Origin of the sequence: Citrifermentans bremense R1 (genome assembly GCF_000426865.1) — a bacterium.
GTDB classification, from domain to species: domain Bacteria; phylum Desulfobacterota; class Desulfuromonadia; order Geobacterales; family Geobacteraceae; genus Geomonas; species Geomonas bremensis.
On the sequence record NZ_AUGE01000023.1, the window covers coordinates 1 to 55,013 of the forward strand.

Genomic DNA, 55,013 nt, shown 5'->3' on the forward strand with positions numbered 1-55,013 from the left:
ACAATATCTTCGTAGAACGGCTCTGGCGTAGCGTCAAGCACGAGGATGTGTACCTGAAAGGGTACGTCGACATGCTCGGATTACAGTTGGGTCTGACACAGTATTTCGAGTTTTACAACACGGAGCGGCCCCATCAATCGCTGGGCAACCGCACTCCAGTCGAGGTCTACCATACGGCCAGCGGCGGCGGAGCAAGAATCGTAGACAAATTTGTTGAGCGTAAAACCACGCTCAAAATCGGGGCAGCGCCGGTCAGCTGCGCGACCGGGCACCACCTTAAACTCGATGCTTTATTGTCTTGACTATAGGGTCCACTCAATAGTACGTGAAAGTATTGTGAAAGCTCTTTACGCGAAGGTTACCTCAGCGTGTTTTGCCTCAGGGGGGGTAACCCCTCTCTACAACCTTGTGATCCTGGAAAGGTAAAAGTTAGGATTGATAAGGATTCAACAGGCAACGAATGATGACAAACGGGATGGTTTAGGATGCCAAGGACTATAAGGCCTCGGTTTACCCCCAAGAGCCTAGGATTCTAAGGATTTCAGATAAGGAATATTGCTGTTTGTGCTCAAGGCCAGTTCTCGACGTACAGATCGAGGTGGAAGCTCGATCGATTAGGCAAGGACTACGAGGCGGGCGAAAGATTAGCACTTTAGACAAATTAAAAACAAGGGGTCGTAAGTTCCCAATTGGCAAAGCAGCAGACCGTAACGCAAGTGAACCTACAGGTAGCCTCGATAGTGAATATTGGAGATGCCCACCCTGTGATCGGATGGGGAAGGCTGTCGCATACGGGCTCAGAAAACGGAATCGGCTCATGTGATCTCCCGGGGTAGCAGGAACGGCATGTTGCAGAAGATTAGCAGTCCAGTGCTGGAGACCCAATACGGTGATGTTGAGGGACATCAACTGGCGCGTATAAAGGAACCGGGTATGCACGATTTGGCATTCCGGTTCTTTACGGGAAATACAAATTATATAAGGTGCCGACAACAGCAGGCTGGACGAAAGTGCATGCCTTACAGTGAAGAACATCGGAAAGCCGGGTGCGGGAAAACTGCAAGCACGGTTTGATGAGGGAGGGCAGGGTGACACCTGCTCTCTACTCTACTACAACTGGCGATTAATAATGGTGACTTATGTTGTAGGCGCCCGGCGTCTATACATCTTGAGGATGGAGGGGCCTCGATGTGGTTTTGGTTGGTATCGTTTTTTGTATTTATTGATACTAACAGAGGTTTTATCCCCGTTATTCGGGCACTTTGCTATGCCTGACTGCCCCTCCTCCTTGTTGCGCTGCAGGCATGGATTATTTCTGTGTGATGACCTAAATTAGATTAACATTAAAAATATAGACAGTAAGATGTTGAATCTTGTATACAACTAATCATTTGAAGCGATCATTAGGGGGATGGAAAAGATACTCCTATTTGTACATGACAAGCCAAAAGGAACTGGCAGTGGTCCAAAGATGTCCTGAAAAGGTTCCTCTCCCGCCGCCGATTGTTCGCCACCAGTGCTGACGTCGAGTAGTGAAGCCATAACTTGAGGAACCGGATGCGTTAATTGCGCAAGTCCAGACCTGTGGGAGCTCTAGGGAAAACAACGCCCCAGGGCCACCCATCGCAGTCTGGGTAAAGGCTCTGGGACCGTCCTCTGTAGGATGGGGAGATTTATTGCAAATTATAGTTGCATTTGAAGTGGTTTGATTTTTAAGTTTTAATAAAAGGGCTGCTACCGATAAGAGCAAAATCAGAGTAATCTGATGACGCAAAACCATAGGGTCCATTGCAGGTTGAGTGGATTGCCGGTTACCGAAGAGCGGGAATTTCAAGGCGCCCATAGCCTCTGGTGAAACACCAGAGGGAGGGTGCTTTTTTTATCAATTTTACTTGAATGTAAAGAAGACATTGGTTAGTTTTGCCGCTTGAATTTCATTAACATATCATTAACATTGCCTTATTTTGAAACGTTTCCTATGCAGTAAAACCTATAACTGGAGGGTTACGTGGAGTTGAGAAAAATTTTCATTGCGTGCAGTATGATGCTTGGTCTTTTTGTCGTCTCGGGGTGTGCTGCATCTTTCCCTGGAAAGGACCTGTCAAATCTTGACTACAACAAATTGACCGTTGTAGAGCCGAAACGTCCGCTATTTATCTCTGTAAGTGTTTACACTAGGGACGATACCATTAACCTCGGCGCTTCGGCGATTTTCAAAGAAAAACTCCTGCGCGATCTTGGTGCTAGCAATCTTTTTGAGAGTGTTTCGAGTGGGGAAACGAACACTGGATTGCAACTTAAATATAACATCAAAACCGATGGTACCCCGGCTTTCGTGGCCAGGCTTGCAGGCATGGTTTCAGGCTTGACTTTTGGCCTGATCCCGGTACATGTGACCGACGAATACTTCATGTCGGTTGAGGTGTGGGACCACGGCAAACTTCTTAAGAAATACGATTACGAGAACAGCACCGGAACTTGGCTCTCGCTGTTTATGGCTCCTTTCGGGGAGAAGGCCAATAAAGTTACGGATAAAATCTTCGATGACATGTCCATCCGGGCAATGTCAGCGATCAGTAGCGATAAGCTCCTGGTTACCAGCACAAAGTAGACATGTTGTGCAGATGAAAACCAACGAAGCCGCATCTCACAGGGGATGCGGCTTCGTTGCATTTTGGGGTAACCAGCGCCCTCCCAGCCAACATTTCATCGATGTAGTAGTGAATATTTAGAGGATCTGAATGTCCTCAACGATGGCACTGTCAGACAAAACCAACGATATTGTGAATCGGATTTCAACTTTAACCCACCTTAGGCATTACAAGGCCCCACTTTAAGAAAGTAACCATGTGATATCTAGTAGGGGGTGGGTTAACCTTGGACGCCGATACTGGGTTAAAATTCGAAGCCGATCAACAATGAGGTGTACGGAAAATATGCTGAGGGGGTGGAGGAGGATTATCACGAGATACTCAACTACCTTGGGCGAGACTTTGTCAAGTACAAGAAGAAGCCCCTGTCCTCCTACAAGAAGCTTTCGTGTGAAAGTTCTTGTGAAAGTCAGGGGCTTGGCAGCAGATAACTGACTGTTATCGCTGCGTTTTTAATGGCGGAGAGATAGGGATTCGAACCCTAGGTACCTTTCGGTACACCTGATTTCGAGTCAGGCACCATCGACCACTCGGACATCTCTCCGAATATTGCTTTTCCACCTCTTTGCAGAGGGTCGAAAAGATATACCTTATTTCGATTCGAAATTCAAGCTCTGGTTTTTTTGCTCATAGCGCCTGTCTCAATAGGTGAGCCCGGCGTAAAAATCCTGCAGATACTGGCGCTGGGTCTTGGTCGTGACTCCGCGGGCGTCTATCTCTGACAGTATGCGCCAGATGAGACCCAGTTCGCTGTAAACACGCAACACGGCTGACAGCTGGTGCCGGGCATGTTCTTCTGTCGCTATGGTCCCTTGCAGCAGCTCTTCGGTGTAGGCTGCAAGTCTGGTGATTTCGTGATGTGTTGCCATGACGGCAATGGGGGTGATTTCGTCTGTTTGCATAGGCGCCCCTCTTCAAGCGAAGAAACTTGTTTCGTTTTGCCTATTCGGCAGGGGGCGAAAAATGTTTAATTATTTCCGAAAGCGGGTGAGGATTTTTTCACGCTCCTTTTCTTCGCCCTCAGTTCGGCGAAAAACCCGGACAGCATGGAGGAGGTTTCTTCGCACCTGATCCCGGGGGTGAGTACGACGCTGTGGTTCAGCCTCTTGTCGTCGGAAAGGTCGTAGAGAGATCCGGCGGCTCCTCCCTTTGGGTCGTAACTCCCGAAAACGACGCGGTCCAGGCGGGAGAGGATGACGGCTCCCATGCACATGGTGCAGGGCTCAAGGGTCACATAGAGGGTGGCGCCGGTCAGGCGCCAACTGGCAAGCTTCTTGGCGGCTTTGCGGATGGCGATCATCTCGGCGTGCGCCGCGGGGTCCTGATTGCGCTCCCTGAGGTTGTGCCCCCGTGCGATGATGACCCCATCCTTGACTATGACGGCGCCTATCGGTACTTCGCCTATCGCTTCGGCCCTTCTTGCCTGCGCTATTGCCTTGCCCATCCAATAATGATCGTCTCTTTGCATCCTGTTCCTTTGAACTTGCAACAATCAATGCAGGCCTTCGCCGGTGGTGGTCATGACCAGTTTGCCGTGCTTCACTCCCTTGACCCCGATCAGTTCGTCGGCAATCCTGCGCACGTCGCGGGCCTTGCCGCGTACCACGAGCACTTCGAGGCAGTTGTGGGCGTCGAGATGGACGTGCAGTGCGGAGATGATCTGGTCGTGATGCGCGTGCTGGTGCTCGGTGAGCTTGTCGGAAAGATCGCGGACGTGGTGGTTGTAGACGAGGGTGACGGTGCCGACGCCTTCTTTTTCCCCTTCCTCCCAGTCGAGCTCTACCTGGGCTGCCCGGATCAGGTCGCGGATCGCCTCGGAGCGATTGGCGTAACCTTTCTGCTCAATGAGCCTGTCGAAACTCTCAAGCAATTGGTCGTCCATCGATATACCAAACCTTACTGTCTCACCCATGCATGACTCTCCTTGTGAAGGTGCCACACTATACGTGAAACAGCTTCCGGAGTCAAAAACGTAAGGCGGAGAAAGGCGGAACACAGAGGTCACGGAGGTACACGGAGGACACAGAGGTTTTTTCTGGGAAAGGCTAAAAGCAATCACCACAGAGGTACACAGAGGAACCACAGAGGAAAGACAAAAGCTCAAGGGCTTTGATCCAGCAAAACCCTCGCCTCTGCTTTTCCTCTGTGATCCTCTGTGTCCTCTGTGGTGAAAGATTTGAGGTTTTTTGACTAGGGCTTGAGGTAACTGCGGATGCCTGGTTCGAGGCGGGTGGGCTGGAAGGTGAAGGTCCTGCGCCAGTCGCCGTCACAGATGTTTCCCTGCACCAGCATGGTGATCTGGTCGGAGGTGACGGGGAAGAAGGAAAAACCTTCGAAAAGCGGCACCACCAGGCGCATCAGCGGCAGCGGGTTTTTGATCTTCAGCACCAGCCCCTTTCCCATGACCCGTGCGATGGTGTCGAGCAGTTCGTTGTAACTTAACCGGTCGGGACCGCAGAGCTCAAAAGTCTCGCCAATGGCCTCCGGTTTCTCCAGGGCCTCGGCGAAGCAGCGCGCCACGTCGTCCGCGCTTATGGGTTGCAACTGATATTCGCCGTCGCCTATGACCGGCATCGCCGGCAACATCCTGAGGAGCCCGGCCAATTGGTTGATGAAATCATCCTTCGGGCCGAAGATGATGGAGGGGCGGAAGATGGTGTAGTCGAGACCCGAGGCGCGTACCGCTTCTTCCGCCTCGAACTTGCTTTTGAAGTAGCGCGCTTCGCTGTTGGCGCGGGTTCCGAGGGCGGACATCTGGAGGTGGCGCGATACTCCGTTTTTCTTCGCTGCGGCGATGATGTTGCGGGTGGCTTCGACGTGAAGCCGCTGGAAGGTGATGCCGCGCCCGGGGAATTCGCGAATAATGCCGATCAGGTTGATGGTGGCGTCGCATCCCTTGACGGCATCGGTGAAGCTCTCGGGGAGTGTTGCGTCACCCTCGATCTCTTCGATGCCGGCGAGTTTTTCGCTTGCTCCCTTTCGGTGTACCAGCAGCCGAATGCTATGGCCGCGCTCAAGCAGGGCTTGCCTTACATGACCGCCTACAAAACCGGTTCCGCCGGCTAGAAATACTCTCATAGCCCCTCCCTTTGAAGCTTTTTCCGCAGCGCAAAGTGTATCAAGAGTTGGCAAAATCTCCATTGAGCGGCTTGTCGTATACAAATACTTGTGCTGAGATGCGTCTTGTGTTAAAAAACCTTTCAAATCAAACGCTAGAGGAGACAATCCATGGCTGAACAGGGTGATGTTTGCTACACATTTGAAGCCGCGATAGATATGGCCACCAAAATGGAAGACGAGGGCTTCAGGGCTTACCTGGCCGCTCTTCGCATCGTCAAGGACAAGGCAGCCCGTGAAATCTTCAAGGAAGCGGCGCTGGATGAGCTTGAGCACAAGCATCAGCTGGAAAAGACCTTAATCGACGGCGAGATGAAAGGGGGGGAGGGGCTGCACCAGCCGGTGCCGACCATGAACCTCGATTACGTGCTTGCCAAGCGGGAACTCCGCCCCGAGTCCGACGCGCGCGAGGCGCTGGCATACGCCATCCACCTGGAGAAAGGATCGATCGATTTTTACCAGAGGATGTCCAAGGGGTGCGAAGGCGCTCCGATGTCGGCGCTCTTCAAGAAGATGCTGGCTGACGAGTCGCGCCACCTGCAGGAGCTCGAAGACCTGTACGAGCGCCACTTCATGGCGGAAAACTAAAAGCGCCAAGCGCGCTTTGGCTTAAGGGATGAAAAAATCCCCTCCTCGTTGCCGGGGAGGGGATTTTTTTGTCTGCCGTGAAAGCCTGCCGCTAGAGGATCTCTACCAGCTTCAGTTCGAAGTTGAGCGGCTGGCCGGCCAGCGGGTGGTTGGCGTCGATGGTGATGGTTTCGTTGGTCACCTCGACCACCAGTACGCTGAACACCTGGCCGTCTTCCTGGGTCACTTCGAGCTGCTGCCCGACCTCAGGGTTCATTTCGGGAGGCAGATCGCCGCGGGGTACTACCGCAACCATCTCCTGGACCCTCTCGCCGTAGGCTTCCTCGACCGGGATATGGATGGTCTTGCTTTCACCGACCGAAAGACCTTTTATCCCTGCCTCGAAGCCCGGAATGACTTCTCCCTGTCCAATGGTGAACTCGATCGGGCCATGCCCGCAGCCGCAATCGTCCTCAGCGCATTCCGAAGAATCGAAAATGGAACCGTCATCGAGCTTCCCCGTATAATGGACCTTTACGCGATCCCCTTCTTTAGCCTGTGCCATAACGCCACCTCTTGATTATTTTGGAAAACAAGTGCTGAACGATAACAGACAGTCGGGCAATTATCCACACTAAATTTGCGGATAATGTCGGGGATCTCCCCGTTAATCGGTGAAAGCAGCCTGATTTTGAAGGATTAGAACGCGTTAAAGCATGCTGTCCCTGCAGCTCAAATTCCTTCACTTCCTGCAGGGGAAATGCTATTTATCTCCGGGGGGTACTATGGAGACAAAAAACAGGTCGGTGCTCTTCAACGGCATAGTGGTGGACATCGAGCAGATGGACGTCTTGATAGGGGAGCAGGGATGGTACACCTACCAGGTGGTGCGTCACCCCGGAGGGGCCGCGGTCCTGCCGCTGCACGACGACTGCTCCGTCACTCTGATCAGGCAGCTCCGCCCTGCGATCGACGATTTCCTGATGGAGATTCCCGCGGGCCGGCTCGCCAAGGGGGAGGACCCGGCCGCGTGCGCGGCGCGCGAGCTGATCGAGGAGACTGGGCTGAGGGCCGAAAAGTTCACCCCGCTTGGCATACTGCACCCCTCGCCGGGGGTGTTCGACGAGGTGGTGCACCTTTATCTCGCCACCGGGCTCACCGCCGGAGAGGCGGAGCCGGAGGACTACGAGGAGATCTCCAGCATCAGGATCCCGTTGCCAAAGGCGCTGGAGATGGCCGCCGACGGGAGCATCACTGACGGAAAGACGATAGCTGCGCTCTTACGCGCACAAAGGCATATTGGATGATATTGACGGCAAGGGTAGATGCAGAACTAGCAGGGACACGGTTGGACGACGCGGCGAAGACGCTTTTCCCGCAGTACTCGAAGGGCGAGATCCGGCGCATCATCGACTGGGGCGGCTGTTACCTCTCGCAGACGCTGGTGCGGGTGGCTTCTCGCACCGTGAAGGAGGGGGAGGAGGTCGCCCTCGGGATCATGGAGGCTGAGCGCTGCATCGAGCTCGCCTATAAAAAGGAAGAGCTCCTCTACGAGGACAAGGATTTCCTGGCGGTCTACAAGGCGGCCGGTTTCAACAGCCAGCGCACCCCGTACCAGTTGAAGGGTACGGTGGAGTACGCTGTGGAATGCTACATGAAGAGCATCGGGCTCAGGGATCCGTCGCGCGTGGTGCACCGGCTGGATCGCGGCACGAGCGGCGTGATGTTTTTCCCCAAGCACAAGCAGGCAGCGACCCTGATCTCGAACCTGCTCAAGGATGGGAAGGTGCAGAAGACCTATTGGGCGCTGGTGTCCGGTTCGCCGGACCAGCAGAGCTGGAAGGTGGACGCGCCGCTGGGGAAGGTGAGCAAGTTCAAGTACGGAGTAGCCCTGAATGGGAAGCCGGCGAGGACGCTGTTCCGGGTGGTCGGCGAGGGGGCGGGGGTGACCGCGGTGGAGGCGAAGCCTTTGACCGGACGCACGCACCAGATCCGGGTGCACCTGGCACACTCCGGTTTTCCCATCATCGGGGACGAGACCTACGGCGGCATACCTGCTGCCCGGATGATGCTGCACTGCCGCGGCATGCGCTTTACCGGGGCGAGGGGAAAGCTCATCGAGGCATTCGCCCCCATCGATGCGGACTTCAGGGCGGCTGCAAGTGAGGGGATCTGGGAAGAGAGCGTTTAAACCAGGGAAAATCTTCCCCCCTCCCGACCTCCCCCCTCAGGGGGGAGGAGAGTATGGCGCACGGCGGCGTGGGCGGCTGATCTGTTCACTTTGAAGGGAAGGTCAACTATAGCGGAGGTAGTGAATGAAGAAGAAATTGCTCTTAGTATTGGTGCCGGCGGTTTTGATCATTGCAGGTGCACTTGGCGTTTGGGCCAACGAGCAGATTGCGGTGCAGCCCGGGTGCAGCAAATGCGCGAAAGCGGAGACGGCTCCGGTGCAGGCCCAGCCGGGATGCCCGAAGTGCGCGAAACAACAGCCTGCTGATGGGAACGCCGCTGCACCCTGCCCCAACTGCGTCAAGGCGGGAGTGGATTGTCCTAACACGCCCAACTGCCCGAACTGCCCGAAAGCTGGGGCTGAGGTAAAAGCGGGACCGGGCTGCGCCAACTGCGCCAAGATGAAGGATGCAGCGGCAGCTTCCCCGGCGGGATGCGACAAATGCGCGAAGCTGAAGCAGCCGGCTGAGCAGCCTGCTGAGCAGCCGGTGCAGAAGCCGTGCTGCAACAAAGACAAGAAGTATCAGCCGCTCTAGCCGGGTTTCACGCCAGCGGCCATTTGCTGGTGTGGGGATCGAACTCCGGCTCGGTAGCGGAATCGGAACCGCCAATCAGGAGCGCCCGCACGGGCGCTCCGTCCCCGCCTTTAAGCTTCAGCGGCAGACAGATGAGCTGGTAGTGCCCCGCCTTGATGCCTTCCAGGTTCAACCCCTCGATTACCAGTATGCCGTCTTCCAGCAAGGTGCGGTGTACGTCCCCCTCGCCGTGAAACCCTTCGATGGAGAGATAGTCTATCCCTACGAGCCTCACCCCTGCGTCCCGCAGGTACTGCGCGCCGTCTTTGGTGAGGGCGGCGTACTCTTCGGAAAATCCCTTTTGCTGCCAGAGCTTCGAGTTGTCCGTCTTCAGCAGCAGCCGCTCTTCCCCCTCGATGCGAAACTTCTCCAGTTCCTGGCGCCCGATTTCCTTAGTGCCGAGGATCTCCAGCACCAGCGCCTTGCCGATCACGGTTTCAAGTGCGATCTCGTCGACCGTGGTTCCGGCGTCGTCGAAATGGAACGGCGCGTCGAGGTGGGTGCCGCTGTGGCTTCCCATGCTGATGCGGGTGACGTTGGCGGAATCGCCCTGGGAGATGCGACTGAAGGGTTCGACGGTGATGCCGGGGTCGCCTGGGTAGATGGGGAGATCGCTGGAGAGGGAAACGGTAATGTCGTGGATTCGCATCGGAGCCTCCGGGGGGGGATTTGGGACGGGGGAAGTATAACCCGTACAAAATTCAAATGCATCGCACGCGGATTACGCGGATAAAAAACGATTCCCGCGGATAAGACTTAAAGCTCTAGGATTTATCCGCCTTTATCCGCGTCATCCGTTAAATCCGTGTGAGATGCAGTTGGTTTAGGCTTCCTGCTTTGCTGCCTCGGCTATGATCTGGTCGAGGTCGGCCTCGTCGAAAAGGTAATGCTCGCCGCAGAACTCGCAGGTCACTTCGCTTCCGTGCTGATCTTTCTTCATGGAACTTAGTTCTTTCTTCCCCATGGAGAGAAGGACGCGCTCAATCCGCTCGCGGCTACAACTGCAGGCAAACGCTATGTTCCTCTTCTCCAGGATGTCGTAGGGGATGCCGGCAAGAAGCTGCTCCAGAATCTGCTCGGGATTGCCTCCCTTGTGCAGCAAGTCGCTTAAGGGCGGCAGTTGCTCGATCCGCGTCATCAGCTCCTCGATCACCAGTGGGTCGACCGGCGGCACTGCCTGGATCAGGAATCCCCCGGCTGCGGCTACGGTCCCGTCCTGCTCGATGAACTCTGCGATGCCTACTGCGGACGGTATCTGCTCGCTTTCCACCAGGTAGAGGGCCAGGTCCTCGGCGATGCCGCTGGTATAGAGCTGCACGGTGCCGCGATATGGCTCTTTGAGCCCGAGATCCTTGGCGACGGTAAGAAAGCCGGCGCGCCCCAGCGCGTTGTTCACGTCCAACGCCCCGTCCGGACGCAGCAGGTGGACCTTCGGATCCCCGACGTAACCTCTGACGCTGCCGTTAGCGTCGGCTTCGATGACGATCTTCTTGAGGGGGCCGTTCCCCTCGAAACGCATGGCGACCCGCTGCCCGGTCTTCAAGAGAGCCCCCATGAGAGCACCTGCCGTTATCCCTCTTCCCAGCGCGGCCGTGGCTGTGGGTAAGGTGTCGTGGCGTTTGCATATCGCGCCGACGGTTGCCGTGGTGACACAGGCAAGGGCCCTGACACTCCCCGATTTGGCAATCGCGCGAACTAGATAATCGGTCATAGTACCACCCCCACCCTTCCTACAATTTCACCCTTCCTGAGCCAGAGCTCCTTGAGGGTTATAAAGTCCCAGATGCTGATCCCCTTCACCCGCTGCGCGAAAAGCTCGGCCAGTCGCGGCACCCGCGTCAGGTCGCACATGATGAGATCCCCCGAGCCGGAGAGAAAGGGAATGCGCTCCACCACCTTCTTGGTGAGCCAGTCGAAGTCGATGGGAGCGACATGGTCCAGCTTCAGAAATACGCTCTTCCTGGCGCTGCTGAATTCGATTCCCTGGATGGAGAAGGTGGCGGAAAACGGTATGGCGAAGGGGAGCAGCCGCTTTTTCATCTTCCCGGCGATCTCGCCGTACCCGTCGAAGAGGACGATGCTGAACTCCTGGATCTCGTCGTCGATCAACTTGTTCAGGAACTCCCGCTGCAGGTAGGCCTGCGTGATGCGGAACTCCCGCCGGACCAGGAGGTCCTTCAGGCTCTGCTCCTGGACCAATTCCATGAAGGCCGGATCGCTTAGCCTGTTGTTGATCCGCTCTTTGATCTTGTCGAAGATTCCCATGTCTAAACCAGGCCGGCGCTGTAGTTGAATTCGGAGGCGGCGTGGACCGCAACCCCTTTACGGTAGGCTTCCAGTGCCCGCTCCCGCTCCTCCGGCTGCAACTGCGACAGGTCGAGAAGGAAGCTGCCGCAACCCATCTGGCGCAGTTCGCTGCGGTACTGGGTGAGTGCGAAGGGCGTCTGGGCCGAGACCACGGTTAGGTGGTCCTTGACCTTTACCGAATAGAGATCACCACGGTCGGAGGCAAGCGGCGCATCGCCTTTGATCTCTTTTATGGCGATCTTCGAGGTGATCACCGGAACGGGCGCGTAGAGCAAAACGCCACGCTCTATCTTCAGGTCGCTCGCCAGAAGCTGCCCCATGTTGGCCCGGTCGTCCTCCATGTACAGCGTGGCGCGCTTCACCCCCAGCTCCTGCCAGGACAAAAGCGCCTGACTGTTCAGCGAAAAGAGCCGGTAGTCGGTGTTCAGCTCGGCATCGGTCCCCTTGAAGAATTGGAATTGGGACAGGTTGGTGAGCTCGAAGCGCTTAAAGCCCCCGCGCATGATCATCTCCACCGCATCGCGGTAAAACTGGAGTTCCGCCTCGAAGATGATGAAGGGGAGCTGCCAGATCACCTTGTCCTCGCCCCCTTTGAGCTTCCTGGCAAAGCCCTGGAACTGATGCATGTTCGCCTTGGAGACGGGGAGGACGACCGTGTCGACCTGGTCGCGGTGCAGCTCGTGCCAATCACGCACCTGCTCGATCTTGACGGCAAGCTCTTCCTTGCCCCTAAACGGCGCGGACTTTTGGCGCACCAGGGAGGCGAGCGCTTCGGTCCTGCCGCTGGCGCTTCTTTGCTTCAAGGCACCGACGGACGCTTCCGCGAGCCAGGCGTAGAAGTTGCGCCGGATTTCTTTCAACCGGGGAGGGGGGATCATGATCGCCGGGAAATCTGGTGCCGATAGGGAGGCGAGGGTGAACTGGGTGTCGCCGCTTTTGGAGAACTGCGCCCTGAGCACCCCTTCCATGTCGCTGCTGCGGGAGGGTTCCAGCGGACCCAGCTCGAATTCGGTGGCGAAACGTTGCCCCAGCACCTCAGCCTCTATGCGCAGCGACTGGTCCTGGTGCGACAGCTTGAGCTTGCAGGGGATGCTGTCGCCCTTGGCTGCCTCCAGCCTTTTCAGGCAGGCGTTCTCGCTCATGGTGAAGGCGGTTTCCGAGGAGACCTTGAAGACCGAGTCCCCCAGTTTGAACGGGAAGGGGGACGGGGTGGAGACCAGGGTGTTCTCCTTCACATTCATAACCTTCTTGCCGCCGAGGTAAAGCTCCTTGATGGTGAAGGCGCGCCCGGCCATGTCGCTTTTGGGCTGGACCCGGATACGGTCCCCAACGTGGAGGCGGTCGCGGGTGTCGAAGCTGATCCGGTTGCCGCGCATCTCGCGGATGTCGCCCAGGTAGCGGCCGGTCGCCCCCTTGATGGACGGGGTGGAGATGTCGGTCGGGTTGTGGGAGGCGAGGAACCCCTTGGTCGGAACGCGGCCGAAGGAAAGTTTCAAGAGCGCCTTCGCCTCGGCGACCGCGGCGTCGTAGGAATCCTGCGGCGCGTCTAGCACCATGCGGTAGGCGCCGATGACGCTGGCTACGTACTCCGCCGATTTCATCCTCCCCTCGATCTTGAGCGAGGCGACTCCCGCCTCCATCAGCTGGGGGATCATCTCTATGCTGGAGAAGTCGTTGGTGGAAAGGTAGTACCCTTCTTTTCCCTTGTGCTTGTACTGGCGGCGGCAGGGCTGCGCGCAGCGGCCGCGGTTGCCGCTGTGGCCCCCTAGGAACGAGGAGAAATAGCACTGGCCGGAGAAGGAGAAGCAGAGCGCGCCGTGGATGAAGCACTCGATTTCGGCCTTGCTTGAGGCAACGATGGACTTGATCTCGTCGATGTGCAGCTCGCGGGCAAGCACCACGCGCTCGAACCCCAACTCCTCAAGCTGGCGTACCCCCAAGGAGTTGTGAATGGTCATCTGGGTGGAGGCGTGCAGCGGGATGCCCGGGAAGAACTCGCGTGCCAGGCGCGCCACCGCCATGTCCTGCAGGATGACCCCGTCAACCCGCATCGCTTCCAGCGCAGCCAGGTTGTCGATGAGCAGGGGGAGTTCAGATTCCTTTACCAGGGTGTTGATGGTGACGTAGGTCTTCTTCCCGAGGCTGTGGGCGTAGGCTGTCATGCGCTCCATCTGCGCCAGGGTGAAGTTCTTCGCCTTGGCGCGCGCGGAAAAGTCGCGCAGACCGGCATAGACGGCATCGGCCCCTTTCTCCATGGCGGCGAAAAAAGCCTCCAGGGAGCCCGCGGGGGAAAGAAGTTCGGGTTTATTAACGACGATTTTTTTCTCTTTCATTGGCATCTGGCTAGAGTACCGGAAGGGTGGTGGCGGGTCAAGGGAGATGTCGGAGGGGGGGAAAGGCGAGATAAAGATAAAGATAAAGGGGGACTGGCTCCGAAGGTGCCTGTCCCCTTTGATTGAGACTTAGACAGCCGCGGGGGCGGGCCAGTTGCTGGGGGCGCCGGTCATTTCTGCTGGACCGGGAGATAGCGGTACAGCTTGCGCTTTTTGGAGTAGTCGGCGAGGGAAAGGAGGTCGGATTGACTGATGGCCCAAACACTCCCTTCTTTCTCCAGTTTGATGGACTTGGTGACGAACTGGGTACCGGGTACGCTCCCCTCGAAGCCGAGACGCGCACGAACCACGGCTTTTCCCTCTCCTTTCGAAGAGACTTCGACGTCCTGCATTTTCTCCCAGCAGCACGCGGGGCGGCGCGGGGCGGCGGAGAGCTTCCTGGCGAAGGTTTCCTTGCTTTCCCTTCCCCCGGTGGTCCGCCCGTACAGCTCGTCGTAGCTGCCGTCACGCCACAGATCGAGGATCTTCTCGAAATCCCCCAGGACTTCCTGGTTGGAAGCGACGCCGCTTTGGGCTGCGCCGGTTGCAGTGCGCCTGCCCCTCTCTTTGGCGGATAAGGATAATGGAGACGAGAGTACCAGTATCAGGGTCAGCAGGGCGAGTATGCGCATTGGCAACCTCCGGGCGAAACACCGGCTAAGCATATCGCAACGGGGACCTCGCGCCACCCCAAGGCAAATCCCCTGTCCCCCCTTCGCAAAGGGGGGGGCGTTAGGTCTCTTGCTGCGCTTCGTAGACAGATCAGCTCCAGGCGCCCTCGAAATTCCAGGAACCTTTGAAAAAGCCGAGACAATTCTCCCCCCTTTTTGATCTCGTTCCCAAGGTCCACCTTGGGAATGCAAGGCCTCTGCTAAGCTCCGGCTTCCGCTTGGTGCAAAGCTGGAGCTTTGCGTTGCCGTGGGTTCCCAAGCTGGAGCTTGGGAACCAGAGGGGCTCCCCCCTTTGCGAAGGGGGGCGGGGGGGGATTTGTCTCTGGCGTACTTATTCGCGATCCCTGTCCTGGAGGAGGCCAGGAGGGGGATACCCCCCTCCCTGCCCCTGATCCCTGCTTCCATCTTATGGAGATCCCGGCTACGCGCCGAGTGTTTTGTCCGCGGCTTCTGCGAAGAGCCGCAGCTTGTCCATCAAGGCCTGGAACTTCTTCGGCTTGAGCGACTGGGGTCCGTCGGAGGATGCCTTCTCCGGATCCGGATGCACCTCGATGATGAGCCCGTCGGCGCCTGCGGCTACCGCGGCGAAGGACATGGGCGCTATGTAGTGGTAATTGCCGGTGCCGTGGGAGGGGTCGATGACGATGGGAAGATGCGTCTTCGACTTCAAAACGGGAATGGCGGAGAGGTCGAGGGTGTTTCTGGTGGCGGTCTCGAAGGTCCTGATGCCGCGCTCGCAGAGAATGACGGACTGGTTCCCCTCGCTCATGATGTACTCGGCGCTCATCAGGAACTCCTGGATGGTTATGGACATGCCGCGCTTCAAGAGGATCGGCTTGTCGATCTGCCCGACCTTCTTCAGCAGGGCGAAGTTCTGGGAGTTGCGCGCCCCGATCTGGAGCATGTCTGAGTAGGAGGCGACGAGATCCACGGAATCAGGGTCGATGACCTCGGTGACGAAGGGAAGGCCGGTTGTCTCCCTGGCTTTTGCCAAAAGCTTAAGCCCTTCTTCCTCGAGCCCCTGGAAGGAGTAGGGGGAGGTGCGGGGCTTGAAGGCGCCGCCGCGCAGCATCTGGGCGCCGGCCGCCTTGACGGCGATGGCCGACTCGATGATCTGCTCTTCGTTTTCGACGGAGCATGGTCCCGCCATCACCACCAGCTCCTTGCCGCCGATGGCGAGGGTATCGGAGATGCGGACGATGCTCGCCTCTTTCTTAACTTCCTTGGAGGCGAGCTTGTAGGGCTGCAGGATGGGGACGACGCTCTCGACCCCCTGCATCGACTCCAGCGTCTGCAAGACGCTCTTGCCACGCTCGTCGCCGACTGCGCCGATGACGTCGCGGGTGGTGCCATGGATGATGTGCGGGGTGTACCCCAGTTCCTTGATCCTCTTGGTTACCGCATCGCGTTCTTTTTTGGCCGCTCCTGCTTTCATGACTACGATCATACTCGCTCCCCTTTTGGTCCCCGAAAGAGAAAAGGCCGGAAGGATTTCTCCCCCGGCCTCAAGTATTCGTAGAATGATGCTGCGAACCGTAAAGTAGGGGGAGGATCCAGTCCACCCCGGCTTTCGGTTCGTAATTTAGTACCAGCTACCTAAACTTACACCTCTACCCGGGGCGACGGCCTAAAATAAAAGCCGTACCAAAAGTAAAAGTTAGTAAAGGTAAAGTAGCCAGTGTTGATCATGGTTGCCTAAATGCCATCTCATGGCCTCAATGTCAAGAAAAAAGTTGGCGCCGTTGCGACTCAAGTTGTTTGACAATCCGCAGCCTTTCCGCTAATTTGACCGGAATGCAAGACTGGCTGGTCAACTACGGGCTCTATTCCCTGTTTATACTGAGCTTTCTCGCCTCTACGCTTTTGCCGCTGGGTTCGGAGTGGATGGTGGTGACGATGCTTTTGGCGGGGGAAAAGGCCTGGGCCGTCGTCGCCGTTGCCACCGCGGGAAATTACCTGGGAGCGCTCAGCACCTACTGGATCGGGCTCTACGGCGGGGATTTCCTCAAGCGGCGCGTGCTCCGCATGGACGACGCCAGCACCCAAAAGGCCGAGAGGTTCTACCATCGCTTCGGTTCCATTTCCCTTCTATTCAGCTTTTTGCCTGTGATAGGCGATCCGCTTTGCCTGGTCGGGGGCGTGTTAAAGATAAGCTTCGTCCGCTTCACCCTCTTGGTTGCCTCCGGCAAGCTGGCCCGCTACGCGGCGGTTGCCTGGTTCACCCTGAAGGGGGCGGCACTCTGACTCCCGGAGGTTTGATGCTCAGTTGCACCAAGAAGGTTCTCCCCAACGGATTGCGCCTCGTCTCAGTCGAGATGCCGCATCTGCACAGCGCGGAGATCGCCATCTACATCAAGGCCGGCGGCCGCAACGACACCCCTGGCAAAGCCGGCATCTCACACTTTCTGGAGCACATGCTGTTTCGCGGCTCCAGCGAATTCGCCACCAGTCTTGAGCTCGAAATCGCCTTCGAGGCGATCGGCGGCAGCGTCAACGCGGCTACCGACGAAGAGACCACCTGCTACTTCTCCAGGGTTCATCCGGACCAGGTCCCGGAAGGGATCCGGCTTTTTACCTCCATGCTCCTCGCTCCTACGCTCGAGGGTATCGAGATCGAGAAGCGGATCATCACCGAGGAGGCGCTTGAGGACATCAACGAGCGCGGCGAGGAGACCAACACCAGCAACCTCTGCTCGAAGCTCCTTTGGCCCGGGCACCCGCTGGGGACTCCGACCATAGGGTACCTGGAGAGCATCAAGGGTTTCACCGAGGAGGACCTGCGGGGGTACCTCCAGGATCATTACGTGCCGGAAAACGCGGTGATAGTCGCCGCGGGAAGGCATGACGCGCAGACCTTCTTCGCCTCCTGCGAAAAGCACTTCGCCGGCTGGTCCGGCGCGAAGCCCCCTCTCCCGGCGCCGGTGCACGAACTGCAGGAAGAGCCCCGTTCGGTCTTCGTCAAGGATTCGGACAGCCAGGTGAACCTGCAGATAGCCTTCCGCGGCTTCGCCAGGTACGACAAACGGATCATGGCGCTGCGGCTGATGCGCCGCATCCTCTGCGGCGGCGGGAGCTCCAGACTGCATCTTTCCCTCAGGGAAAAATTGGGGATCGTCTACTCGGTCGATGCCTCCCTTTCCGCCTACGAGGAAACAGGCGCCTTCGCCATCGAGCTTGCCACCGCGCCGGAGAACCTGGTGCTGGCGGTCTCCGAGGTGCTGCACGAGGTGAAGAGCCTCGCTTTCGAGGAGGTCGGGGACGCGGAACTCTCAAGGGTGAAGGAAGGTTACTTCTACGACCTGGAATACAGCTCCGATTCCACCTACGAGATGCAGGTACGTTACGGCTGGGGAGAGTTGATGACCCTGGTGCGTACCATAGACGAGGATCGGGCCGAGGTGGCCTCGATCGCACCGGAGCAGATAAGGGAAACGGCCCGGGTGCTTTTTGATCCCAGCAACCTTACCCTCGCCGCCGTCGGCCCCTGGAAGGCCCCCTCCAGGAAGGTAGTGGAGAAGCTGATCGGGGAGTACCGCAAAGGGTGGGCAAAGGCTTGATGGCAACAAAGAGATTAAACCTTTTGGAGAGACGATGAGCACAGCTTTACTGATCATGGCGCACGGCAGCAGGATCGCCGAGGCAAACGACGCGGTACACGAGATAGCGGCACTGGTGCAGAGAATGACCAAGTTCGACATCGTCGAGGTCTCTTTTCGCGAGCAGCATCTTCCGAACATACAGCAGGGTGTGGACGCCTGCGTGGCAAAGGGGGCGCAGCGCATTCTCCTGGTGCCGTATTTCCTCTATATGGGGGCCCACGTCCTTGAGGACCTCCCCGAGGAGCTGGCCCAGGCGAGAAAGCGCCACCCCGGCATCGAGATGGTTCTTGGGAAGCACCTAGGCGTGCACGACAAGCTGGCCGAAGTGGTAGTGGAAAGGATCGCCGAGACCCTGACCGAGGAGAGGTGGCACTGATGTCGGTGCACATGCGCCCCGAAGAGATCGAGGCGGAGTCTTTCCGGATCATCGAAGAGGAGTTGGGGCCCCATGACTGGTCGGCGCAGGATTGGCCGCTGGTGCGCCGCGCCATCCACACCAGCGCCGACTTCGATTACGCCCGCAGCATGTTTATCGCCAAGAGTGCCGTGGATAGCGGCATCGCGGCACTGAAGGCCGGTTGCGGCATCGTCACCGACACAACGATGATCATCTCGGGGATGAGCAAGGAGCGGCTCAAGCAGTTCGGCGTGCTGGTGTCGTGCTACGTCGCAGACCCGCAGGTCGCCAAGGACGCCAAGGCGCAGTTGATCACCCGCTCCATCGTCGCCATGCGCAAGGGGGCGCGGGATCCCAAAAACGGCATCTTCGTAATCGGCAACGCGCCGACCGCACTCTACGAGCTGATCCGGCTCATCCGCGAGGAAAGGGTGAGGCCCAGGCTGATCGTGGCGCTCCCGGTGGGATTCGTCGGCGCGGCCGAGAGCAAGGAAGCCCTGAAGGAACTGGCAAAGGATTTCCCGGAACTACCCTTCATCACCAACACCGGCCGCAAGGGGGGCTCCAACGTCGCCGCGGCAGTGATGAACGCAATTCTGATCCAGGCGGAAAGCTCCCTCTAAAGGATGGGCCAAGGGGACTGGCTCCGTCAGGTGCCTGCCCCCCTGGAAAGCTCCCTCTACAGGGTGAGCCTACACAGGTGTCGACGCTTCCGTGAGCGTCCCCTTCAAATGAAATGCAATCCAACCCGTTTCCCATTGGATGACCTATGAGCGGGAAAGAACTCAGATACGGTTTCACCACCGGTGCATGTGCCGCTGCCGCCGTCAAGGCGGCCGCCCAGATGCTGCGGGACCAGGGAATGGTTCACGAGGTTGAACTGATGCTTCCCTGCGGCATCGGAGCGAGCTTCCAGGTCCACGGGGGAGTGCTGCGCGACAACACGGCTTCGTGTTACGTCGTGAAGGATGCCGGGGACGACCCGGACGTCACCAACGGCGCCGAAATCCACGTCACCGCCAGCATCGAGTTCTTCACCAAGAACCGGATCGTGATCGAGGGGGGGACCGGCATCGGCCGGGTCACCAAGCCGGGGCTCGCGGTCCCGGTGGGCGAGTGGGCGATAAATCCGGTGCCGCGCAGCATGATCCTGGAAGTGGTGAAAGAGGTCTTCGCGCTACGCTGCATTCCGGCGACGCTCACCTTCAGCATCAGCATCCCCAACGGGGAGGAACTGGCGAAGAAGACCCTCAACGAGCGGCTGGGGATCGTCGGCGGGCTCTCCATCCTCGGGACCACCGGGATCGTCAAGCCGATCTCGGCGAAGGCCTGGACCGACACGGTGGACGCCTCGGTCGACGTAGCTTTGGCCTGCGGCGCGCGCACCGTCGTCCTTGCCACCGGGAGGAGTTCCGAGATCGTGGCGCAGAAGCACCTCGCCCTGAGCGAGGAGGCCTTCGTCATGATGGGGGATCACTTCGGCTACGCGATGAGGAGTTGCGCCAGCAAAGAGGTTCCGGAAGTCGTGGTCGCCGGGCAGTTCGCCAAGCTGGTGAAGATCGCCTGCGGTCACGAGCAGACCCACGTGACCTCGTCCCAGATGGACCTGGATGCGCTGGCCTGGTGGCTGAGGGAAGTGCCTGCCACGGCGCACCTGGAGCAGATGGCGCGCGAGGCGAACACCGCACGCCACCTGCTTGAGGCATCCGGGTACAACCTGGCCGTCATCGAACTGGTCTGCTCCCGTGTGCTCAAGGTCTGCGCCGAAGTGGCGCCCTGGGTGAAGGCGCGGGTGATGCTGGCGGGATACCACGGCGAGCTTTTGTACTTCACGCCGTAGCTCAAGCAGTTTTTTATTTGCCATTTATCGCGTGCAATGATCGAAAGGAGCGGACCATGCCACAGCAAAAGATCTATCTTGTCGGCGCGGGAATCGAGGGATGGGAAGGTTTCGGGAAGCAGGCTCTCGAAGTGATCGAAGGCGCCCAGGTCCTGATCGGGCACAAGCGGCTTTTGGACATCTTCCCCGAATTCAAGGGCGAGAAGCGCCTCCTGGACGACCTTTCCATCACGCTGGAATACCTGAAGACCACCGACAAGAGGGCCGTAGTCTTAGGTTCCGGCGACCCCAACTTCTTCGGGATCGCACGCTTCCTGCTGCGCAACCTCCCCAAGGACCGGGTCGAGATCTATCCCAACGTCACCAGCGTCCAGTATGCCTTTGCCCGCATCAAGGAACCCTGGGATGACGCCACCTTCGTCTCGGTGCACGGCCGCGGCATCAAGCCGGCGCTGGACCGCATCATCGCCTCCGAAAAAATCGCCATCCTAACCGACAGCGTCAACACCCCGGCGGTCCTTGCCCGCGAGCTGATCGCGCGCGGCGCCGAAGGGTACGAGGCCTGGGTCTGCGAGGACCTGGGGCTTGCCTCCGAGAAATTCACCAAGACCGACGTGAAGGGGCTCGCCGAGCTGACCTGCTCGCCGCTCAACATCCTGATCCTGATCAAGACCTGGGAACCGAACCTGCAGAACTACCCGATGATCGGCATCCGCGACGACGAGTTCGCCACCGCGAAGAAGCTGATCACCAAGGAGGAGGTCCGGGCCATTACGCTTGGCAAGTTGCAGTTGCAGGACGACCTGGTGATGTGGGACATCGGCGCCGGCAGCGGCTCCGTCTCCATCGAGGCGGCCAACCTGATGCCCAACGGGCGCATCTTCGCGCTGGAGAAAAACCCGCAGTACCTGGTCTTCTTGAAGGAGAACCTGAAGAAGTTCGCCGCGCGCAACGTGATGGTGGTCGAGGCCTTCGCCCCCGAAGGGCTGGAGGAGCTTCCGGACGCGGACCGCGTCTTCATAGGGGGCTCCGGCGGCATGCTGGAAGAGATCATCGACGCGGTCGACAAGCGCCTGAAGCCGGACGGCTTCATCGTCATCAACGCGGTGACGCTCGATACGCTGACCAAGTCGGTGGAGTTTTTGGAGGACCACGGCTACACGGTGGAGGTCACCTGCGTCAACATCTCCAAGACCCGCAACCTCACCGAGTACAAGATGTTCGCCGCCCACAACCCGGTCTACGTGATCGCAGCCTGGAAAGGGGAGGAGTAGTGGCCGTTGTCTATGCCGTAGGTGTCGGACCGGGCGATCCGGAACTTTTGACCCGCAAGGCGGAGCGCATCCTGAGGAGCGTGGACGTGATCTGCGCGCCGACCGGGGCCGCCGAGGCGGGAAGCTACGCGCTTTCCATCGTGGAACAATTTCTCGACCGGGAGCGCCAGGAGGTGCTGGTCCAGGTCTTTCCCATGGTCAAGGACCAGCAGGGGCTCGATCCCTTCTGGGAGGAAGCGGCCGACCAGGTGGCGCAGCGTATCGCCGCGGGCAAAGACGTTGCTTTCATCACCATCGGCGATCCCTTCCTGTACTCCACCTACCTTTACATCCACAGGATTTTTCTCGCCAAGTACCCGGAGATCAAGATAGAGGTCGTCCCCGGCATTTCCAGCATCCTCGCTGCCTCGGCAGTCTCGGGGCTCCCCCTGGGGCTCGCGGCGGAGCGGATCGCCATACTTCCCGCCACCTATGAGCACGACGAGCTCAAGAAGACCCTGCAGGAATTCGACACCGTGGTGCTTATGAAGGTAAGCCGCGTCTTCGACACCGTCTATGCGGTTTTGAAGGAGCTGGGGCGCGAGCGCGGGGGCGTGTTCGTGCGTAGGGTCGGCTCCCCCGAGGAAGAGGTGCATCACGACCTGGAGGCGCTGGTGGGGCAGAAGCTCGATTACCTCTCCATGCTGATCGTGCGGAAGAACCCGCTGTAACTATAGATGCAGCTTCTCCGCCTCTTACTCCTCCCCCCGGAGGGGAGAGGCTGGGAGGGGGGCTCGGACTCGAATTCAGAAATTCCCCCTCCTAACCCTCCCCCTCCAGGGGAGGGAACTCTGTTGACCCTGTAATCCCAACCCCATCTAGAAGGTATTTCGTGAACGAGCAGAACAAAGTACATTTCGTCGGCGCCGGACCCGGCGATGCCGAGTTGATTACCGTGAAGGGCGCGCGCCTTTTGCGCGAGGCCGACGTGGTCGTCTATGCCGGGAGCCTGGTCGACCGCGAGCTGGTCCGCACCTACGCCCCCGATGCCCGTGTTTTCGACTCCGCCGGGATGGACCTGGAGCAGACCACCAAGGTCCTGGCCCAGGCCGTCATGGACGGCGAGAAGGCGGTCCGCCTGCACACCGGCGACCCCTCGATCTACGGCGCCATCCAGGAGCAGATGGAGGAGCTGGACCGGCTGGGTATCGGGTACGACGTGGTCCCCGGCGTGACCAGCGCCTTTGCCGCCGCTGCCGCCCTGAAGCAGGAGCTGACCCTCCCCGAGGTTTCCCAGACCGTCGTCATCACGCGGCTGGCTGGAAGGACCCCGGTCCCCGAGCGGGAGCAGCTGGCGAACATCGCGACAATAGGCGCCACGTTGGTGATTTACCTTTCCATTTCCATGGTCGAGAAGGTCGTGGCTGAGCTTTTGAGCGGCGCCTACCAGCCCGACACGCCGGTCGCCGTGGTCGCCAAGGCGAGCTGGGCCGACGAGCAGGTGATCCGCGGAACTCTGGCTGACATTGCCGGCAAGGTGAGGGACGCCGGGATCGGCAAGCAGGCGCTCATCGTAGTGGGCGACGTGCTGCGCGCCCGCAGCGAAGGGATGAAGGCGAAGTCGCTTCTCTACGACAAGGGGTTCACCCACGGCTGCCGGGAAGGGATCGTCAGCTGAAGACGCAGAGGCAGAGAAGTTCGGATGTACCGATAAAAAGGCAAATCCCCCCTGTCCCCTCTTCGCAAAGGGGGGGACGTATGGGCCGAGGTTCGATGCAAGTAGCGATCATCGCCATAACCGGGAACGGCGCGCGCCTGGGGGAAACGCTGCAAAGGGGAATCCCCGGGAGCCGGCTCTTCGTGATCGAGAAGCACGCGACGGCCGCCAGCCAACCCTTCTCGGAGCCGGTGCCGGCTTTGATCTCGCGCCTTTGGCCGGAGTACGGCGGCTTTATCTGCATCATGGCGACGGGTATCGTGGTGCGCTGCATCGCGCCGCTTTTGCAGGCCAAGGACCGGGACCCCGCCGTGGTGGTGCTCGACGACGCCGGCAAGTTCGCGGTCTCGCTTTTGTCCGGCCATCTGGGGGGTGCCAACGCACTGGCTGACACCTGCGCGTCCCTTACCGGATGCACCCCCGTGGTCACCACGGCAACCGATGCCAACGACCTCCCCTCGTTCGACCTGCTGGCGCAGGAGAACGGCTGGGTCATCGACGACCTGTCGCGGGTGAAGGTGCTGAACGCTTTTCTCCTGGAGGGACGGGAGATCGCGGTGGCGGACCCGACGGACAGGGTGAGGAGTTACTGCGCGGGGAGGGGGAACCTCACTTTCGTGGCCGATGCGGAAACGGCCGCTGCCTCGGGTGCTGCGGGCGTGGTCCTGGTGACCAACCGGACGGTTCCTTCCGCGTTTGATTCACAACGTACCCTGGTGCTGCGTCCGGTAGATCTTCATCTAGGCATCGGCTGCAACAGGGGGACTGCCGCGGAAGAGATCGAAGCGGTGGTCATGGCGAACCTGGATCAATTGGGCCTTTCCATCAAGAGTGTCAAGTGCCTGGCGACGGCAAGGGCCAAGGATGATGAGGAAGGGCTTCTGGCCTTCGCCGCCAAACTGGGAGTCCCGCTGCTCTTTTTCGAGAACGAGGAGTTAAACGCCGTCGCCGCCCCCTCTCCCCCCTCGGCGCATGCCATGGCCGCCATCGGCGCGCGCGGCGTCGCCGAACCGGCGGCGCTGCTGGCAGCGGGGGGCGGGACGCTGATCTTGAAGAAGGTGAAGGACGGCAACGTCACCTTGGCGATAGCGCAGAAGGGCATCGCACACGGATTACGCGGATGACGCGGATAGAGGCGGATTAATCTGAAGCCTAATCGTTTTAAAGATGTGAGGATTTTCAGTTGTTTAGTTGGGTGTGTTTATGGGTTCGTTTGATCCGCGGTTATCGTTTTTGATCCGCGTCATCCGCGTGCGATGCAGTTGATTTAAGAGGTTTTTGATGTCGAAGCTTTTCGTAGTGGGAATCGGCCCTGGCGGCCTGAATCATATGACCTTCGAGGCGCGCGAGGCGGTCGAGAAGGCTGATGTCGTCGTGGGCTACAAGACGTACTTGGATTTCATCGAGCCGCTCCTCTCCGGCAAGGAGGTTGTTTCCTCGGGGATGATGCGGGAGGTGGAACGCTGCTCGGAGGCGCTCGCCATCGCCGCGACCGGGAAGACGGTGGCGCTGGTTTCCAGCGGCGACGCGGGGATCTACGGCATGGCGGGCCTTGCCCTGGAGCTGGCTGACGCCCCCGGCGACGGCGCGCCTTTCCCATACCCAGGAGTGGAGATAGTGATCGTCCCCGGTGTTTCCGCGGTGCAGGCTGCGGCGTCGGTCCTGGGCGCTCCGCTCATGCACGACTTCGCCGTGATCTCGCTCTCTGACCTTTTGACCCCGCTCGACACCATCCGGCAGAGGCTGCATGCCGCGGCCTCCGCCGACTTCGTGGTCGCCCTCTACAACCCGCGCAGCAAGGGACGGGTCACCCAGATCGAGGAGGCCCAGGCCATTCTCATCGCCGCGCGCGGTCCCAAAGTTCCGGTGGGAATCGTCAGGAACGCTTGCCGCGAGGGGGAGGAGCGCATCGTCACCACGCTGGGGGAGATGCTCACGCACCCCATCGACATGTTCTCCATCGTCATCATCGGCAACGCCTCGACCCGCCTTTCGGACGATGGTCGCATCGTGACCCCCCGCGGCTACGCGACCCGGGGCGAGGAAAGGAAAAGGGGGCGGAAGCAGCAGGCTAGCGCTGCAGCACCTGCGTCCAACGCGCAGGCGTTGATGTTCTGCGGCACCGGTTCGGATGTCGGCAAGTCCGTCATCACCGCCGGGTTCTGCCGCATCCTGAAACGCCGCGGCGTCTCGGTCGCTCCCTTCAAGTCGCAGAACATGGCGCTCAACTCGGCGGTGACGCCGGAGGGGGGAGAAATCGGCCGCGCCCAAGGGGTGCAGGCGGAGGCGTGCGGCATCGAGCCGCACACGGACATGAACCCGATCCTCCTGAAGCCGAACTCCGACACCGGGAGCCAAGTGATCGTGCAGGGTCGGGTGGTGCGCAACATGGGGGTGAAGGAGTACAACGCCTACAAGCCGGAGGCTTTCCTGAAGGTGAAAGAGAGCTTCCAAAGGCTCAAGGAGCGCTTCGACTTCATCGTGATGGAGGGGGCGGGTAGCATTGCTGAGATCAACCTGCGCGCCCACGACATCGCCAACCTCAAGGTGGCGGACATGGCGGGGGCGCCGGCCATTCTCGTGGCCGACATCGACCGGGGCGGGGTCTTCGCGCAGATCGTCGGCACCCTGGAACTGCTGACGCCTGAGGAGAAGGCGCTGGTCAAGGGGGTCATCATCAACAAGTTCCGCGGCGACGCCTCGCTGCTTACGCCGGGGATCGAGTACGTGGAACAGCGCACCGGGGTCCCGGTCCTGGGTGTGCTCCCCTGGTTCAAGGGAATATCGCTTCCGGAGGAGGACAGCGTCGCCCTGCAAAGGCGCGCCAAACCGGCCGCGAAAGAGGGGGCGAAGCTGCTGGTCGGCGTGGTCCGCCTCTCCAGGATCTCCAACTACACCGACTTCAGCGCGCTTGAGGCCGAGCCGGATGTCGAGCTCCACTACATCGACTCGCCGCGCCAGGTCGATTCGCTGGACCTGCTGATCCTCCCCGGAACCAAGTCGACGCTGGCGGATTTGGCCCTTCTCAAGGAAAACGGGATGTTCACCGCCGTAGCCCAGTTCAAGGGGCCGGTGGTGGGGATCTGCGGCGGGTATCAGATGCTGGGGAACATGGTGCTCGATCCGGAGCGGGTGGAATCCGCCCACGACAGCGAGGCGGGGCTTGGCCTTCTTGACGTGGTGGCCACCATGCTCAAGGAGAAGCAGACCCACCTGGTCGAGGCGACGCTGCTGGAGGCGGGGCAGGGGCTGGTGTCGGGTGCTGCTGCCGCGCTCACCGGGTACGAGATCCACCTGGGAGAGAGCGTCCTTGGCAGCGGGGCGCTCCCCTTCGCCCGGATTGCGAGGCGCTCCGGCGGCGCCACCAGTACAGAGGACGGCGCGGTGTCGCAGGACGGGCGGGTGTTCGGTACCTACCTGCACGGCATCTTCGATAACCACGGTTTCAGGACCGCATTCCTGAACCGGATCCGGCGCGCGAAGGAGATGCCGGAACTGGCGGAGGCGGCGCAGGTTGCGGATCCATTCGACCAGTTGGCCGACCACATGGAAGAGCACCTGGACCTGGAGCGGATCTTCGGGATCTGCAATGTGAATGAACTTTTTGCCTGAGGATGCGGTGATCGTCCTGGCGGCGGTGGCGCTCGACCTGGTGCTGGGCGACCCGCGCCGGCTGCCGCATCCGGTGGTTGCCATCGGGAAGATGATTTCTTTCCTGGAGGGGGTGCTGCGCCGGGTCTTCGGCAACCTCCGCGCGGCGGGGGTGGTTCTCCTTCTGGTCACGGTCGGCGTGAGCTACGGCGCTGCTGCACTCCTTTTGTACGGTGCCGCGCTCATCTCGCCCCTAGCTGTGTTCGTCGCCGGGGTGTACCTCGCCTGGGTCTCGCTCGCCGCGCGCTCGCTGCACGTGGAGTCGGCAAAGGTGGCGCAGGCCCTCAGCCGGGGCGACCTGCCGGGGGCAAGGCTGGCGCTTTCCTACATCGTTGGGCGGGAGACCGCCGGTCTGGACGAGCCGGAAATCGTCCGCGGGGCGGTGGAGACGGTGGCCGAGAATACCGGCGACGGGGTGATCGCGCCGCTTTTCTACCTGATGCTCGGCGGCCCCCCGCTCGCCATCGCCTACAAGGCGGTGAACACGCTGGATTCCATGGTGGGGTACAAGAACGAGCGCTATCTCGAGTTCGGCTGGGCCTCGGCCCGCTTCGACGACCTCGCCAACTACGTTCCGGCCCGGCTCACCGCGCTCCTCATGGTCCTCGCCGCCCCCATCTGCGCCTTGAGCGGCAGCGGCGCCTGGCGCATCATGCGCCGCGACGGCCGCAACCATTCTTCCCCCAACAGCGGTTATCCCGAGGCTGCGGCAGCGGGTGCCCTCGGGGTGAGACTCGGGGGCGCCAACCGCTACTTCGGCAGGGTCGTTGAGAAGCCGACCATCGGGGATCCGGCGGTGCCGCTCACGCTTGCGGCCTATAGCGGCGTGGTGCGGCTCATGTACGGCAGCGAACTCCTTTTGGTCTTGTTGTATTTAGTTGCGATGACTTTCCGTTAACCACCTTCCCCCACCCCCTAGCCCCCTCACGCAGGGGGAGGGGGAACCGGTTCATTGGGATTCGGGGGATCCGCAGGGATATTTGTTCACGAAGTGCTGCACGAGAACTCGCGTTCCCCCCTTTGCGAAGGGGGGGCAGGGGGGATTTGCCCTTGGTCAGACCACACAACCCTTCGCTATCCGGCAAGGACCCGAAAAGCCACGAACATGGCGGCAACGTCTTTGCGGTGGCCAGGATGCTCGGCGTGGCGCCGGAGCAGATCCTCGACTTCTCGGCGAGCATCAACCCGCTGGGGATGGCGCCGGGTGTGCGCGACGCACTGGTCCGCTGCCTGGACCGCCTGGTCCATTACCCCGACAAGGGTGCCGACGAATTGAGGGAACGGATCGCTCAGTACCACGGGGTGAGCACGGCTGAGATCGCCGTTGCCAGCGGTTCTACCGAGCTGATACATCTACTCCCACGGGTGGTGGGCGGGAAAAAGGGACTTATCGTGGCGCCGGCTTTCGCCGAGTACGCCGAGGCGCTGGAGTCATCCGGTTGGGAGATCGACTATCTCACCCTGTCCAGCGCCGATAACTTCGCCCTGCCGCTCCCCCTGCTCTGGGAAAAGCTCGGGGAAGGGGTGGACATGGTCTTCATCTGCAACCCAGGCAACCCCACCGGAGCGCTTTTGCCGCTACGCGAGATAGAGGCGGTGGTGGAACTCTGCCGGGAGCACGGGGCATTCCTGGTGCTGGACGAGGCGTTCATGGATTTCTGCGAGGAGGAGTCGGCAAAGTACCTGGTGCGCCAATCTCCGCGGGCGGTCCTGCTGCGGTCCATGACCAAGTTCTTCGCCATTCCGGGGTTGCGGCTGGGATACGCCATTGCCGCGCCGCAGATGGTAGAGGCCATCGCCGCGCTGCAAGACCCCTGGAGCGTGAACACTGCCGCCCAGGTCGCAGGCGTGGCGTCTTTGGACGACGCGGATTATTGCCTGCGCACCAGGGAATACGTGGACGCCGAACGCGAGCGCCTGGCAGAGGGACTTGCCTCTATTGCCGGCCTGAGCGTGTTTTCTTCCCGCGCCAACTATTTGCTGGTCGAGATCTGCGACGGACGGAGTGCAAGCGAGATCCGCGAAAGGCTGATGCCGGAGGGGGTGCTGGTGAGAGACTGCGGGAACTTCGAGGGGCTGGACGGGCGGTTCTTCCGGGTGGCGGTGCGGCTGAGAGAGGAAAATGAGCGCCTGCTGGAACTGCTTCGAAAGGCATGATCTGAACTTATGGGAACGCCGAGAAAAATAATGGCCTTTCGGAATTAACCGAAGGGCCATTGCATCTCAGTACCTATTCAAATCTTTCCTTCCGCTGGTTCTTCTGAGCGCCAGGCGGAGAAGTCGCTTTCAGCTGCTGGCCAGGGAGTAGAAATCTTTCCGGCTGACCCTGATCCTCTTGATCTCCTCGTTACAGACGAAGCGCACTATGGCGTCGCGGTCCCTCTCGTTGATGTGCATGAAGCGAAGCCCGGCGCTGTAGATGACGCCGTCGCCGTGCTTGATGGTCTCACTGTGCATGACCTGCGCCACGACAGGTACTACCTTGGGCTCGGAGAGGGGGAGGTGGAAGGTGGCGTAGACGATGTCGTCGCACGTCATGGCCATCTCGGTTTCAGTCTTCAAGCCGCCGCCGCTGATATTGACTATGCGCGGCAGGCTGTCCTGCGAGGCGACCCTCAGTCCACCGGAGCCGCTTTCCTCGGCGGTGCCGGCGGTGACGTTGAAGAGGATCACCGGGATCTCGGTAGCCAATCGGAAGTATTCCCTCTGGTCTTCGGGGGTCACGCGGTCGACGAATTCGACCCGCAGTTCCTCTTCGGTAAGATTGCCCAGCACCACGCCTTTGCAGCGGTAGCTGTTGCCGCTCACCCCAACCCTGACTACAAGCGGTGCCTGATGCAGATGCACATCGGCGGGCAACCTTTCCCGGAAAAGCCGCAGCCGTATCTCGGTGTCGTCAACGGACGTGACTATGGCGCCGTCGTTGAAGACGCGGTCCTCGGGGAGTGCCACCTCTACCCTGGCTTTTTGCCCTGCATGGAAATAATCCCTATAGTTGCAGGTTTCGTTTTGCATATGGCCCTTCCAATTGAATTGCATCACACGTTCTGCTATCGGCTGGGCGCTGCAATAGAAGAGCCAATAGTTGGATCAATACCCTTAATAAAAGCAACTAGTTAATATCGCTATTGCAGTTGCTTGCAACATTTTAATCTGGATTGCCTGTCTACGTTAAAGCCCCGCATGACCATGCGATATGACCGGATGGCTCGGGATGGTAACACGAAGCAACCTTTAATTACAATAAATACAAAGTTTTCCTTGACATCGAGGTTGCGATGACTATCCTAAAACGAAATCATTTCCATTTAGAGGAAGTCATGGAGCAGCGTCACGCACTGGCTTTGAAGCAGTTCAACATGAAGGCCACACCGAAGCGGCTGGCAATACTGGGGATGCTGGAGGCGGAGAAGGGATACGCCAGCCCAGAGGAGCTTTGGAAACGCCTGCGCCACCGCTTCGACCGCCTGGGGCTTCCCACCGTGTACCGGATCCTGGAGGAGCTGGCGGCCAGCGGGATACTTACCAAGGTGATTCATCCCAACCGGCAGCTTTATTACTACTTTTGCAGCAACCGCGAGCATCACCACCACTTCGTCTGCCTCTCCTGCCGCAAGGTCGAGGACATCCCTTCCTGCGGGATCGAGGCGCTGGAGCGCGAGGTGAGCCTGCGTAACGGAGGAAAAGTGCTCTCACACATTCTGCAGTTGAACGGCCTTTGCAGCGGCTGCGCCGACAAGGGGGTTACCGCGTGAAACGCTTACTGATGCTGATGCTCCTTATGGCCCTGATCGCTTCCGGCTGCAGCAGGCCGGAGGGGAAAAGCGACAAGCTCCAGGTGGTGACCACGCTGTTTCCGCTCTACGACTTCGCCAAGAAGATCGGCGGCGAAAAGGCGCAGGTCACTTTACTGCTCCCCCCCGGTATCGAGCCGCACAGCTTCGAGCCCCGCCCGGAGGACGTGGTGCGGGTGAACCACGCCGACCTTTTCATCTACACCAACCCGGTGATGGAGCCGTGGGCCTCCTCGATCGTCAACGCGATTGACCGGGGCAGGGTAGGGATCGTGGAGGGGAGCCAGGGGATCGCTCTGCAGCCCCCCGAACCGGATCCGTACGACCCGCACCGCGAGGCGCACGCGAAAGCCGATCCCCATGTCTGGCTCGATTTCGGCAACGCCCAGGTCATCGCCCGCAATATCCAAGACGCGTTCATCGGCCGGGATCCGGCCAACAAGGCCTACTACCAGCAAAACGCAGCCAAGCTCATCGCGGATCTGGTCTCACTCGACCAGCGCTTCCGGCAGACCCTGTCGCAATGCCCCAAGAAGGTGCTGCTGCACGGGGGACACTACGCATTCGGCTACCTGGCGCGGCGGTACGGGCTCCAATACATCTCCGCCTCGGCGGTTAACGCCGACGCCGAGCCGACGCCGGCCAAGCTGGCGGAACTGGTGCAGATCATGCGCCGCGAAAAGCTGCAGTACGTCTACACGGAGGAGCTGTTGAGCCCGCGGATCGCCGAAACGATCGCCAGGGAGACCGGCGCCAAGGTGCTCATGCTGCGGGCGGGGCATAACGTGACCCGCGACGACCTGGCGCGCGGCGTCAGCTTCATCTCGCTTATGGAAGACAACCTGCGGAACTTGAAGGCGGGGCTGCAATGAAAGACAAGGCACTGAGCGTACAGAATCTTTGTGCAGGCTATCACGGCAGCGAGGCGCTCCAGGACGTCTGCTTCAGCGTCAACCGGGGCGATTACCTTGGCATCTGCGGGCCGAACGGCTCGGGGAAGAGCACGCTCGTCAAGGTGATCCTGGGGCTGCTTGCCCCGACCTCGGGGGAGGTCAGCCTCCTCGGGACGCCGAAGTCGAGCTTCCAGCGCTGGGACCGCATCGGCTACCTGCCGCAAGGGCTGCAGTTTTTCAACCCGCATTTCCCGGCGACCGTAGACGAGGTGATCCGGTTGGGGAGGCTTTCGGCCAAGAAGTTTCCCCGGCGCTTCAGCCGTGAGGATGCGGCGGCGGTGGACCGGACCATGGAGTGGATGGGGATTTCGAACATCCGGGGCAGCATGATCGGCGAGCTGTCGGGTGGGCTCAGGCAGCGCGTGCTTCTGGCGCGGGCGCTGGTGAACGACCCGGAGCTTCTGGTCCTGGACGAGCCGACCACCGCCCTCGACCCGGAAACCCGCGAGAGCTTTTACAAGCTCACTTTCGAGATGAACCGGGAGCGGAAGTCGACCGTGCTGCTGGTGACCCACGACACGGCCACCATAGGAAAGTACGCGAGCCACCTGCTCTACCTGGACAAGAAGGTCATCTTCTACGGGGACTTCGAAGACTTCTGCAACTCAAGCGAGATGACAGGGTTCTTCGGGGAGCACGGCCAGCACTTGGTCTGCCACAGGCACTAAAGGCAGGGGCTGGGGGCTAAAGGCAGGGACTAGGGGCTAGGGGCTAGGGGCTAGGGGCTAGGGACTGGAAAGAAACGACCGGTTTTCAGCTGTAGGTTAACAAACAATGAGAATCGGGTGACGGGGTGGGCGGGTATGGGTTTTCTAGCCCCAGCCCCTAGCCCCTGGTTCTCCTGAGGTTTTAATGATAATTACGGAAATGCTCAGCTACGGCTTCATGCAGAGGGCGCTCGTCGGCGGCTCGCTGATCGCTATCCTCTGCTCGGTGCTCGGGGTGTTCCTCGTGCTGCGCCGCCTTTCCCTGATCGGCGACGGCCTGGCGCACGTCACCTTCGGCAGCGTGGCGCTGGCGCTCCTTTTCAGGCTGCAGTCGGTCTACATGACCCTTGCCATCATCCCGGTGGTGCTCGCCTCGTCGATGGGGATCCTGCAGCTGGCGCAAAAGGCGAGGATCTACGGCGACGCCGCCATCGGCATCGTCTCGGCCATCGGCATCGCCACCGGCGTCATGCTGGCCAGCGTCGCCGGCGGCTTCAACGTCGACCTCTTCAGCTACCTGTTCGGGAACATCCTCTCCATCAGCAGCAGCGAGCTGGTGATAGCGGCTTTGCTCTTTGTCATCGTCATCGCCTGCGTGGTGATGTTTTACAACGAACTCTTCGCCAGCACCTTCGACGAGGACCTCGCCAAGAGTTCCGGCATCGACACCGAGCGGATCAATACGGTGCTGGTGCTGATGACGGCGCTGACCGTGGTTCTGGCCATGAAGGTGGTGGGGATCATGCTGATTTCAGCGCTCTTGATAATCCCTGCTGTATCCGCCTTGCAGATCGCCAAGGGGTTCAAGTCGGCCATCGTTACCGCGGCGGTGATCGGGGTGGTGACGGTGATCTGCGGAATATCCCTCTCCTTCGTGATGAACCTCCCCTCCGGCGCCACCATCGTGCTGATAAATTTCGCGGTTTTGCTCGCCACCTTCGGCGGGCGCGCCCTTCGAGGTCATAAATAACCGGGAAAGACATTTAGTTTCTGCGATATCCGCCGATACGATCCATTGACAGGGGCATCCCTGCTCAAACGATTTATGGACAGGCGGCTTGGATGATCGAGAAAAAGGAGTGGATTAGCGCAGATGTGATGGCCAGGTACGCCGGCCACGACCGGGTCCTGGGTGTCATAACCTGGCTTCTCCTGGCACTGGTGCTGCTCGACATATCGCTTCTGCACGTCGATAGCCGCAGTACCATCATTGTGCTCTTCTGTTCGCTGGGGCTTGTCTGCTACAAGGCTTCGGCGCGGTTTCTGCTGCGCCGGGGCGAAACCAAAACTCTACTCGACCTGGTCCTGCTGCTTTTGTACGCCGTCGCCGTCAGTTGGTTTACCGGCAAAACTTCCAGCCCCTTCATCTCGGTTTTGTACCTGATCCTGATGGCGACCTCGCTCACCCTCGGGCGCTGGATCGCCTTCATCATGACCGGCCTGACCATCGCCCTCTATACCTTGCTCGCCTCCTTCCAGTCCCCCAGTTTCTGGTACGACATCGGTGGACACGTCGTGAAGATCTTCCCCTTCATCTTGATCGCCCATCTGGGGGCGCTGCTGCGAGGCGAGGCGGAGAGCGCGCGCGCCGAGGTGGAGCGGCTTTCGCTCACCGACGACCTCACCCAGCTAAACAACATGCGCAGCTTCGAGGCGCTTGCGCTGCAGCAGGAAAAGATTTCGAAGCGCTACGGCACCCCGTTCTCCATCTGCATGCTGGACGCGGACAACCTGAAGCAGATAAACGACCGGCACGGGCATCTGGCTGGGACTGAGCTGATCAAGTGGACCGCGCGCATCATCGCCTCCAATATCAGGGAGAGCGACGTGGCCGCCAGGTTTGGCGGGGACGAATTCATCATCATGTTTGCCGGGCAGGAGCAGCAAAACATCGTAGCTGCCGTGGAGAGGATCGTTCGCGTCATGCACGCCTCTCCTTTTTCCTTCGAGGGAGAACTGGTCCAGGGAACGCTTTCTGCCGGGGTGGCATCCTTCCCGCGTGACGGCGAGGAGTTGCGCACCATTGTGAAGAAGGCGGACCTGGCGATGTACCGCAGCAAGAGGCGGGGCAAGAACCGGGTTTCGCTCTTTGACGACCAGGCAGGGGAGGCGGTGCCGAGCGGGTTACAGGTAGGGGGAGAAAAGCTTCGCTGTGGCGTCCCTAAGCTTGATGACGAGGGGGCGGCCGTCCATTTCGGCGAGGGTGAGTTCCCGGGATAGCTCCAGGGTCGCCTGGCAGCGCTCCTCCAGAAGGCGCGCGAACTGGAGGTCGTACACCTCCAGGTTGAACTCGAAGTTGAGCCTCAAGCTCCTCGGGTCGAGATTGGCGCTGCCGATCAGGCTCCAGCTTCCGTCTACCACCATGAACTTGGTGTGGACGAAGGGGGGAGGCTGCGCGAAGATGCGGACCCCCTGCTGCAGCAACTCCCAAAGGTAGGATCGGCTGGCCCACTGCACGTAGGGGAGGTTGTTGACCTCAGGGAGCACCAGGGTGATGGCCACCCCCCTGAGGGCCGCGGTGATCAGGGCCGAGATCAGCGGCCGGTCGGGAATGAAGTATGGGGTGACTATGGTGACCCTGCGCCTGGCGCAGGAGAGGGCTCCCAGGATGATCCAGTTGAGCTTCCTGAATTCCTTGTCCGGCCCGTCGCTTACCGCCCGGACCAGCGCGCTCCCAGTGGGGACCAACTCCGGGAAGTAGCGCGGCCCTGAGAGCTGTGCGCCGCCGGCGAAGCTCCAGTCCTCCAGAAAGGTCCGCTGCAGGTCCGTCACCACCGGGCCGGTGACCTGGAAGTGGAGGTCCTTCACCACCGGCGGGCGGCTGGCGACCAGATGCCTGCTGCCGATGTTCATGCCCCCTGTGAAGGCGAGCTTTCCATCCACCACCAGCAACTTGCGGTGGTTCCTTAGGTTCAGGTAGCCCCCCGGCCGAAGCGGCAGGAAGCGGCGGAACCTGACCCCGGACCCCTTGAGCAGTTCCCGCGCCGTAGGATTCGAATACTTCTCCCCCAGGCTGTCCACGATCACCCGCACCTCGACCCCGCGGTCGGCCGCCCTCGAAAGCGCCATCACGAAACGTTTGCCGGTGTCGTCCCCGTCGAAGATATAGGTGCAAAGATGCACCGAACTTTCCGCCCTGTCGATGGCGGCCAGCATGGCGGGGTAAGCTTCCTCGCCGTTTTCCAGCGGCGTCAGGTTGTTGCCGGTGAGAAGCCTGGTGCTGACCACGTGCTCGGAGAGGTTGCGCAACTCCCTCAGGTAGGAAAGCTCGGGGGGAAGCGATGCCGAAGGGAGGGAGTCTGGCGGAAGAGGCGGGGCGGGGGGGGCGGCCTCCTCGTGCCAGCGCCTTGCCCTGCTGTAGATGCGGTTGACTCCCATGCCCCAGTAAAAGAGCGGGCCCAGAAGCGGCATGGCGAGGCTGGTGAGTATCCACCCGAGCGCCGAGCGCGGGTCGCGCTTGTTGATCAGCGCATGCCCGGCGGAGACCAGGGCGAGAAGGACCAGGAAAACCAACAACAGGCCCCAGAGGATGTGGTCCAGGAATCTCAAGATCTCTCCATCGAAAGGTGATGCCAAAGGCAAGGCTTTTGCTGCCTCACCGCCAGTTGATGCAAAAAGGGGGCGACATGGCTGCCGCCCCCGAAGGAGAAAAACCCGCCGGCTGTGGAGGGGAGGATCAAAGCAGCGTGAAGGGGTGGGCCCTCTTGGTCCACTCGCTTTCCGGGTATTGCGCCAGGAGCTGCTGGTATATGTCCTTGAGCGCCGAGGGCGCGTGGCTCGTTTTGTAGCGTGCCACCCCGCGCAGGTAAACCGCTTCTGGGGCGGAGGCGCAGTCCGGGCAGCCGTTTAAAAGGGTGTTGAACTGGATCACCGCCTCGCTGAACTGCCCGTAGTCGAGGCTGACCTTGCCCATGCCGAGAAGGGCCGAGCCCACCATCTCGTCCGCCGGGAGGAAGCCCACGGTGCGCTGGTGCTCTTTGCCGTAGTAATCCATGGTGATGATGGTGGGGGTCCAGATGACCCGGTAATCGGAGGTGTGCGCCGCGTTGGTCACCGGGATGCGCAACGGGATGACGTGGTCGGAGATGAAGTTGATGACGGCCGGGTCGGCGAAGGTTACCTCTTCCATCTGTTTGCATCCGATGCACTCGGTGCTGAAAAACTCAACCAGCACGCTCTTCTGCTCGGCCTTCCCCCGTGCGAGGGCTTTTGCCATGTCCGATTCCCAGGCTATCATTGTGATCCCTCCTCACGGTTATCATTAAACAACGAGCTAAAGAGTAGCCTCTCCTTTTCCTATGTCAACCCCTAACAGCTTGCAGTTTTGGGCGAAATGCATATAATGATCCCCGGCTTCGCCCAGACCTCACGCCTGAAAGGAAGTACTCTTTGTCCAGCAAAAACCCGCGCCGCGCCGCCTTCGATATCCTGCTCCGGATCGAGAAAGAAAAGTCCTTCGCAGACATCCTTATTGACCATGAACTTTCCAAGGACATCATCAAGGGAGCCGACCGGGGCCTGCTCACCGAGCTGGTCTACGGCGTGCTGCGCAGGCAGGGGACGCTCGATTACATCATCTCCCAGTTTTCCAAGCAAAGACCGGAGAAACTAGAGCTTTTCGTGCGGCTCTTGTTGCGCCTGGGGATTTACCAGTGCTTCTTCCTGGACCGGGTCCCGGTGTCGGCCGCCGTCAACGAGACGGTGAACCTGGCCAAGGAACTGGCGCCGCGCGCCTCCGGCTTCATCAACGCGGTGCTGAGAAACGCCGACCGCGGCCGCGACACCATAGCCTACCCCGACCGCGCCGAGCGCCCCGCCGAATACCTCGCCGCGCGCTACTCCCATCCCGCCTGGCTCGCCCAGCAGTGGTGCGAGCAGCTAGGGCTCGAAGCAGCGGAGGAGCTGGCAGCCGCCATGTCCGAACCTCCCCCCTTGACCGTTAGGGTCAACACGCTGCGCATCACCCGCGAAGAGCTGATCCAGAGGTTGGCCGGGGAGGGGGTGAGCTGCAACGCTACCTCGTGGTCCCCCGACGGCATCCGCCTGAACCAGTCCGGCCAGATCACCAGGCTTCCTTCCTTCAGGGACGGCCTCTTCACGGTGCAGGACGAATCGTCGCAGCTGGCCCCGCTGTTCCTGGCCCCTGGAAAAGGGGAGCGGGTGCTGGACGCCTGCGCCGCCCCCGGCGGCAAGACTACCCAGATAGCGCAGCTGATGCAGGACTCCGGCGAGATCTACGCCTGCGACGTGAACAACAAGAAGCTCAGGCTGATCAAGGAGACCTGCGACCGGCTGGGGATCAACTCGGTGCGCACCTTCACCATGGACGCCACCGCCCCCTCCAACGCCATCAAGGAGACCACCTTCCACCGCATCCTGGTGGACGCCCCCTGCTCGGGCCTGGGCGTGATCAGGCGCAACCCGGAGGGGAAGTGGAGCAAGTCCGGCGACGACCTGCTGCAACTGGCGCGCACCCAGGTCAGCATCCTGGAGAACCTCTGCAGGTACCTGGAGCCGAAGGGGACCATCCTCTACGCCACCTGCTCGACCAGCATTCAGGAGAATGAGTACGTGGTGGACAGCTTCCTCGCGCAGCATCCGGAGTTCGTCGTGGAAGACCTGCGCCCGCTCTTCCCGGAGTTCGCGCCGCTCTTCACCGAGCGCGGCTTCTTCAGGAGCTGGCCGCACCGCGACGGCATGGACGGCTTCTTCTCGGCGCGCCTGAAGAGGAAGTAGCCGACGGCTGCAAGATCAATCGTGAAAATCAACGCAGGAGACCTTATGAAAAAGATCGCTCCATCCATTCTTTCCGCAGACTTCGCCCGGCTGGGCGAGGAAATCAAGGCCATCGAGGCCGGCGGCGCCGACTACGTCCACATCGACGTCATGGACGGCCAGTTCGTCCCCAACATCACCATCGGCCCGCTGATCGTGGAAGCGGCGCGCCGGGTCACTACGCTTCCGCTCGACGTGCACCTGATGATTGACAACCCGGACCGCTACATCCCCGATTTCGCCAAGGCGGGCTCGGACATCATCGTGGTCCACGCCGAGGCGACCAACCATCTGCACCGCACCGTGCAGCTGATCAAATCGCTCGGGAAGAAGGCCGGCGTCTCGCTGAACCCGGCGACCCCGCTTAACCTTCTGGATTACGTGATGGAGGAACTCGACCTGATCCTCTTGATGACGGTGAACCCCGGTTTCGGCGGGCAGTCGTTCATCGAGGCCTGCATTCCGAAGATCCAGGCCCTGCGCGCCACCCTGGACCGGCGCGGCATCGAGGCGGAACTCGAGGTCGACGGCGGCGTCAAGATCGACAACATAGCGCGCATCTCCCATGCCGGGGCGGACGTTTTCGTGGCCGGCAGCGCCGTCTTCAACAGCCCCGACTACGCGGCGACCATTGCGGAGCTGAAGAAAAAGGCCAAGGAGCCGGTGCTCTGATCGGGCGGCGCGGGCAGGAGCTGCCGGCGGACCCCGGAGAGCTGAAGGAGAGGCTCAAGGCCTCCCTTGCCTCGCGCCCGCGCGTTCCCATGGAGGCGGGGCCCGTCCCCGCCGCCGTACTCCTGCCGCTCTTTCTGAAAAACGGCGAGTACCATCTCCTCTTCACCAAAAGAACCCCCCATCTCACCCACCACAGCGGCGAGATCTCCTTCCCCGGCGGCGTCTGCGATCCCGGGGACCTCGACAGCGCCGACACCGCGCGCCGCGAGGCGTGGGAGGAGGTCGGCATCGCCCCCTATGACGTCGAGATCCTGGGCGAGCTCGACGACTGCCACTCCATACACAACTACCTGGTGACGCCCGTAGTCGGCGTCTTCCCCGCGAACTACACGCTCACCGTCAACGACGCCGAGATAGAGCGCCTCATCGAGGTGCCGCTTTCCCATTTCGAGAAGCCCGAGTTTTTCCGGATGGAGTACTGGGACTACAAGGGGAGGAAGGACTTCCCCATGTACTTCTACCGCTACGGCGATGACGAGATATGGGGGCTTACTGCGCGGATACTGAAGAACTTCCTGGACGTGCTCTGGGGGGTGGAGTAGGGGCCAGTATCCTGCGGAAGTCGACGCTCAGCCGCTTTTGTTCCTCTTGCAGCACGAAACCCCGCGCTAGAACCTCCGCTTCAATACCTTTCATGTGCAGGGCGCCCCAGGGGATCACCACGGTCTGGTAGCGCTTCAGCGCCTGGTCCAGGTACTGGACCACCACCTTGTTCCTGCGCTGCAGGATGTCGTCCATGATCACGGCGTACATGGCAGGCGTGATGTTCTTCTCCGCCCACCGGTTAAGCTTCAGCAGGCCGTCGAGGGCGGAAGGGTTCCCGCTCAGGTGTTTCCCCATGGCGTCCAGAAGCATCATGGTCTCCGGGCGGAAGGCGCTCAGGTCCACGTCCGCCCGCAGGATATCCGGCCCCGCCTGTGCCTTTCCCTCCGGCTTGCCTGGGGCTTGCAGCTCATTGGGCCCGATCACCCTTCCCTTGAAAAGGAGCTTTTCCTGCGAGGCGAGTCCCAACAGGTTCGCCACCTTGTGGTAGTCGAACTTGTTTTTGAGCTTCCCCTTCTCGTCGGCGACCCCTTCGGCCAGCACTATGGTGTTCCCCGCAGGAACCAGCCGTGCCACCTGGTCGTAGTAATCCTTCTCGCCGATGTGGATCATGGCTGCTAGCTTAACGGTGCGGTCGCCGCGCCGATAGGTGCGTTCCGCCATGTAGAGACCCCGGGGGGACACGTTCATGAAGCCGCCGGTGGCCTCGGTGGCGTACGAGTTGGCCGCGAAGAGCGCCGCCGTCGCCAGGGCCAGCGGGAGGACGAATAGGTTCACGCCGACGAACACCAGCGTGTTGCGCAGGTCGAAGTATGGCGCCTCGAAGAGCGTGGGGGGAAGGGTAAGCGGCGCCGCCGGGTTGTCGTTGAACCTGGAGACGAGGAAGGTGCCGAGCCCTACCTGCAGCGCCGCCATGATCAGGCCGTACAGCTTGAAGGCACCGAGGGAGGGGAAGAACCATATGGAGAGCGGGCACCAGAAAACGAACAGGATGAGGGGTAGGAAGAGCCGTTTGGGGAGCCGCCGGTCGATGCCGAGGCTCAGGTAGAGCGGTATCGCGATCAGGATGACGGCGTTGGCCAGAAGGCCGCGCAGCCCGGAAAGGGGGACCAGCGGGAAAAGGAGCGAGGCCAGTTCGTCCAAAAGCGAAAGGCTCCCGTCGGCGATGAACAGGAGCAGGAACAGGTTGGCGAAGAATCTCATCTATAGGTCCTGTGGGTGCTGGGTAAGGGTCAGGGGCGGCCTGCCGCGGGGAAGGGGCAAAATTGGGAGAGCGGGCACCCCGCGCACAGCGGCTTCTTGCGGCAGTGCCGCTTGCACTGCTCGACGATCAGGGCATGGTACTCGTTGAAGAGGGGCACCTCGGCCGGAAGATGATCCATGAAAAGGGCGCGCACCCGGTGGTAGTCGTCCTCTTCCCGCATGAGCCCGAGCCTTGAGAAGAGACGCCTGGTATAGGCGTCGACCACGAAGGAAGGCTTTCCCCCCGCGTAGAGAAGGATCGAGTCGCAGGTCTCGGGCCCGATGCCGCGCACCTCGGAGAGTTCCTCCCGAAGGCCGATCCAGTCCCCCTGGAACATGGCGTCCAGGGAGCCGTAGCGCTCGAAAAGCCAGCCGACAAACCCTTTCAGCCTCGCGCTCTTCACGTTGAAAAAGCCAGAGGGGCGTATCAACTCGGCCAGCCGCCCCTCATCGATCTCCCGGAGCGCCTCTGCCGAGAGGAGCCCCTCTCGTTTCAGGTTTACTATTGCCTTTTCGACGTTGAGCCAGTTGGTGTTCTGGGTCAGGATGGCGCCGACGCAGACCTCGAAGGGGGTGTCGGCGGGCCACCAGTTAAGCGCGCCGTAGCGGCCAATGAGCTTCTCGAAGAGTTCCAGGAGCGCTGCCCGCGTCTGTTCTTTGTCCAGCGTGTCTTTCACGGATTCCTTGCTGCTTGGCCGGGGAGGCTGGCGGCTGCAGCTCCTAGCCGATATCTTCCATGTACTCGCGGGAGTACCTGACGTAGTTCCCGGCGGAGCGGGCGAGCCAGGCGATCTCGCTCTCGGTTAAGTCCCGCTTGTACTTCGCGGGGGACCCGACCCAGAGGGTGCCGGGGGGGATGACGGTCCCCTCGGTGACCAGGGCGCGCGCGCCTACCAGGGCCCCCTTGCCGACCACGACCTTGTCCATGATGATGGCCTGCATCCCCACGAAGGCGCCGTCCTCGATGGTGCAGCCGTGCAGGGTCACGCTGTGGCCGACGGTGACGTCGTTGCCGATGATGAGCGGCGCCCCGGGGTCCTCAGGGTTCTTCTTGTGGGTCACGTGCAGCATGGAGAGGTCCTGGATGTTGGTCCGGTCACCGATGCTGATGAAGTTTACGTCCCCGCGGACCACGCAGTTGTACCAGATACTGGCTTCCTTGCCGATGCTGACTTCGCCGATGATGACGGCGGTTTCGGCTATGAACGCGGAGGGGTCTATCTTGGGGGCGATACCCTTGAACGGTCGGATCATATGGGCTCCTGTCGCTTACGGGAAGTCTGGTGCTCTGGGGCCGGCTAGTCTCTAGGAATGGCGAGCATCCGGTCCAGGGCGCGCTTGGCGGGGATACGGATATCTTCCGGGACCTTGACCACGGGCTTCATATGCTGCAGCGCCTCGCAGACGTCCTCCAGGGAGGTGAGCTTCATGTTGGGGCAGATGAGCGCCGGGGAGGCGAGGATGAATTCCTTGTCCGGGTTCTCACGCTTGAGCCGCCACAGTATCCCTGCCTCGGTCCCGATGATGAAGCGCTTGGCGCCGCTCTTCTTGCAGTAGTCGTACATCCCGGTGGTGGAGCAGACATGGTCTGCCAGTTCGACCACCTTGGGGTTGCATTCGGGATGGCAGACGAAGGGGGCGTCGGGGTTCGCCTGTTTCAGCTCCTTGACCACCTCGGGCCTGAGCCGCTCGTGGGTCGGGCAGTACCCTTCCCAGAGGTGGAACTTCTTGTCGGTGAAGCGGGCGATGTAGCTCCCCAGGTTGCGGTCAGGGGCGAAGATGATCTCCTTTTCGCTCATCGACTGGACCACTTTCACGGCGTTCGCGGAGGTGCAGCAGATGTCGCTTTCGGCCTTGACCGCGGCGGAAGAGTTCACGTAGGTGACCACCGGCACGCCGGGGAACTGCGACTTCATTTCCCTGAGTGCCTCGACCGAAACCATGTCGGCCATGGGGCATCCCGCGTCGAGGCGGGGGAGGAGTACCGTTTTTTCAGGAGCCAGGATGGAGGCGGATTCGGCCATGAAGTGGACGCCGCAGAATACGATCACCTCCGCATCTGTCTTTGCCGCTTCGATGGAAAGTGCCAGCGAGTCGCCGGTTATGTCTGCTACTTCCTGCACCTCGTCACGCATGTAGTTGTGAGCGAGAAGTACTGCATTGCGCTCTTTGAGAAGCGCTTTAATATCGGCTTTTAAAGTTTCCTGCGTCATATTCATCACCGCCAAAACTAGTTCATTGGGAATACATATGGTAAACAGCACCGATAGTAGACAATGTTAAGGTTCCTGTCAAACCAATTAAGGGTGCAGATTAGCACGCTTGACACCGGAGGGTAAAACCTCTATTATTTTTTGAAATTTCCCTAAGTACAGCGCGTGTTTAAACAGCAAACCAAGCGAGGTAGATAGAATGTTCGGAATAGGGATGCCTGAGCTGGTCATTATTTTGGTAATCGCTTTGATAGTCATAGGCCCTCAGAAGCTCCCTGACCTTGCCAAATCGCTTGGCAAAGGGCTTGCCGAGTTCAAGAAGGCGACCGACGACTTCAAACAGACCATCGAGGCCGACAGCAGGACGGAAGAGGAGAAGGAGCACCTGGCCAAGCTCGCCGAGGCGAAGCGCAAGGCGGAAGACGAGCAGGCCAAGGCTGCGGAGGAACTCAGGGTCAAGGTGGAGGGGGCGGCAGCCGCACCTGCGGCACAGGCGGCCAAGGCCGAGGCGGAAAAAACCGCCTGAGAGCTTCAAATCCTCGCTGCTGCAAAAAAAAGGGAAAGACGGGTCAACTCGCCTTTCCCTTTTTAGTTCCTGATAGCTATGCTCTTCCGCTGACTGGGTGCGAGAAATCCCCCCGTTTTCCCTGCTACCGGCCTGGAGAAGCCGGTATTGTCCCGCATTCCATTTGAGGGTGACCCATGTTCAACTGGTTCCGCAAAAAACAGGAGAATCTCGTCTTCAAGGATAACGCCTCCGCGTTCGCGCATGCCTGCTCGATCGGATACACGCCGCTCATAGGGGGATTGGTCCCGGCCCTCGTCGAGGAAGATGCCGGGCTTGGACGCGACGGCGAGCGCACCTTCCTGATCAGCATCGCCGGGCCTCATGGGGCCATGAAGATCTGGAGCTGCACCCTCAAGGAATCGAAGTCCTACCCAAAAGAGGGGGACTTCGTCGGCTTTCGCATCGTCACCATCGCCCCGGACGTTCCCGAGCCCGCCAACCTCATAGGGTACATAGCCTGCCGGCTGGAGCCCGTGCTGGTGCCGGGGAAGGGGTGGGCGGCGGCGATAAGCTACACCCCCGACAACATCAAACCCGCCATCCGGCTCGGTTGAGCCTCCGGCCAACCAGCCCCGGCTGCTATCCCTTCGATACAACCAGCTCGGCCACGACAGGTTCGCTGTCCCAGGTGACTTCCGGGTACAGGGACTTGTCGAGGCGCAGGTAGGTCCCGTCCACGCCGGTCTCGGCCCACCAGCATTCGGAACCCTTGATGGGAAGCTTGTCGAAGAGGTAGAGATCGTTGTTTTTGTCTCGGGCGAGGAACATGGGCGACTCCTTGTCTGTCCTGAATGTTTTATGGGATGACCCGGTGAGAAACGGCACGGCCCCCCTGTTGCGGCAGGAGGGCCGTATTACCGTGGGCGTCTGCGGGCTATTTGATCTTGTATTTCTCTCTGGCGATCTTGGCCTCTTCCGACTTCGGATGCTCTTCCACCAGTTTTTTCAGGATGTAGTTGGCGCTCTTGCTGTCGCCCAACTCCCTGAAGGCCATCCCCTGCTTCAGCATGGCGGCGGGAGCCTTGTCTTTGTCGGGGTAGTTCTTGATCACGTTCTGGAACTCGAGCACCGCGTTCTCGAACTTCTTCTCGGCGTAGTAGCTCTCGCCGATCCAGTACTGGGCGTTCGCTGCCAGGTTGTGCTTGGGGTGATGCTCCAGGAAGCTTGAAAAGAGTTCCCGCGCCTTGGGGAGGTTCCCCTCCTTCATCGCCTCGTACCCCTTCTGGTAGAGGTACTCGGGCGCCTGCTGCAGTTCGGCCTCCTTTTTCGCCTGCTCCTCGACCCCCTTTTCCATCTTGGCCATCCGCTCCTCGAGTGCGGCAAGACGCTTGGTCAGGTCTTCTTTCAAGAGCGCGATGTCGTCAGCCGGCTTCTGGGCCAGGATGCGCACGTCGTCCACCTTGCCGGTCAAAAGCTGCATGTCGACCCGGGCGCTCTCCAGGGTCGCCTGAAGGTCGGCGCCCCCCTTCCTGATTCCCGCCATCTCCTTCTGGAACCCGGACATGTCGGACTGCAGGGATTCGAGGCTCTGGCGGTAACCTGCCAGCGATTTCTCCACCCCGTCCCTTACTTCGGCGCGCACCTCGTTCAACCCCTTCTCCATGGTGAAGAGGCGGTTCTTCATCTCGTCCGAGTCGCGGCGCACCGATTCGAGTTCACTCTGGCTGGCGCAACCGAAAAAGGCGAGCAGTACCAGTGACCCCAGTGCCACTCTCATTGCCTGCATGACAAACCTCCTGTGATCCTGCTGCTCTATAAAAAAAGGAGCCCTGAGGCTCCTTTTCGGCAGGAACTGCTTGAGTTACTTGACGATGACGAATTCATCCCTTCTGTTCTTGGCCCAGGCCGACTCGTCGTGACTCGGGTCGGCGGGCTTCTCTTCGCCGTAGCTTATGGTGGAGAGACGGTCGGAGGCGATGCCCAGGTTGACCAGGTAGTCCTTGGCGGACTTCGCCCTTCTTTCGCCCAGCGCCATGTTGTAGTCGTCGGAGCCGCGCTCGTCGCAGTTACCCTCGATGCGCACCTTGGTCCCGGCCTGACGGTTCAGGTACTCGGCGTTTTTGGAGAGGGAACCGCGTGCTTCTTCCGAAAGATCGGAGGAGTCGAAGTTGAAGTAGACCTTCTGCAGCTCTAACTGGACTTCCTGCGCCGCGCCCTTGCCGGCATCTTTGGCGGTTTCCTGGGCCACGGGTTGCTCGCGGCTGGGAGTGGTCTCGGTGATGGGCTGCTGCGCAGCAGGGGCCTCAGGCCGTGCCTGCTGCGGCGTCGCCGGGGCAGGTGCCGGAGCGGGGGCTGACTGGGCAGCCGAAATCGGCTCCTCTGTTTTCACGACGTTCTTTTTAGCGCAGCCGGCCGAAAGAAGTGCACCGAAAGTCAGAACAACCAGGGATCCCAGAATCATCTTGCGCATTATCCCACTCCTTTTTTAGATAGAATACGTGCCGCTCCTCATGAGCGTGCCGTGGTTAAAAAACGAAGGAAAGTATACCCACCTTTTCCGAGTTAATCAACGATTCAAAATGTACCGGTATCTTTACCAATTTACCGACCATGTCGGATGGGAATTCTGGGACTTGTTGGGGGATACCCTGGTCTGGCCGCTCCCGTCGGCGCGCATCAGGTAGATCGCCTCGGCGCCGTCGCGGGTGGAGCTGAAAACGATGAAGCGGCCGTCCGGCGAGAAGCGGGGGTGCTCGTTGCTGCCTGCGCTGGTGAGTTGGGTGTCCTGGGTGCCGTCCGGATTGATGGCGTAGATCTGGAACCCGCCTCCTCCCTGGCGCGCGTACACGATCCGGTCCCCTTTAGGCGACCAGCGGGGCGTGACGTTGTAGGCGCCGTTGGTGGTGAGCCGGTGCACGTTGCCGCCGTCCGCATTCATTATGAACACCTGGGGTTTGCCCAGGCGGTCGGAGACGAAGACGATGCGGGAGCCGTCCGGCGACCAGGCCGGGGAGACGTCGATGGCGTGGTTGTTGGTGAGCCGCGCCAGCTCCTTTCCGTCCCGCGAGATAAGGTAGATCTCGGAATTGCCGTCCTTGCTCATCACCATGGCTATTTTGCTGCCGTCGGGGGAGTAGGCGCCCATTGCGTTCAGGCCGCTTCGGGAGGAGATGCGCGCCTCTAGCCCGGTGAAGAGTTCGCGGCGGTACAGGTCCGGGTTCCCTTTCTTGTAGGAGGTGTAGATGATCTCCTTGCCGGAGGGGGCGAAGTCGGGCTTCAGGTTGATGGAGCCGTTGTTGGTGAGCCTCTGCGGGTTGTGCCCGTCATAGTCCATGACGAAGATCTCCTTGTTGCCGGAGACCTTGGTCACGTAGGCGATCTTGCCGGTGAAGGGACCTTTTCCCCCGGTCACCGCGCGCAGCACCTCGTCGGAGAAGGCATGCCCCATGCGGCGCAATTCCTTGGACGACCCGCTGTAGCGCTTGGCGGTGATCTCGCGGTTCAGCACCCGGTCCACCAGCCGGCACTCCAGGGTGATGTTGCCCCCCTGCGCGCTGTAGGAACTTTTCAGGATCAGGTCGGCGCCCGCGCCGTCCCCGGAGACCTCGAAGGGGCCGGCCAATCCCAGGTCCATCCCGAACAGCTCGGAGAGCTCCTTGGACACCTCCGGGGGCACCTGCCCGGCGAGGCCCGTGGCGGGGGCCGGGAAGAGCTTGAGCTTGCGGCTCACCGGGGCCGTTACGTCTATATATCCCTCTGCCGCCTGTGTCATTTGAGGCGCCAGGAGCAGCAGGGCCAACAGCATTATTATTCTCATCTGATACCAACCCCTTCCGGTCTGAAGCGGAACATGCGCTTGAACGGCGCGCCGCCCGGCGGTGGAACCAGCGATTTGCCGGCCAGCGTCACGGCCCGATGGACCGCATCGTCAAAAAGCGGGTCCCCGGATCCCTTTTCCACGTGGTATTCCGCAATCCTGCCGTCGCCCGACACGGTGATGGTTGCGATCACCTGCGGCGACTTGGTCTGCGAGACCATGACTTCCTTGAGTGCATCCTTGAGGCGGGACTGGAGGTACGAGGGGTAGTCGCTCCCCGCCTCGGTTCCCTTGGCCCCGGGCATCCCGGTCTGCTGGCCTCCCCTCTTCCTCAGCCGCTCCATGACCTCGGCCTGCCGTTTATCCTGGGCGGCCCGCTCCAGTTTCGCCAGCCGCTCGTTGAACTCCTGCGCCTGGGCCGCGGGGTTCGCCGGCCCGGACTTCCCCTTGGGCTCCGCCGCCGGAGCCTTGGCCGCAGGTTTCGCCGGTTTGGCGGGCTGCACCATGGCCGGTGCAGCAGGCGCGGCGGGCGGGGGAGGGGCGGCTTCCTTCTCCGCCTCGGCCGCAGGCGCGGGGGTGCCGGCCTGAGGCGAGGCGACGGGGAGGGTTACCATGTCTACGTAGGTGACCGGGGTGTCGTCCGGATGGAACTCCGGTGAGAGTTGCCACTTGGCTATTATCAGAAACACGACCAGGTGGCAGACGAAGGAGAGCGCGAACATCCCCTGCGGCCCCGGGTATCGGCGTGTCAGCTGTTTTCTCATCGCCGCTGCGGGGACTCCGTTACCATGCCGAGCCGCTCGACTCCCGCCCCCTTGATCTGGGCCATCACCTTCACGACCTCGCCGTAGGGGACCGCTTGGTCAGCCTTTAAGAAAACTTCGCGTTTCTCCCGGCCGGCCAGCATCGAGGTGAGCTTCTCTTTGAGCTGGTCTTGGGAGATTTCCGAGGAATTGATGAAGGTTTTGCCGGACTGCTCCAGGGAGACCACCAGCGTGTCCTCCTTGGGGGCCAGCGCCTTGGTGTCCGCCTTGGGGAGGTTCACCTGGACCCCCTGCTGCATCATCGGTGCGGTGACCATGAAGATGATCAAGAGCACCAGCATGACGTCGACCAGCGGCGTCACGTTGATCTGCGACATGGTGCCGCGGTCGCCGTTATCCCTGTTGCCGAACTCCATGGCTTATCTCCCCGCGAAGTTGCGCTGCACGATGTTGAGGAACTCGGTGGAGAAGCTGTCCATCTCCGAGATGAGCACCTTGATCTTGTGCTGGAAGTGGTTGTACCCCATGACGGCGGGTATAGCAGCTACCAGGCCGATGGCGGTGGCGATGAGCGCCTCGGCGATGCCCGGGGCGACGACGGCGAGCGAGGCGGAACCGGTCTGGCCGATCTTCTCGAAGGCGGTCATGATCCCCCAGACGGTGCCGAAGAGGCCGATGAAGGGGGCGGTGGCGCCCGTCGTGGCCAGGAAGGTCAGGTACTTTTCCAGGCGGGTGATCTCGGAGGTGGTGGCGCGGCGCAGGGCGCGGGCGATGTTGTCGATCCCCCCCAGGTCGGTACTGATGCTGGTGGGGTCGGCCTTCTCCTCAATCTTTTCCTGGAGCTTCTTCAGCTCCCCGTACCCTTCCTGGAAAAGCACGGTAAGGGGGGAGTTGGCGAAGCGGTCCAGCTGGCCGCTGATGGCGTCGAAGCGCTTGGCCTTCCAGAAGAAGTCGAGAAAGCGCTCGGAGGCGCCGTTGGCGCGGGAGACCTGCAGCAGCTTGTAGAAGATGATGCCCCAGGAGACGACCGAGAAATAGAGCAAAAGGAAAAGAACCAGTTTTACGACCAGGCCGGTCGAAGCGAACATGCCCACGGAAGATACCTCCGGTTAATGGTGATCAAACAGGGAAAATATGCTTTACGCAATGCGAAGTCAACTGTAAAGAAAGCGCGCGCGGGGTCGCGGGATTACCCTTCCCGGCCCCCGGGCTCTATTTAATAGCACTCCGGACGCCGGTCCTGGAAGCAGGTTATGCTCTGGCGCCACTTTTCCATCTCGGCTGGGTCGAGCAGAGCCGTCGGCTCCGCGTTCTCGTACCCCGCCTCCGCGAGGACCTCCCCCTTGGGGCCGAGGATCATGCTGGAGCCGAAGAAGTCGAGCTTGCCGATGACCCCGCAGGCATTGGCCGCTATCACGAAGAGCTGGTTCTCTATGGCGCGCCCCTTCAAAAGCCCCCGCCAGTGCTCTTCGCGCGGCTTGGGCCACTCGCCGGGGACCACGATGATGTCGGCGCCGTCGACCGCCAGCCTGCGCGCCAGTTCCGGAAAGCGGAGGTCGTAGCAGATCATGACGCCGATCTTTCCCACGCTGGTCTGCGCCAAAAGGACCGAGTCGCCGCGGTCCAGGTGGCGGTCCTCCCCCATCAGCGAGAAGAGGTGCATCTTGCGATAGCTCCCTGCGACCCTGCCGCGGTCCACTACGTAGGCGGTGTTGAATACCTTGTCTCCGTGCGGCTCGGGGAGGCTGCCGATGACGGTCAGGGAGAGTTCGGCGGAGAGTGCCTGCAGCTTCTCGACGATCCCGGGAGTGCGCGTGGCCAGCTGGTTCAGCTCCCGGTAGGCGAAGCCGCAGCTCCACATTTCCGGCAATACGGCCAGCTCCACCCCCTGGGCGGCCAGGCGGCGCAGCGCTTTTTCGGCATAGGCCAGGTTTTGGTCTACCTCCGCAAGAGCGATGTTGAACTGGACCGCAGCAGCCTTGACGCTTTTTTGCATGTTCTCCCTCCTTCAGGAAAAGTATCGCCGCATGTCAGCCTGGCCGGATATGGCGGCCACCGGCGGCCGGCGAGTTTCGGAGTGTAATCCGAGTCCCTGTCGATTTCAAGCAAGTTCCTGCAGTTGTCGGCTGTTTTGCGTGACAAAAAGGGGGGCGATCTGCTAGATGTTGACCTTGAGCCATAAAGGAGCCCCCGATGCGTGCCGGACTGTACCTGCATTTCCCCTTTTGCCTGAAAAAGTGCCTCTACTGCGACTTCAACTCGACTCCCGCCTCAGGCGACGACCACCGGGAGTACGTAGAGCTGCTCCTGAAAGAGATGGCGCTCAGGCAAGCGGCGCTTCCCGAGCCGGTCAGCGCCCCGACCCTTTACCTCGGGGGGGGGACCCCGTCCCTGATGGCGCCGGAACTGGTGGGGCTGATCGTCGCCGCGGCGCGAGACAACTTCTCGCTGGCGCCTGACGCCGAGGTCACCCTGGAGGCGAACCCGGGGACGCTCACGCCCGAGCGCCTGCAGGGGTACCGGATGGCCGGGGTCAACCGCCTGTCGCTGGGGATCCAGTCCTTCGAGGACCGCCTTTTGCGGCGGCTGGGGCGCGTGCACAGCTCCGCCGAGGCCCTCTCCGCCTTCCAGGATGCGCGCGGCGCCGGTTTCGACAACATCAGCATCGACCTGATGCACTCCCTGCCGGGGCAGTCCCTTTCTCAGTGGCGCGAGGCGCTCAAGCTTGCCGTCTCGCTTGCTCCCGAGCACGTCTCCGCCTACGCGCTCTCCATAGAGGAGGGTACGCCGTTCGAGCGGCTCCACGAGGAGGGGGCGCTCGCGCTTCCATCCGACGAGGAGGCGGCCGCGATGTTCGAGGCGACCGCGGACGTTCTCTCCGCGGCCGGGTACCGCCACTACGAGATCTCCAACTACGCGAAACCCGGACGCCATTCCCGCCACAACTCCGCCTACTGGAACCGGACAAGCTACCTGGGCTTTGGCGCCGGCGCGCATTCGTTCTGGAACCCCGACGGGCTCGGGCGCCGCTGGAAGAACCCCGGCGGTGCGGCGGCGTACGCCGCGGGGATCCAGGCCGGGCTCCCCGTGGACGAGGAGCCGGAGCAGCTGACCCTGGAGGACGCGCTTTCCGAATGCTTCTTTCTGGGCCTGAGGATGCTCGACGGGCTCGACCTGGCTCCGCTTTACGAGCGCTACGGGGAGAGCGCGCTGGCGCCGCACCTCAAGCAGGTGGCGGCGCTGGAAAAAAGGGGCGCCCTCACCCGGGAAGGGAGCCGCATCCGCATCTCCCCCGGCGCCGTCATCCTTGCCAACAGCATCTTCTCCAGCTTCGTCTAATTTCCCCTCCAATACCGACTCCCCCCTTGACAAAGCAGGGGGGCATTGCTAACTTGAAGCGCGTTAGCACTCGAACTTTTTGAGTGCTAATCGCTTTTGAGGTAAGAGATATGGAAGAGCAACTTTCCGAGCGCAGCAAACGCATCCTCGAGGCGGTGATCGAGGACTACATCGCGACAGCCGAACCTGTTGGCAGCAGGACCATAACGCGCAGCCATGCGCTGGCTCTCTCCCCGGCTACGGTGAGAAACGTCATGTCGGACCTGGAGGAGATGGGGCTTCTCACCTCCCCGCACACCTCCGCCGGGCGCATCCCGACCGACAAGGCCTACCGCCTGTACGTCAACTCGATTCTCGAGGTGAAGAACCTCGCCCGGGACAACCGGGAGGAGATCAGAAGGCGTTGCCGGATGGCGGGAAAGGATCTCGCCGAGGTGCTCAAGGAAACCAGCCGGCTCCTCTCCTCGACCTCCAGCTACATGGGGGTGGTGATGGCGCCGCACCTGGGCGCTAACGTCTTTCACCAGATGGAATTCGTCAAGCTGTCGAGCCGCAGGGTGCTTGCCATCCTGGTCTCGCAAAACGGCACGGTGCAGAACCGGCTCCTGGAGACCGGCGAGGAGATCGCGCAGGAAGACCTGGTTCGGATGGCCAACTACCTGAACGGTATGCTGCAGGGGCTCACCATTGCCCAGGTGCGCGAGAGGCTTTTAAGCGAGATGCAAAGCGAGAAGGTGCGCTACGACACCATGATGGCGCGGGCGCTCACCCTTTCGCAGCAGACCATACAGGCCGATGGTGCCGAGATCTTCCTGGAAGGGCAGGCGAACATCCTGGAGCAGCCCGAATTCGCCGACACGGCAAAAATGCGGGAGATCTTCCGCACCTTCGAGAAAAAGAGCATGCTCTTGGATCTTTTGGACCGTTCCCTGTCGGCCGGGGGGGTGCAGATCTTCATAGGCTCGGAGTCGAACCTCCTCAAGATGGAGGGGATGAGTCTCGTCACTTCCACCTACATGACCGGGAAGGACACGGTAGGGGTCCTCGGGGTGATAGGTCCTACCCGCATGGGGTACGGCAGGGTGATCCCCATCGTTGATTACACAGCCAAGCTGATCAGCCGTCTGCTCGAAGTCGAGTAGCGGAATAAAGGAGAAAAGAAGCGGATGGACAAGAAAAAGCACGATTCGCACCAGCATGAGAAGAAGGCGGACGCGTCGCAGGAAAAGGTCGAAGTGGCGCAGCCGCTTTCCGACGCAGACCGCATCAAGGAACTTGAAGAGGCGCTGGCAGCCAAGGGACTCGAATCGGCAGCCAACTGGGACAAGTACCTGCGCGAGCGGGCCGACCTTGAGAACTACAGGAAGCGGGTGCAAAAGGAGAAGGAAGAGATCCTCAAGTACGGCAAAGAGGAGGTCATAATGGAGATCCTCCCGGCGCTGGACAACCTGGAGCGCGCCATCGACCACGCCAACGAAGAGTCGGCGATCGTCGAGGGGGTGAGGCTGACCCTCAGCATGCTCCTCTCCGCACTGAAGAAGTTCGGAGTGACCCCGGTCGAGACGCCGCAAGGGGCCCCCTTCAACCCCGAGTTCCACCAGGCCATGGGGCAGGTGGCGAGCGCCGACCAGGAGCCGAACACCATAGTCGCCGTGTTCCAGAAGGGGTACCTCCTAAACGAGCGCCTGCTCCGCCCGGCCATGGTCACCGTCGCCGTCAAGCCTGCGGCTTAACGGCAGATTGAGATAAAGACTAAGATTTAGAAGCTGCTTTGACTTAGTTTTAATTTTGTCTTTATCTTTTTTTTCTCTCCCCTTGTTTTTCGACCGGGGGATGACTAGGTTGCAAATACAGTTACCAAACTAGGAGGCATACACATGAGTAGAGTAATAGGAATAGACCTCGGGACCACCAACTCCTGCGTGGCAGTGATGGAAGGTGGGGAACCGGTTGTCATAGCGAACGCAGAAGGTAGTCGCACCACTCCTTCCATGATCGCCTTCGCCGAAAGCGGGGAGCGTCTGGTGGGGCAGCAAGCCAAGCGCCAGGCCGTCACCAACCCGGAAAACACCCTGTACGCCATCAAGCGCCTGATCGGCCGCAAGTTCGAAACCGAGGCGGTCAAGAAGGACATCGCCATCTCCCCGTTCAAGATCGTGAAGGCCGACAACTCCGACGCCTGGGTCGAGGTGCGGGGCCAGAAGTACTCGCCCCCCGAGATCTCGGCGATGGTGCTGCAGAAGATGAAGAAGACCGCCGAGGACTACCTGGGCGAGGCCGTCACCGATGCGGTCATCACCGTCCCCGCTTACTTCGACGACTCCCAGCGCCAGGCGACGAAAGACGCCGGCAAGATCGCCGGCCTCAACGTGCTCCGCATCATCAACGAGCCGACCGCGGCGGCGCTGGCCTACGGTCTCGACAAGAAAAAGGACGAGAAGATCGCCGTATTCGACCTGGGCGGCGGCACCTTCGATGTCTCCATCCTGGAACTCGGCGAGGGGGTCTTCGAGGTGAAGTCCACCAACGGCGACACCTTCTTAGGCGGCGAGGACTTCGACCAGAAGATCATCGACCACATAGCCGACGAGTTCAAAAAGGACCAGGGGATCGATCTCCGCGGCGACAAGATGGCACTGCAGAGGCTGAAAGAGGCGGGCGAGAAGGCGAAGTGCGAACTCTCCACCTCGCTTGAGACCGACATCAACCTCCCCTTCATCACCGCCGACGCCTCGGGTCCCAAGCACCTGACCATGAAGCTCACCCGCGCGAAGCTCGAATCCATCTGCGCCGAGCTGATCGCCAAGCTGGAAGGCCCCTGCCGCACCGCACTCAAAGACGCCGGGCTCTCCGCCTCCGACATCGACGAAGTCATCCTGGTCGGCGGCATGACCCGCATGCCGATCGTGCAGAAGAAGGTGCAGGACATCTTCGGCAAGGTCCCCAACCGCGGCGTGAACCCCGACGAGGTGGTCGCCATCGGCGCCGCCATCCAGGGGGGCGTTCTGCGCGGCGACGTGAAGGACGTGCTCCTGCTCGACGTCACCCCGCTTTCCCTGGGGATCGAGACCCTGGGGGGCGTATTGACCAAGCTGATCGACAAGAACTCCACCATACCCTGCAGAAAGAGCCAGGTGTTCTCCACCGCCGCCGACAACCAGCCCGCGGTCAGCATCCACGTGCTGCAGGGCGAGCGCGAGATGGCGGCAGACAACAAGACGCTCGGCAACTTCGAGCTCTCCGGTATCCCGTCCGCTCCCCGCGGCGTTCCGCAGATCGAGGTGACCTTCGACATCGACGCCAACGGCATCGTCCACGTCTCCGCCAAGGACCTCGGCACCGGCAAGGAGCAGTCCATCCGCATCACCGCTTCCTCGGGCCTTTCCAAGGAGGAGGTCGAGAAGATGGTGCGCGAGGCCGAGGCGCACGCGGCCGACGACAAGAAAAAGCGCGAGCTGATCGAGGCGAAGAACCAGGCGGACAACCTGATCTACCAGACCGAGAAGTCCCTGACCGAGTTCGGCGACAAGATCGACGCCTCCGAAAAGCAGAAGATCGAGGAAGGGGTCGCAGCCCTCAAGAAGGCCCTGGAAGGAAGCGACGCCGACGAGATCAAGAAGGCGAGCGACTCCCTGATGCAGGCTTCCCACAAGCTGGCCGAGGCGGTCTACGCCAAGACC

57 protein-coding genes, 1 tRNA gene, 1 pseudogene and 1 riboswitch (1 of these 60 running past the window's edge) are annotated in these 55,013 nt (G+C 60.7%); of the genes and pseudogenes, 32 read left to right on the plus strand and 27 right to left on the minus strand.

Going from position 1 to position 55,013, the window contains the following annotated elements:
• Positions 1-212 (plus strand): annotated as a pseudogene (locus tag K419_RS23585) (integrase core domain-containing protein); the annotation flags it as partial.
• A gap of 1,523 nt (positions 213-1,735) precedes the next feature.
• Positions 1,736-1,819, plus strand: a riboswitch (cyclic di-GMP riboswitch).
• Positions 1,820-2,008: 189 nt separating this feature from the next.
• The gene (locus tag K419_RS0113615; protein WP_026842083.1) at positions 2,009-2,611 is read left to right on the plus strand and encodes a hypothetical protein; all 603 of its coding nucleotides are present in this window, start codon (positions 2,009-2,011) and stop codon (positions 2,609-2,611) included.
• A 496-nt stretch (positions 2,612-3,107) separates the two neighbouring features.
• On the opposite strand, the gene K419_RS0113620 is transcribed toward K419_RS0113615, so the two are convergent.
• From K419_RS0113620 to K419_RS0113640, 5 genes are all read right to left on the minus strand, one after another.
• Positions 3,108-3,195, minus strand: a tRNA-Ser gene (locus K419_RS0113620).
• 97 nt (positions 3,196-3,292) lie between these two features.
• Positions 3,293-3,553 (minus strand): hypothetical protein, encoded by a 261-nt coding sequence (locus tag K419_RS0113625; protein ID WP_012531993.1) that lies wholly within the window; start codon positions 3,551-3,553, stop codon positions 3,293-3,295.
• Between the two features lie 65 nt (positions 3,554-3,618).
• Positions 3,619-4,119, minus strand: a complete 501-nt coding sequence (gene tadA, locus K419_RS0113630; RefSeq protein ID WP_026842084.1) for a tRNA adenosine(34) deaminase TadA — start codon at positions 4,117-4,119, stop codon at positions 3,619-3,621.
• 24 nt (positions 4,120-4,143) lie between these two features.
• The gene (nikR, locus tag K419_RS0113635; RefSeq protein WP_012531991.1) at positions 4,144-4,563 is read right to left on the minus strand and encodes a nickel-responsive transcriptional regulator NikR; all 420 of its coding nucleotides are present in this window, start codon (positions 4,561-4,563) and stop codon (positions 4,144-4,146) included.
• A 278-nt stretch (positions 4,564-4,841) separates the two neighbouring features.
• Positions 4,842-5,729: a complex I NDUFA9 subunit family protein gene (locus K419_RS0113640; protein ID WP_026842085.1), complete on the minus strand. Its 888-nt coding sequence runs from the start codon at positions 5,727-5,729 to the stop codon at positions 4,842-4,844.
• Between the two features lie 150 nt (positions 5,730-5,879).
• Here K419_RS0113640 and K419_RS0113645 point away from each other — a divergent pair, with 150 nt between their 5' ends.
• Complete coding sequence (locus K419_RS0113645; protein ID WP_012531989.1) at positions 5,880-6,356, plus strand: ferritin family protein; 477 nt, start codon at positions 5,880-5,882, stop codon at positions 6,354-6,356.
• Positions 6,357-6,447: 91 nt separating this feature from the next.
• On the opposite strand, the gene K419_RS0113650 is transcribed toward K419_RS0113645, so the two are convergent.
• Positions 6,448-6,900 (minus strand): FKBP-type peptidyl-prolyl cis-trans isomerase, encoded by a 453-nt coding sequence (locus K419_RS0113650; protein WP_026842086.1) that lies wholly within the window; start codon positions 6,898-6,900, stop codon positions 6,448-6,450.
• 220 nt (positions 6,901-7,120) lie between these two features.
• On the opposite strand from K419_RS0113650, the gene K419_RS0113655 reads away from it, so the two are divergent.
• From K419_RS0113655 to K419_RS0113665, 3 genes are all read left to right on the plus strand, one after another.
• Entirely contained in the window at positions 7,121-7,642 is a 522-nt protein-coding gene (locus K419_RS0113655; protein WP_026842087.1) for an NUDIX hydrolase, read from the plus strand.
• Complete coding sequence (locus K419_RS0113660; protein WP_026842088.1) at positions 7,639-8,526, plus strand: RluA family pseudouridine synthase; 888 nt, start codon at positions 7,639-7,641, stop codon at positions 8,524-8,526. The genes K419_RS0113655 and K419_RS0113660 overlap by 4 nt, the downstream gene beginning before the upstream one ends.
• 124 nt (positions 8,527-8,650) lie before the next feature.
• The gene (locus K419_RS0113665) at positions 8,651-9,100 is read left to right on the plus strand and encodes a hypothetical protein (RefSeq protein ID WP_026842089.1); all 450 of its coding nucleotides are present in this window, start codon (positions 8,651-8,653) and stop codon (positions 9,098-9,100) included.
• A gap of 7 nt (positions 9,101-9,107) precedes the next feature.
• Here the strand turns inward: K419_RS0113665 and K419_RS0113670 are convergent, their stop codons facing one another.
• The 6 genes from K419_RS0113670 to aroF form a co-directional block, all read right to left on the minus strand.
• Positions 9,108-9,788: a cyclase family protein gene (locus K419_RS0113670; RefSeq protein WP_026842090.1), complete on the minus strand. Its 681-nt coding sequence runs from the start codon at positions 9,786-9,788 to the stop codon at positions 9,108-9,110.
• A 174-nt stretch (positions 9,789-9,962) separates the two neighbouring features.
• Complete coding sequence (hslO, locus tag K419_RS0113675) at positions 9,963-10,850, minus strand: Hsp33 family molecular chaperone HslO (protein WP_026842091.1); 888 nt, start codon at positions 10,848-10,850, stop codon at positions 9,963-9,965.
• Positions 10,847-11,404 carry a hypothetical protein gene (locus tag K419_RS0113680; protein WP_026842092.1) on the minus strand — a complete coding sequence of 186 codons (558 nt, stop codon included), beginning with the start codon at positions 11,402-11,404 and terminating at the stop codon, positions 10,847-10,849. The genes hslO and K419_RS0113680 overlap by 4 nt, the downstream gene beginning before the upstream one ends.
• Before the next feature lie 2 nt (positions 11,405-11,406).
• On the minus strand, positions 11,407-13,779 hold the full coding sequence (locus K419_RS0113685) for a peptidase U32 family protein (RefSeq protein ID WP_226377701.1): 2,373 nt from the start codon (positions 13,777-13,779) through the stop codon (positions 11,407-11,409).
• A gap of 170 nt (positions 13,780-13,949) precedes the next feature.
• On the minus strand, positions 13,950-14,450 hold the full coding sequence (locus tag K419_RS0113690) for a hypothetical protein (protein WP_026842094.1): 501 nt from the start codon (positions 14,448-14,450) through the stop codon (positions 13,950-13,952).
• 460 nt (positions 14,451-14,910) lie between these two features.
• Positions 14,911-15,936 (minus strand): 3-deoxy-7-phosphoheptulonate synthase, encoded by a 1,026-nt coding sequence (aroF, locus tag K419_RS0113695; RefSeq protein WP_026842095.1) that lies wholly within the window; start codon positions 15,934-15,936, stop codon positions 14,911-14,913.
• 347 nt (positions 15,937-16,283) lie between these two features.
• Between aroF and K419_RS0113700 the strand changes: the two genes are divergently transcribed.
• From K419_RS0113700 to cobD, 12 genes are all read left to right on the plus strand, one after another.
• On the plus strand, positions 16,284-16,733 hold the full coding sequence (locus K419_RS0113700) for a YqaA family protein (RefSeq protein WP_026842096.1): 450 nt from the start codon (positions 16,284-16,286) through the stop codon (positions 16,731-16,733).
• Between the two features lie 14 nt (positions 16,734-16,747).
• Positions 16,748-18,046: a M16 family metallopeptidase gene (locus K419_RS0113705; protein WP_026842097.1), complete on the plus strand. Its 1,299-nt coding sequence runs from the start codon at positions 16,748-16,750 to the stop codon at positions 18,044-18,046.
• A 34-nt stretch (positions 18,047-18,080) separates the two neighbouring features.
• Positions 18,081-18,464, plus strand: coding sequence for a sirohydrochlorin chelatase (locus K419_RS0113710; RefSeq protein WP_026842098.1), 384 nt, complete (start codon positions 18,081-18,083; stop codon positions 18,462-18,464).
• Positions 18,464-19,108 carry a precorrin-8X methylmutase gene (locus K419_RS0113715; RefSeq protein ID WP_026842099.1) on the plus strand — a complete coding sequence of 215 codons (645 nt, stop codon included), beginning with the start codon at positions 18,464-18,466 and terminating at the stop codon, positions 19,106-19,108. Before K419_RS0113710 ends, K419_RS0113715 begins: the two co-directional genes overlap by 1 nt.
• A 146-nt stretch (positions 19,109-19,254) precedes the next feature.
• Complete coding sequence (cbiD, locus tag K419_RS0113720) at positions 19,255-20,325, plus strand: cobalt-precorrin-5B (C(1))-methyltransferase CbiD (protein WP_026842100.1); 1,071 nt, start codon at positions 19,255-19,257, stop codon at positions 20,323-20,325.
• Between the two features lie 56 nt (positions 20,326-20,381).
• The gene (locus K419_RS0113725; RefSeq protein ID WP_026842101.1) at positions 20,382-21,599 is read left to right on the plus strand and encodes a bifunctional cobalt-precorrin-7 (C(5))-methyltransferase/cobalt-precorrin-6B (C(15))-methyltransferase; all 1,218 of its coding nucleotides are present in this window, start codon (positions 20,382-20,384) and stop codon (positions 21,597-21,599) included.
• Positions 21,599-22,309 (plus strand): precorrin-2 C(20)-methyltransferase, encoded by a 711-nt coding sequence (cobI, locus tag K419_RS0113730; protein WP_026842102.1) that lies wholly within the window; start codon positions 21,599-21,601, stop codon positions 22,307-22,309. The genes K419_RS0113725 and cobI overlap by 1 nt, the downstream gene beginning before the upstream one ends.
• Before the next feature lie 161 nt (positions 22,310-22,470).
• The gene (gene cobM / locus K419_RS0113735; protein ID WP_026842103.1) at positions 22,471-23,256 is read left to right on the plus strand and encodes a precorrin-4 C(11)-methyltransferase; all 786 of its coding nucleotides are present in this window, start codon (positions 22,471-22,473) and stop codon (positions 23,254-23,256) included.
• 95 nt (positions 23,257-23,351) lie between these two features.
• Positions 23,352-24,419, plus strand: a complete 1,068-nt coding sequence (locus K419_RS0113740) for a cobalt-precorrin 5A hydrolase (protein ID WP_026842104.1) — start codon at positions 23,352-23,354, stop codon at positions 24,417-24,419.
• A 157-nt stretch (positions 24,420-24,576) separates the two neighbouring features.
• Positions 24,577-26,907, plus strand: a complete 2,331-nt coding sequence (locus K419_RS0113745; protein WP_026842105.1) for a cobyric acid synthase — start codon at positions 24,577-24,579, stop codon at positions 26,905-26,907.
• The gene (cbiB, locus tag K419_RS0113750) at positions 26,891-27,844 is read left to right on the plus strand and encodes an adenosylcobinamide-phosphate synthase CbiB (protein WP_026842106.1); all 954 of its coding nucleotides are present in this window, start codon (positions 26,891-26,893) and stop codon (positions 27,842-27,844) included. Before K419_RS0113745 ends, cbiB begins: the two co-directional genes overlap by 17 nt.
• A gap of 152 nt (positions 27,845-27,996) precedes the next feature.
• The gene (gene cobD / locus K419_RS0113755; RefSeq protein ID WP_318842534.1) at positions 27,997-29,103 is read left to right on the plus strand and encodes a threonine-phosphate decarboxylase CobD; all 1,107 of its coding nucleotides are present in this window, start codon (positions 27,997-27,999) and stop codon (positions 29,101-29,103) included.
• A gap of 129 nt (positions 29,104-29,232) precedes the next feature.
• On the opposite strand, the gene K419_RS0113760 is transcribed toward cobD, so the two are convergent.
• Positions 29,233-29,961 (minus strand): PilZ-like domain-containing protein, encoded by a 729-nt coding sequence (locus tag K419_RS0113760; protein ID WP_026842108.1) that lies wholly within the window; start codon positions 29,959-29,961, stop codon positions 29,233-29,235.
• Positions 29,962-30,266: 305 nt separating this feature from the next.
• Between K419_RS0113760 and K419_RS0113765 the strand changes: the two genes are divergently transcribed.
• From K419_RS0113765 to K419_RS22070, 5 genes are all read left to right on the plus strand, one after another.
• Positions 30,267-30,701, plus strand: a complete 435-nt coding sequence (locus tag K419_RS0113765; RefSeq protein WP_026842109.1) for a Fur family transcriptional regulator — start codon at positions 30,267-30,269, stop codon at positions 30,699-30,701.
• Positions 30,698-31,612: a metal ABC transporter substrate-binding protein gene (locus K419_RS0113770; protein ID WP_026842110.1), complete on the plus strand. Its 915-nt coding sequence runs from the start codon at positions 30,698-30,700 to the stop codon at positions 31,610-31,612. Before K419_RS0113765 ends, K419_RS0113770 begins: the two co-directional genes overlap by 4 nt.
• Complete coding sequence (locus K419_RS0113775) at positions 31,609-32,361, plus strand: metal ABC transporter ATP-binding protein (RefSeq protein ID WP_026842111.1); 753 nt, start codon at positions 31,609-31,611, stop codon at positions 32,359-32,361. Before K419_RS0113770 ends, K419_RS0113775 begins: the two co-directional genes overlap by 4 nt.
• 184 nt (positions 32,362-32,545) lie before the next feature.
• Entirely contained in the window at positions 32,546-33,370 is an 825-nt protein-coding gene (locus K419_RS0113780; RefSeq protein WP_026842112.1) for a metal ABC transporter permease, read from the plus strand.
• Positions 33,371-33,462: 92 nt separating this feature from the next.
• Positions 33,463-34,620 (plus strand): GGDEF domain-containing protein, encoded by a 1,158-nt coding sequence (locus K419_RS22070; RefSeq protein WP_035497251.1) that lies wholly within the window; start codon positions 33,463-33,465, stop codon positions 34,618-34,620.
• Here the strand turns inward: K419_RS22070 and cls are convergent.
• Both cls and K419_RS0113795 read right to left on the minus strand, forming a co-directional pair.
• On the minus strand, positions 34,525-35,949 hold the full coding sequence (gene cls, locus K419_RS0113790; protein ID WP_026842113.1) for a cardiolipin synthase: 1,425 nt from the start codon (positions 35,947-35,949) through the stop codon (positions 34,525-34,527). The two genes, K419_RS22070 and cls, sit on opposite strands and share 96 nt — an antisense overlap.
• 127 nt (positions 35,950-36,076) lie before the next feature.
• Positions 36,077-36,637, minus strand: a complete 561-nt coding sequence (locus K419_RS0113795; protein WP_026842114.1) for a thioredoxin family protein — start codon at positions 36,635-36,637, stop codon at positions 36,077-36,079.
• 152 nt (positions 36,638-36,789) lie between these two features.
• Here K419_RS0113795 and rsmB point away from each other — a divergent pair, with 152 nt between their 5' ends.
• The 3 genes from rsmB to K419_RS0113810 all read left to right on the plus strand — a co-directional run bounded on the left by rsmB (position 36,790) and on the right by K419_RS0113810 (position 39,449).
• Positions 36,790-38,136, plus strand: coding sequence for a 16S rRNA (cytosine(967)-C(5))-methyltransferase RsmB (rsmB, locus tag K419_RS0113800; protein WP_026842115.1), 1,347 nt, complete (start codon positions 36,790-36,792; stop codon positions 38,134-38,136).
• Positions 38,137-38,181: 45 nt separating this feature from the next.
• Positions 38,182-38,847: a ribulose-phosphate 3-epimerase gene (rpe, locus tag K419_RS0113805; RefSeq protein WP_026842116.1), complete on the plus strand. Its 666-nt coding sequence runs from the start codon at positions 38,182-38,184 to the stop codon at positions 38,845-38,847.
• Between the two features lie 89 nt (positions 38,848-38,936).
• Positions 38,937-39,449 carry an NUDIX hydrolase gene (locus tag K419_RS0113810; protein ID WP_156912214.1) on the plus strand — a complete coding sequence of 171 codons (513 nt, stop codon included), beginning with the start codon at positions 38,937-38,939 and terminating at the stop codon, positions 39,447-39,449.
• On the opposite strand, the gene K419_RS22075 is transcribed toward K419_RS0113810, so the two are convergent.
• The 4 genes from K419_RS22075 to nadA are packed head-to-tail and all read right to left on the minus strand — an operon-like array spanning position 39,397 to position 42,905.
• Positions 39,397-40,653 carry a hypothetical protein gene (locus tag K419_RS22075; RefSeq protein ID WP_051293035.1) on the minus strand — a complete coding sequence of 419 codons (1,257 nt, stop codon included), beginning with the start codon at positions 40,651-40,653 and terminating at the stop codon, positions 39,397-39,399. The two genes, K419_RS0113810 and K419_RS22075, sit on opposite strands and share 53 nt — an antisense overlap.
• Positions 40,654-40,682: 29 nt before the next feature.
• A complete protein-coding gene (locus K419_RS0113820) occupies positions 40,683-41,369 on the minus strand; it encodes an endonuclease III domain-containing protein (protein ID WP_084154233.1) in 687 nt (228 codons plus the stop codon).
• Between the two features lie 43 nt (positions 41,370-41,412).
• Positions 41,413-41,946 (minus strand): gamma carbonic anhydrase family protein, encoded by a 534-nt coding sequence (locus tag K419_RS0113825; protein ID WP_026842119.1) that lies wholly within the window; start codon positions 41,944-41,946, stop codon positions 41,413-41,415.
• A 44-nt stretch (positions 41,947-41,990) separates the two neighbouring features.
• Entirely contained in the window at positions 41,991-42,905 is a 915-nt protein-coding gene (nadA, locus tag K419_RS0113830) for a quinolinate synthase NadA (protein WP_026842120.1), read from the minus strand.
• A 199-nt stretch (positions 42,906-43,104) separates the two neighbouring features.
• Here nadA and tatB point away from each other — a divergent pair, with 199 nt between their 5' ends.
• Together tatB and K419_RS0113840 are read left to right on the plus strand one after the other, a co-directional pair.
• Positions 43,105-43,431, plus strand: coding sequence for a Sec-independent protein translocase protein TatB (gene tatB, locus K419_RS0113835; RefSeq protein WP_012531947.1), 327 nt, complete (start codon positions 43,105-43,107; stop codon positions 43,429-43,431).
• Positions 43,432-43,607: 176 nt separating this feature from the next.
• A complete protein-coding gene (locus K419_RS0113840) occupies positions 43,608-44,027 on the plus strand; it encodes a hypothetical protein (protein ID WP_026842121.1) in 420 nt (139 codons plus the stop codon).
• 25 nt (positions 44,028-44,052) lie between these two features.
• On the opposite strand, the gene K419_RS0113845 is transcribed toward K419_RS0113840, so the two are convergent.
• The 8 genes from K419_RS0113845 to K419_RS0113880 form a co-directional block, all read right to left on the minus strand.
• Positions 44,053-44,241, minus strand: a complete 189-nt coding sequence (locus tag K419_RS0113845; protein ID WP_026842122.1) for a hypothetical protein — start codon at positions 44,239-44,241, stop codon at positions 44,053-44,055.
• A gap of 106 nt (positions 44,242-44,347) precedes the next feature.
• Positions 44,348-45,199: a tol-pal system protein YbgF gene (gene ybgF / locus K419_RS0113850; protein WP_026842123.1), complete on the minus strand. Its 852-nt coding sequence runs from the start codon at positions 45,197-45,199 to the stop codon at positions 44,348-44,350.
• Positions 45,200-45,274: 75 nt separating this feature from the next.
• On the minus strand, positions 45,275-45,883 hold the full coding sequence (gene pal / locus K419_RS0113855; RefSeq protein ID WP_026842124.1) for a peptidoglycan-associated lipoprotein Pal: 609 nt from the start codon (positions 45,881-45,883) through the stop codon (positions 45,275-45,277).
• 123 nt (positions 45,884-46,006) lie between these two features.
• Positions 46,007-47,230, minus strand: a complete 1,224-nt coding sequence (tolB, locus tag K419_RS0113860) for a Tol-Pal system beta propeller repeat protein TolB (RefSeq protein ID WP_026842125.1) — start codon at positions 47,228-47,230, stop codon at positions 46,007-46,009.
• The gene (locus K419_RS0113865) at positions 47,227-47,994 is read right to left on the minus strand and encodes an energy transducer TonB (protein WP_026842126.1); all 768 of its coding nucleotides are present in this window, start codon (positions 47,992-47,994) and stop codon (positions 47,227-47,229) included. Before K419_RS0113865 ends, tolB begins: the two co-directional genes overlap by 4 nt.
• Positions 47,991-48,410, minus strand: a complete 420-nt coding sequence (gene tolR, locus K419_RS0113870; protein WP_012531940.1) for a protein TolR — start codon at positions 48,408-48,410, stop codon at positions 47,991-47,993. The genes K419_RS0113865 and tolR overlap by 4 nt, the downstream gene beginning before the upstream one ends.
• A 3-nt stretch (positions 48,411-48,413) precedes the next feature.
• Positions 48,414-49,088 (minus strand): protein TolQ, encoded by a 675-nt coding sequence (gene tolQ / locus K419_RS0113875; RefSeq protein WP_012531939.1) that lies wholly within the window; start codon positions 49,086-49,088, stop codon positions 48,414-48,416.
• A gap of 122 nt (positions 49,089-49,210) precedes the next feature.
• Positions 49,211-49,990: a carbon-nitrogen family hydrolase gene (locus K419_RS0113880; protein WP_026842127.1), complete on the minus strand. Its 780-nt coding sequence runs from the start codon at positions 49,988-49,990 to the stop codon at positions 49,211-49,213.
• Positions 49,991-50,187: 197 nt separating this feature from the next.
• Between K419_RS0113880 and hemW the strand changes: the two genes are divergently transcribed.
• From hemW to dnaK, 4 genes are all read left to right on the plus strand, one after another.
• Positions 50,188-51,333 (plus strand): radical SAM family heme chaperone HemW, encoded by a 1,146-nt coding sequence (gene hemW, locus K419_RS0113885; RefSeq protein ID WP_026842128.1) that lies wholly within the window; start codon positions 50,188-50,190, stop codon positions 51,331-51,333.
• Positions 51,334-51,443: 110 nt separating this feature from the next.
• Positions 51,444-52,475, plus strand: a complete 1,032-nt coding sequence (gene hrcA, locus K419_RS0113890) for a heat-inducible transcriptional repressor HrcA (protein ID WP_026842129.1) — start codon at positions 51,444-51,446, stop codon at positions 52,473-52,475.
• Positions 52,476-52,499: 24 nt separating this feature from the next.
• On the plus strand, positions 52,500-53,066 hold the full coding sequence (gene grpE, locus K419_RS0113895; RefSeq protein WP_026842130.1) for a nucleotide exchange factor GrpE: 567 nt from the start codon (positions 52,500-52,502) through the stop codon (positions 53,064-53,066).
• A gap of 144 nt (positions 53,067-53,210) precedes the next feature.
• Positions 53,211-55,013 carry the 5' portion of a molecular chaperone DnaK gene (dnaK, locus tag K419_RS0113900; protein ID WP_026842131.1) on the plus strand. It continues 120 nt past the right edge of the window, so the window shows 1,803 of its 1,923 coding nt (coding positions 1-1,803); its start codon is at positions 53,211-53,213; its stop codon lies beyond the right edge, outside the window.

What these genes read in the sequence shown, in the direction of transcription:
- K419_RS0113625 (WP_012531993.1), bottom strand. Translation starts at nt 3,553, where the DNA reads ATGCAAACAGACGAAATCACCCCCATTGCCGTCATGGCAACACATCAC.
- tadA (WP_026842084.1), bottom strand. Translation starts at nt 4,119, where the DNA reads ATGCAAAGAGACGATCATTATTGGATGGGCAAGGCAATAGCGCAGGCA.
- nikR (WP_012531991.1), bottom strand. Translation starts at nt 4,563, where the DNA reads ATGGGTGAGACAGTAAGGTTTGGTATATCGATGGACGACCAATTGCTT.
- K419_RS0113640 (WP_026842085.1), bottom strand. Translation starts at nt 5,729, where the DNA reads ATGAGAGTATTTCTAGCCGGCGGAACCGGTTTTGTAGGCGGTCATGTA.
- K419_RS0113645 (WP_012531989.1), top strand. Translation starts at nt 5,880, where the DNA reads ATGGCTGAACAGGGTGATGTTTGCTACACATTTGAAGCCGCGATAGAT.
- K419_RS0113650 (WP_026842086.1), bottom strand. Translation starts at nt 6,900, where the DNA reads ATGGCACAGGCTAAAGAAGGGGATCGCGTAAAGGTCCATTATACGGGG.
- K419_RS0113655 (WP_026842087.1), top strand. Translation starts at nt 7,121, where the DNA reads ATGGAGACAAAAAACAGGTCGGTGCTCTTCAACGGCATAGTGGTGGAC.
- K419_RS0113660 (WP_026842088.1), top strand. Translation starts at nt 7,639, where the DNA reads ATGATATTGACGGCAAGGGTAGATGCAGAACTAGCAGGGACACGGTTG.
- K419_RS0113665 (WP_026842089.1), top strand. Translation starts at nt 8,651, where the DNA reads ATGAAGAAGAAATTGCTCTTAGTATTGGTGCCGGCGGTTTTGATCATT.
- K419_RS0113670 (WP_026842090.1), bottom strand. Translation starts at nt 9,788, where the DNA reads ATGCGAATCCACGACATTACCGTTTCCCTCTCCAGCGATCTCCCCATC.
- hslO (WP_026842091.1), bottom strand. Translation starts at nt 10,850, where the DNA reads ATGACCGATTATCTAGTTCGCGCGATTGCCAAATCGGGGAGTGTCAGG.
- K419_RS0113680 (WP_026842092.1), bottom strand. Translation starts at nt 11,404, where the DNA reads ATGGGAATCTTCGACAAGATCAAAGAGCGGATCAACAACAGGCTAAGC.
- K419_RS0113685 (WP_226377701.1), bottom strand. Translation starts at nt 13,779, where the DNA reads ATGAAAGAGAAAAAAATCGTCGTTAATAAACCCGAACTTCTTTCCCCC.
- K419_RS0113690 (WP_026842094.1), bottom strand. Translation starts at nt 14,450, where the DNA reads ATGCGCATACTCGCCCTGCTGACCCTGATACTGGTACTCTCGTCTCCA.
- aroF (WP_026842095.1), bottom strand. Translation starts at nt 15,936, where the DNA reads ATGATCGTAGTCATGAAAGCAGGAGCGGCCAAAAAAGAACGCGATGCG.
- K419_RS0113700 (WP_026842096.1), top strand. Translation starts at nt 16,284, where the DNA reads ATGCAAGACTGGCTGGTCAACTACGGGCTCTATTCCCTGTTTATACTG.
- K419_RS0113705 (WP_026842097.1), top strand. Translation starts at nt 16,748, where the DNA reads ATGCTCAGTTGCACCAAGAAGGTTCTCCCCAACGGATTGCGCCTCGTC.
- K419_RS0113710 (WP_026842098.1), top strand. Translation starts at nt 18,081, where the DNA reads ATGAGCACAGCTTTACTGATCATGGCGCACGGCAGCAGGATCGCCGAG.
- K419_RS0113715 (WP_026842099.1), top strand. Translation starts at nt 18,464, where the DNA reads ATGTCGGTGCACATGCGCCCCGAAGAGATCGAGGCGGAGTCTTTCCGG.
- cbiD (WP_026842100.1), top strand. Translation starts at nt 19,255, where the DNA reads ATGAGCGGGAAAGAACTCAGATACGGTTTCACCACCGGTGCATGTGCC.
- K419_RS0113725 (WP_026842101.1), top strand. Translation starts at nt 20,382, where the DNA reads ATGCCACAGCAAAAGATCTATCTTGTCGGCGCGGGAATCGAGGGATGG.
- K419_RS0113740 (WP_026842104.1), top strand. Translation starts at nt 23,352, where the DNA reads ATGCAAGTAGCGATCATCGCCATAACCGGGAACGGCGCGCGCCTGGGG.
- K419_RS0113745 (WP_026842105.1), top strand. Translation starts at nt 24,577, where the DNA reads ATGTCGAAGCTTTTCGTAGTGGGAATCGGCCCTGGCGGCCTGAATCAT.
- cbiB (WP_026842106.1), top strand. Translation starts at nt 26,891, where the DNA reads ATGAACTTTTTGCCTGAGGATGCGGTGATCGTCCTGGCGGCGGTGGCG.
- K419_RS0113760 (WP_026842108.1), bottom strand. Translation starts at nt 29,961, where the DNA reads ATGCAAAACGAAACCTGCAACTATAGGGATTATTTCCATGCAGGGCAA.
- K419_RS0113765 (WP_026842109.1), top strand. Translation starts at nt 30,267, where the DNA reads ATGGAGCAGCGTCACGCACTGGCTTTGAAGCAGTTCAACATGAAGGCC.
- K419_RS0113775 (WP_026842111.1), top strand. Translation starts at nt 31,609, where the DNA reads ATGAAAGACAAGGCACTGAGCGTACAGAATCTTTGTGCAGGCTATCAC.
- K419_RS0113780 (WP_026842112.1), top strand. Translation starts at nt 32,546, where the DNA reads ATGATAATTACGGAAATGCTCAGCTACGGCTTCATGCAGAGGGCGCTC.
- K419_RS22070 (WP_035497251.1), top strand. Translation starts at nt 33,463, where the DNA reads ATGATCGAGAAAAAGGAGTGGATTAGCGCAGATGTGATGGCCAGGTAC.
- K419_RS0113795 (WP_026842114.1), bottom strand. Translation starts at nt 36,637, where the DNA reads ATGATAGCCTGGGAATCGGACATGGCAAAAGCCCTCGCACGGGGGAAG.
- rpe (WP_026842116.1), top strand. Translation starts at nt 38,182, where the DNA reads ATGAAAAAGATCGCTCCATCCATTCTTTCCGCAGACTTCGCCCGGCTG.
- K419_RS0113810 (WP_156912214.1), top strand. Translation starts at nt 38,937, where the DNA reads ATGGAGGCGGGGCCCGTCCCCGCCGCCGTACTCCTGCCGCTCTTTCTG.
- K419_RS22075 (WP_051293035.1), bottom strand. Translation starts at nt 40,653, where the DNA reads ATGAGATTCTTCGCCAACCTGTTCCTGCTCCTGTTCATCGCCGACGGG.
- K419_RS0113825 (WP_026842119.1), bottom strand. Translation starts at nt 41,946, where the DNA reads ATGATCCGACCGTTCAAGGGTATCGCCCCCAAGATAGACCCCTCCGCG.
- nadA (WP_026842120.1), bottom strand. Translation starts at nt 42,905, where the DNA reads ATGACGCAGGAAACTTTAAAAGCCGATATTAAAGCGCTTCTCAAAGAG.
- tatB (WP_012531947.1), top strand. Translation starts at nt 43,105, where the DNA reads ATGTTCGGAATAGGGATGCCTGAGCTGGTCATTATTTTGGTAATCGCT.
- K419_RS0113840 (WP_026842121.1), top strand. Translation starts at nt 43,608, where the DNA reads ATGTTCAACTGGTTCCGCAAAAAACAGGAGAATCTCGTCTTCAAGGAT.
- K419_RS0113845 (WP_026842122.1), bottom strand. Translation starts at nt 44,241, where the DNA reads ATGTTCCTCGCCCGAGACAAAAACAACGATCTCTACCTCTTCGACAAG.
- ybgF (WP_026842123.1), bottom strand. Translation starts at nt 45,199, where the DNA reads ATGCAGGCAATGAGAGTGGCACTGGGGTCACTGGTACTGCTCGCCTTT.
- pal (WP_026842124.1), bottom strand. Translation starts at nt 45,883, where the DNA reads ATGCGCAAGATGATTCTGGGATCCCTGGTTGTTCTGACTTTCGGTGCA.
- tolB (WP_026842125.1), bottom strand. Translation starts at nt 47,230, where the DNA reads ATGAGAATAATAATGCTGTTGGCCCTGCTGCTCCTGGCGCCTCAAATG.
- K419_RS0113865 (WP_026842126.1), bottom strand. Translation starts at nt 47,994, where the DNA reads ATGAGAAAACAGCTGACACGCCGATACCCGGGGCCGCAGGGGATGTTC.
- tolR (WP_012531940.1), bottom strand. Translation starts at nt 48,410, where the DNA reads ATGGAGTTCGGCAACAGGGATAACGGCGACCGCGGCACCATGTCGCAG.
- K419_RS0113880 (WP_026842127.1), bottom strand. Translation starts at nt 49,990, where the DNA reads ATGCAAAAAAGCGTCAAGGCTGCTGCGGTCCAGTTCAACATCGCTCTT.
- hemW (WP_026842128.1), top strand. Translation starts at nt 50,188, where the DNA reads ATGCGTGCCGGACTGTACCTGCATTTCCCCTTTTGCCTGAAAAAGTGC.
- hrcA (WP_026842129.1), top strand. Translation starts at nt 51,444, where the DNA reads ATGGAAGAGCAACTTTCCGAGCGCAGCAAACGCATCCTCGAGGCGGTG.
- grpE (WP_026842130.1), top strand. Translation starts at nt 52,500, where the DNA reads ATGGACAAGAAAAAGCACGATTCGCACCAGCATGAGAAGAAGGCGGAC.